We start from the raw sequence: 56448 nt of genomic DNA, 5'->3' as shown, positions 1-56448 counted from the left end.
TGACCGCCATCATCGTCAAGGCGGTGGAGGCCGATGACTGGTTCGCCGGCGGCAAGTCGCTGGCCGAGCAGAAGCTTGCGAGCTACTGGCTCGACATCCACGTCAGCGAAGGCACCAACACCAAGGACGAAAAGGCGGCCTATCTCGCCGCGATGTTCAAGCGCATGGCCGAGATTATCGGTCCGCTGCATCCCGAGACTTATCTGCATGTCGACGAGGTCAGGGGCGACGCCTACGGCTTTGGCGGCCTCACGCAAGAGCGGCGCTACATCGCCGGCAAGCTCGAGGTGGCGCTGAGGGCAGCATAAGGCGGAGGCCGCGGGCGAGGTATCTCACCCGCGGTCTTATCGTCAGCTCGCGGCGCGGAACCGAACTTCGGAATTGTTCAGGAAGCACGTCTTGTCGAACAACTTCAGGTCCAGCGGGTTCGGCAACCTGACGTCGCTGAGATCGGGGCCGATCTGCGAGATGAAGACGACGATCAGAGAATGCGGGACGCCGCGTCTCCAGCGGGAAAGCTTCAGGCGGCCGCTTCCGGCAGCAGCGCGCGGGTCGGTCCGAACAGCTGTTCGAATGCCTGGCGTAGCGCAATGTCGACGTCGGCCATGGTCACGAGCTGGCCGAGATCGACCAGCGAGGTGACGCCGTAGCGGGGATCGACGACGCCGCACGGCACGATGCCGGCAAAATGCGAGAGCTCCGGCTCGACATTGATCGCGATGCCGTGGAACGAGACCCAGCGCTTCAACCGCACGCCGATCGCCGCGATCTTGTCCTCGTAACCTTCGCCCTTGTCGGGCCGCTTGACCCAGACGCCGACCCGGTCCTCACGCCGCTCGCCGCGGACGTTGAAGGCGGCGAGCGTTCGCAGGATCAGCTCCTCCAGGCTCGCGACATAGGCCCGGACGTCCGGCCGGCGGCGCTTGAGGTCGAGCATGACATAGGCCACCCGCTGGCCGGGCCCGTGATAGGTGAGCTGGCCGCCGCGTCCGGTGGCGAAGACCGGGAATCGGGGATCGCGCAGGTCGGTGTCCTTGCCCGAGGTGCCGGAGGTGTAGAGCGGGGGGTGCTCGAGCAGCCAGATCAGCTCTCGCGCTTCGCCCGCCGCGATGGCCGCGACCCGGGCCTCCATCGCGGCCACCGCCTCCGGATAGGGCACCGGCGCGTCCGAGATTCGCCACTCGACCGGCTCGCCGCCGGGAGCGGAAAATGGCGTCAGATCGAGCTCTTCACGCTGGTTTTGGCGGGGGTTTTGCGACGAATTAACCATTGGCTAACCATAACGTGGTGATCATCTCGGGGGCAAATGCCAAGTCGAAGTCCAAGTCCCTTGGTCGGTCCCACATTCCAAGTCTCAAGTCCCAGTCCCAAGTTGCGGCGGTCCTGACAGTGCCCACCCTCGATAAAGTCACCGTGGATCTCATGGTCGTGCTCGGGACGACCACGATGCCGATCCATCAGGTATTACGTCTTTCCCGCGGCGCCATCATCGAGCTGGACGCAACCGAGGCCGACGAGGTCAAGGTTTTGGCCAACAACCTGCCGGTCGCCTCCGGCGTCGTGCTGGTAGACCGCAACCGAATCGCGGTCGAGGTCAAGCAGATGCTGCCGCGCTCACCGGGTACGCGGTAGCGGCCTGGGCACGCGTAGCGGCCGGGGCACGCGGTAGCGGCCCGGACACCGGGATAGGGCCGATTTGGAGCGGGGCCCGAACTTTCCTGCAAAGCTTGTGGAATTCTGGGCCTTTGCAGGCTTGTAGCCCCCTGATGGATTTGTTAGATCGGCGCCGTTGATCCGGCCGGCCTTCAAGCCTCAAGCCGGCATCCCCAAAGCGCTCGTGGCGGAACTGGTAGACGCGCTGCCTTGAGGTGGCAGTGAGTAAAATCGTGGGGGTTCGAGTCCCTCCGAGCGCACCAAGTCTTGTAGCTCATTGATTTTAATGTGCTTCTTTTGGTCTTACCTTCGGATGGTAAGACTAGGCAATGTATCCTAAGTCAATAGTTGTGCTCCAGCGACTCGGCACGCATTGCGTGCTCTCCTAGCGCGCCATGTATCGCCATCTAGTTGTATTTCCTGAATGGAAAAGTGGTCCCTTCGCCTGACGATCAACGATCTCGGGGTCGCCGACGTGCCCCTGCAACTGGCGTGAAAGCCAAGGGTTATCTCCAAAGTACGCCACGCTCTGTAACCTTCGTGAAACGTAGGCCGATGATCGCAGCAACAGCGCCCGTGACGATGCCTATCTCGGCCGTCACGCTGCCTTCTGTAACTTGATCCCAGGGCGCAGCCCGGCGCGCTGCGCAAGCCGGACCAGCATGCTTAGGCTGAACCGGTTGATCTTGCCGTTCTTGATCTCCGATATCCGAGCCTGAGTAACGCCGAGTTGTTCGGCCGCCTCGGTCTGCGTCAATCCGGACTTGTTTAGCCATTTGTTGATGCCGGAAAGCAACTTGGCGCGCATTTCAAGCTCTGCTGCTTCTTCCTCGGGGAAGAGGTCGTGGAATACTGATCTTGCCATTATCGTCACCTGATCTGTCTGAGCCGCGCTTTGGCGAGGTCGATTTCCCGTTTCGCCGTTGCCTGTGTCTTCTTCTGGAACGCATGCAGCACGTGAACAACGTCGCCGATCGTAGTCAGGTAGATGATCCGGTAAGCGCCTGACGCCTGACGTATCCTGATCTCGCGAACGCCGGGTCCGATCGACGCCATGGGTTTCCAATCGGAAGGGTTTTCCCCGATCTGAACCTGAAATAATTGATATCCAGCTTCGCGTCTCGCGTCGTTCGGAAAGGCTTCGACATCGGATCGGCTGCTGCCGTGCCATCTCACTCCTTCATCATCTGACTATGCCAATTCTGGCATAGTCAGTCAATGCGGCGTGGCGTCTGGCGCTGGCCTTGAAAGATGGCCGATGGTGCGCGTGGCTGCTCGCGGAAAGGCACTTTTGGGCACCATAAGTACCCTAGAAATGAAGGCCGGCAGCTTCTCCTCAGCGCGTTCCGCTACGGCCACCGGATGCGCAAGAGCTGATCAAAACCGCGCAGCCATCGTCCCCAGTTGCCGATATGCCGCCTCGCGCGCGACGCGGATTGGCTCCGCCGGCCCCGTCGTCGGTCCGATCGGCACGAAGCGCACGTCGCTGACGCCGATGAAGCGAAGCGCTTCGCGCAAATAGGGCGTTGCCATGTCGATGCGGCCGCGATTCATGCCGGTGGCAAAATCGCTGCCCGAAGCGAGGATGACGACGGTTGGCCGGTCCTTGAGCAGCGGAAGATAGCCCTGCGCTGGATCGAACCGGAACGTCAGGCCGGGCTGGATGACGATGTCGAACCATTGCTTCAGCTTGTAGGGGATGCCGAAATTCCACATCGGCGTCGAGATCAGCACGCGATCGGCCAGCGAGAACCGCAATGCGATCCGCTCCGCCTCGGAGAAGCTGCGGCGCTGTGCGTCGTCGAACGGCTGCGCCTTCATGCGCGCATACTTGGCCTCTACGATGGGACCGATGAATTCCGGCAGCCGCTCGCGCCAGAGGTCCATCACGTCGATGTCCCAGTCGGGCCGCGCTTGCCGAAACCCGTCAAGGAAGACGCGTGCGCCGGCGCTCGACTCGGAGTCGGGGCGGGGCGAGCAGGACAGATGCAGGAGCTTGGCCACCGGTCATCCCAACGCCCGGATGACGGTGTCCGCCCGGGTGACGATCGCGACGTTCTGCATTGCGAAGTTGATCGAGGCGTTGTGCCAGTCGGCATTCATGGTCGAGCAGCAATCTTCGGGCACGATGATGAAATAGCCCTTGTCGGCGCCGGTGCGGGCGGTGTGCTCGATCGACATGTTGGTCCAGGCCCCGGTGTTGATGATCATGTCGCGGCCGGTCGCCTTCAGGATCGTCTCCAGCCGCGTTCCCTCCCAGGCGCTCATGCGCATCTTCTCGACGACGAAATCGCCGGGCCTTGGCTCGAGACCCGAAACCGGCGCCGCGCCCCAGCTCCCGCGCACCATCGCCTTGCTGTCGACCAGGCCTTCGAACAAAGGGGCGTTCAGCGTCACCCCGGGCGCGCCTGGCTCGACGACGAACCAGACATGGATGATGACGATTCCGCGGGCCCGCGCGGCCTCGGCAAGACGGCGAACGTTCTCGACGACGTGCTGCTGCCGCGCATGTTCCGGCGCTCCGGACTCAGCAAACGCGCCGCCGGTCATGATGACGTCGTTCTGGAGATCCTGGATGATCATGGCACAGCGCTGCGGATCGAGATGCATCTCGCCATCGGCAAGGATGGGGGCGGCAGGTGCGGAGCCGGCGGCCGCGGGGCCGCTGCCAGGTCGGCCGCTGCCAGGTCTGGCGTTCATATAGGGCTCATGGCGCGGGCCGACCTTGGTCGGGATGGCGTAGACCGAATGCGTCGAGGTCAGATACAGCGTGCGGAAATCTGGACCGCCCCAGGCAAGGTTGGCGACGAGCTCGGGAAGGCGGAGCTTGCCGAGCAATTCGCCGCGCGGTGAATAGACCCAGACGCCGCCCGGCGCGGTGACCCAGACATTGCCGTGCTGGTCGCACTTCATGCCGTCGGGCAGTCCGGGTTCGAGCTCGGAGCGGATGCCGCTGGCGAACACGCGCGCATTGGACAGCGAGCCGTCGCCAGCGACCTCGAACACGCGGATCAGCGCCTGGACGGTGTCGTTGACATAGAGCAGCTTCTCGTCCGGCGCGAAGCACAATCCGTTCGGCTGGTCGAACAAGGTGCGGTCCACCACGAGCTTCGGCTCGCCGCCGGGCACGACGCGATAGACGCCCTGGAAGCCGAGTTGCCGCGGTCGCTCGACGCCATAGACCGGCATGCGGCCGTACCAGGGGTCCGAGAAATAGATCGCGCCCGAGGAGTGCACGCAGACGTCGTTCGGGCTGTTCAGCTCCTGACCCTGGAAATGCGAGGCGAGCACCTCGCGCCGGCCGTCCGGCCGCTCGCGGACCAGCTGCGAGGTCGCATGCTCGCAGACGATCAGGTTCAGCTCGGCGTCATAGGTCATGCCGTTGCATTTGTTCGACGGACGCTTGACCTCGGCGACGCCGCGCCGCGGGTCCCAGCGCCGCCGCACGTCGGCAGGCATGTCCGAGAACAGCAGATAGTGATCGATCGGATGCCAGACAGGCCCCTCCGTGAAGTCGAAGCCGGTGCCGACCTGCGCGACCGGCGCGTAGGGATCGATCAGGGTCTCGAACTCGCTTCGCAAGGTGACGTGGGTCATCGCTCGATCCTCAGGTCACGTCACGCCGGAAACCAGTTGCGCGCCGGCAGCGATTGCACGACCGGTCCGGGGACCTGGTCGTGCAGGCGCCCGACCACGTTGCCGCCTTCGATCTTGGCCGGACGGTCGTGCACGGGCAGCAGGTAGCGCGAATTGCTGAGCAGCTTCTTGATCGAGGCCTTTTCCGCGCGCTTGCTGGTGCCGTGGTTGCCGGTGGTGCGCGGCTCCCAGTCGTGGATCTCGTTGAAGGGCGTGACGATCTGGTCGTTGAAGTCGTAGATCACATCGCCGCAGATGGTCGCGATGCCGTCGGCGGTCTCGACGATGACGTTCATCGATCCCTCGGTATGCGCGTTGGCGGCGTCGCAATAGACGCCGGGCATCAGCTCGATCGGGCCGGTGATCTCCAGGTCGAGGAAACGCAGCGCGCTCTTGGTATGCAGGCGGTCGATCAGGTGCTTGATGTCGGGCGCCGGGTATTGCGGATGCATCAGGCCGGAGACGGAATATTCCAGCTCCTTGCGGTTGAGGACCACCGTCGTGTTCATCGGAAACAGATCGTCCTTGCCGGCATGGTCGATGTGCAGATGGGTGTGGCAGACGAAGCGGACGTCGCCCATGCGCACGCCGTGGCGCGCGAGCTGGTTCTCGATCATGTTCTCATGGTACTGAAGCCCGCGCATGCCCAGCGTCTCCATGATCTGGTTGGAGCGGTAGCCGGTGTCGACCACGACTGGATATTTCCCCCCGAGGATCAGGAAGCCGAGGGTGAGGACGCGGCGGGTGCGGCCGCAGTCGCGGCCGAGAACCAGAAAGCTCGATTCCAGTTCGATATCGCCATAATCCAGGATCTTGATCTCCAGCGCCATTCGTTGCTCTCCCTGTCCTGTCCCTTGCCTGTCAAAGCCGGTAGACGCGCATTGCCGTCGTCTTGAAGATCGCGTCCTTCTGCTCGGTGCTCAGCGGCGCAGTGGCTGCGCGAAATGCATCGACGAGCTCGCGATAGCTGGTCCACAATTTCTCGATCGGAAAATTGGAGCCGAACAGGCAGCGTTCGGCGCCGAACATCGCGACCGTGTCGGTGACGACGGCCGCAATATGCGCGGGATCGTTGCGATGGATGAAGGTGCCGAGCCCCGACAGCTTCGAGACCACGTTCGGACGGGCTGCCAGCTGCGCGATGCCGGCGCGCCAGGCCGCGCGGCCGGCGGGCGAGAGGTCCTCGAGCATGCCGGCATGCTGGAGGATGAAGGTGACGTCGGGGCAGGCTTGCGCGAGCGCCGCGGCCTGCGGCATTTGCGGCGTGAACACCTGCAGGTCGAAGCTCCAGCCATAGTCGGCAAGGTGCGCAACGTTGCGCTGGATCATCGGATCGGCACAGAGATCGGCGCGGGCTGCAAAGCGGTAGAGCGGGTTCTCGTGCCAATGCAGCTGCATGCGCACGCCGCGCACCAGGGGATAGCGCTTCAGGCGGTCGAGCTGAGGTCGCACATCGTCCACGGCGAAATTGGCGTAGGCGACGATTGCATGGGGCCAGCCATGCGCGTCGGCGGTTTGCTGGACCCAGGCGGCTTCGTCCTCGAAACGGTCGTTGGCCCAGTTGGTCTGGACGTAGACCGAGCGGGTGACGCCGGTGCCTTTGAGGTCGTCGAGATATTCCTCGATCGGATAATCGCGCCGGATCGGCTCGTAGGGTCCGAAAATGCGGGGCTGCATCGGCCCGACCAGCCAGGGCAGGTCGGCCTGCCGCCAGATGTGGTGATGGCCGTCGATCATATCGGTCACGCCGCTCTCCTTCGTCCCAGCGCCAGAATGTGCGCGACGATCGACGCGCTCGAGCCGCCGTCGACGAGGTCGTCGACGAAGCGCTCGATGGCAATGAGCGCCTCGGTTTGGGGGCGGAAGGCGGGGCCTGTCGCCAGAGGCGTCAGCCAGCTCACCCGCCAGGCCCGCCGTGACAGCTTTGCGACCGCATCGCGCAGCGCATCGGGTTCGCCACGCTCCAATCCGTCCGAGACGATTACGACAGCGGCGCCGCGGGCATAGCCACCGAAGCGGGGCACGGCGAGAAAGGCCTGCAGCGCGTCGCCGATGCGGGTGCCGCCGTCCCAATCGCTGACCAGATGCGCGGCCGCGTTCAGTGCCTGCTCGCGGCGCTTCAGCCGCAGCGGACGGGTGACGCGGGTCAGCCGCGTGCCGAAGGTGAACACCTCGACATTGGGCGCAGCCTGCACCAGCGCATGCGCAAGCTTCATGTTCTCCTCGGTGCGGCTCTTCATCGAGCCGGAGACGTCGATCAGCAGCAGCATCTTGCGCGGGCGCTGACGCCGCTTCATGTGGCCGAGCCGTAGGATCTCGCCGTCGCTGCGAACGCTGTCACGCAAGGTGCGACGGAGGTCGGCGAACGGACCGCGGCGGGTCCGCATGCGACGGTGACCGCGGCGCCGCGGCAGCCGTCGTGGCGCCTCGCGCGTCAGGCGGCGCAGGGCGTCGGTCGTGGAGAGTTGCGCGAAGCGGCGCTCGACCAGCGCCTCGGTCCGTGCGGCAGTCAGGCCGGATTCATTGGCGTCATCGGACAGCAATGGTTCCTCGTCGCCGCGGCCTTCTTCCTGGAGCCGGACGGTCTCGTCGTCTTCGCCGTCGTCGGCGCGCTCGACCGCCTCGCTGCCGCGGAAGTGCAGATCGAACAGCCGGTCGAAAGCGGCGCGGCGCTCGGGCGGCGGGGCAAGGGTGGCGAGCGCCGCCTGCCTGATATCCTCGAGGTCGCGCGGGCCGAGCAGCTCGATCGCGGTGAGGAACGCGGTGGTCTGCTCCGGCGCGACCGCAAAGTTGTTGGCGCGCAGCAGCGCAACGAACGAGACGAAGACGCGGGCGGCGCGCGGAAGCCGGGGCTCGGTGTTCATGCGGTCGCCTCCGCGAGCATGGCGTCGAGCCGGGGCGAGATGAAGTGCAGATCCTCCTCGTCCTTCAATGCCACGCCGATCGACCGCTTGAAGGCGTCGGGCCAGCGCGCGCCGCCCTTGTTGAGAAGCGTCGCGGCTTCGGCCCAGTCGACGGCCTCGGCGATGCCGGGCGCCTTGCTCAGGGGCTCGCGCCGCAATCTTTCCACGGCGGCGACGACGGCGCGGGCCGTGGCCTCGGCGACGCTGGAGGCGCGCATCATGATGATCCGCGCCTCGCGCTCCGCGGTCGGATAGTCGATCCAATGATAGACGCAGCGGCGCCGCAGGGCTTCGTGAAGATCGCGCGTCCGGTTCGAGGTCAGCACGACGACAGGCCGCTCGGCGGCGCGCACGGTGCCGCGCTCGGGAATCGAGATCTGGAAGTCCGAGAGGAACTCGAGCAGGAACGCCTCGAACTCCTGATCGGCGCGGTCGATTTCGTCGATCAGGAGCACGGTCGAATCGGGTGCGCGCAGCGCCGCCAGCATGGGACGTTCGATCAGGAAGGCCTCGCCATAGATATCGATGCTCTCGTCGCCGGCCTGACGGATCGCCAGCATCTGGCGCGGATAGTTCCACTCATAGAGCGCGGCGGAGGCGTCGATGCCCTCGTAGCATTGCAGGCGGATGAGGCGGCGGCCGAGCACGGCCGCGATCGCTTTTGCGGCTTCGGTCTTGCCGACGCCCGGCGCGCCCTCCAGCAGCAGCGGCTTGCCGAGTGCGAGGCCGAGATAGGCAGCTGTCGCTAGCCCCTCGTCGGCGAGGTAATAGGCCGCACGCAGCGCCTTCTCCAGCGCCTCCGGGCTGTCGATACCGACGATGTTGCTGCGGACCGCCACGGCCGATCCTCTAACGCCGAGCCTGCGGCCGCGCGCCGCCCTGGGCCTTGATCGCGCGCAGCACCTTTTCGGGCGTGATCGGCAGGTCGTCGATGCGGACGCCGACGGCGTTGAAAATCGCATTCGCGACGGCCGGGAGCACCGGATTGGCGCACATCTCACCGGGTCCCTTGGCCCCGAAGGGACCATCGGGCGCCGGACGCTCCAGCACCGCGATATCGTGCGGGCAGATGTCGCCAGGGCCGGGCATCAGATATTCGACGAAGTCGCGGGGCCCATGAACGGGATCGGGATAATACGGCTCCGGGGTCTCGTAGAGCGCGTGGCTGACGCCCATCCAGGCGCCGCCGACCAGCTGCTGCTCGACCAGGCGCGGATTGAGCGCGCGGCCGAGCTCATAGGCGGAATCCATCCGCACCATCGCGACTTCGCCGGTCTCGTCATCGACCTCGACTTCCGCGACCAGACAGGCATGGGCGTAGCAGGTCGCCGGCGACATCTCGCCGGTCTCCGGGTCGACATCGGAGAGCGGGACCAGGAAGATGCCGCGGCCCGAGATGGTCTTGCCCTGCTTGAACTGCGCGGCAATCGCGACGTCCTTGGTCGAGATCGAGCGGTGCGGCGCGCCCTTGACGTGGATGTTGCCGCGCCCGTCGGTGTCGAGATCGGCGGCGTTGACCTCGAGCTCCTCGGCCGCCGCCTCCATCATCACCCCACGCGCTTCGCGGGCAGCGGCCATCACCGCATTGCCGACGCGGTGGGTGCCGCGCGAGGCGAACGAGCCCATGCAGTGCGGGCCGGTGTCGGAATCGGCGGTGTCGACATAGACGTCCTCGACGGGAACGCCGAGCGTTTCCGCGCAGATCTGCCGCGTCACCGACTTCATGCCCTGGCCGAGATCGATCGACGACAACGCGACCGTGAACTTGCCGCTGGGATTGGAGTGAACCAGGGCCTGGCTCGGATCGCCGCCGAGGTTCATGCCGATGGGATAGTTGATCGACGCCATGCCGCGTCCGCGATGCCGGGTCATGTCAGCGCCTCCTGGTCCCGAACACGGATGAGAACCGCGTCGCGCCGTGCGACGGCGCGGCCGGGCGCGGCGGGGGAGGGGGCGGCGCCGGCGGTGGTGGATCGCGCGGCGGCTCCCGTGTCGCGGTCACCGGCGCGCGGTCATAGCTGGTGCGCTGCTGCACCGGCGCCGGCCTCGCGCGCGAAGAATCCGTCGGCGTCGGCGGGGTCGCGGCACGGCTGCCGCCGCCGTCCTTGCGCGAGGAGGCGCGCTTGAACTCGTCGCGGATCGGCCATTTGGCTTTCTCGGCCGCGACCTGGACGCACTCGATCAACGCGGTGTTCTTGGCTTCGCGCCGGTGTGCCTTCATGTCGACGTCGCGATAGGCGTTGAGAATGCGAAACTCCATCGGGTCCATGCCGACGAGATTTGCGAGCTTGTCCATCTGGCACTCGATGGCAAAATCCATCGCAGTGACGCCGAAGCCGCGCATGGCGGTCGCCGGCGTGCGGTTGGTGAAGACGCAATAGACGTCGCCATAGACGTTGGGGATGGTGTAGGGGCCCGGCAGATGCGCGGCGCATTTCACCGCGGCGTAGCTGGACAGCCTGGTATAGGCGCCGCTGTCGAAATAGGCCCGGATCTTGCGCGCGACGATGCGGCCGTCGCGCATGACGCCGTCCTTGATGTAGATGCGCTCGGCGCCGCGTGGCGGGCCGTACTGCATCTCCTCCTCGCGCCCGAACACGTAGCGGACCGGTCGCCCGGTCAGCATTGCGCCGAGAATGGCGAGCGGCTCGGTCAGGGTATCGACCTTGCCGCCAAACCCGCCGCCGACGGTGCCGCCGATGAAGTGGAAGGTGTTGGAGGGCACATCCAGGATCTTGGCGCAGGTGTCGACCGAGAAGAACAGCGCCTGGGTCGAGGTGTAGACGACGTAGCGACCGTTGGTATCAGGTGCGGCAATGGCGCCGTTGGTCTCGGTCGGCGCGTGCTCGATCGGCGACATCTGGTAGCGCTGTTCGAGCACGTGGTCGGCGGTCGCAAGCGCCGCGTCCGCATCGCCGAAGCGCAGGCGTTGGTGGTCGTAGGCGTCGTGATAGATGAAGGCGTTCTTCGGATAGGTCTCGTTGACCACGGGCGCGCCGGGCTTCAGCGCGTCCTCGACGTCGAACACGGCCGGCAGCGGCTCGTAGTCGACCTTGACCTTGGCGATGGCCTCGAACGCCTCCCGTTCGCTGTCGGCGACGATGGCGAGGATCGGCTCGCCCTTGTAGCGGACCTTGTCGACCGCGAGCGAGGGCTCATCGTCCTTGCCGAAGTTGATCAGGCTGAGAAGCGTGTTGAGGTTGACCGGAACGTCGGCGCCACGAATGATCCGGCGGACGCCGGGCGAGCGTTCCGCGTCCGTGGTATCGATGCGGCGCAGCCGCGCATGGGCCTGTGTCGAGCGCAGGACCTTCAGGTGCAGCATGCCTTGCAGCTTATGGTCGTCAAAATAGCTCGAAGTGCCCGTGACGTGCCCTAGCATATCCTGGCGCTGGGTGCCCTTGCCGATTTCCTTGAGGTTGTCGTCGCGCTCGTCGGCGAAGATGTCCTTGCGCAGTTCCAGCATGGCACGGCGTCCTTAGGCGCTAACCCGGCCGCCCGCGGCGGCGAGAATGGCATTGATGATCGGCTCATAGCCGGTGCAACGGCAGATGTTGCCGGAGATGGCCTCGATGACCTCATCGCGGCTCGGCGATGGATTGCGGTCGAGCAGGGCTTTTGCGGCCATCAGCATGCCCGGCGTGCAATAGCCGCACTGGGCGGCGAAATTGTCGGCAAACGCACGCTGGAGCGGATGCAGGTTCGGGCCCTGCTTCATGCCGTCGAGCGTTTCGATCGATCGGCCGGCGACCGTCTCGGCGAGCGTCAGGCAGGACAGGTGCAGCTCGCCGTCGACCAGCACGCTGCACGCCCCGCAGCCGCCCTGGCCGCAGCCGAATTTCGGCGTCATGTCGCCGATCAGCTCGCGCAGCGCGACCAGCAGATTGGTGCCGCCGTCGACGAAGATCGCGACGTCGCGGCCGTTGTGGCGAAATTGCAGGGGGATCTTTGCCATGGCGATCTAATCCTGACCTGACAGCAGGCGGCGCAGGTGGACGCCGACGATCTCGCGGCGATACCAGGCGCTGCCGAGCGCGTTGTCGGACGGCGACGTTGCTTCGGTCGCAGCCGATGCAGCCGCCGCGATGGTGGCGGCATCCAGCGAGCGGCCCTCCAGCGCCCGCTCGGCGGCGCGGGCGCGGATCTGGGTCGGCGCCATCGATCCCAGCGCGATGCGAGCGCCCGCGATCCGCCCGCCGCTGATCGGCAGATGCGCGGCCAGCGTGATGACCGAGCCGCCCTTGGGCTTGATCCGCGCGATCTTGCGATAGCGGAACGCCTCGGTGCCGGCCGGCCGGGTGCAGGACACCGACAGCACGAGCGTGCCGGCCTGGCGGTCGCGCGCCTGCAGGAACTCCTCGATCGGAATGTCGCGCGCGCCAAAACCGCCTTGCACGGCCACGGTGGCATCGAGCGCCAGCAGCGCGACTGTGAAATCGCCATAAGGGTTCGGCGCAAAGAGGTTGCCGCCGACGGTACCCATGTTGCGCACGGCCGGCCCGCCGATCGAGCGGGCGGGAGCATGCAGGACGGCGAGGTCGCGTTCGGCGAGGATGCGGGCGAAGGTGACGCCGGCACCCAGGGTGATGCGCGGACCCGATGCGTCGATCCGGGTGAGGGCCTGATCCTGCGCGCAGACGACGGTCGAGATCGACACGTCGCCCTCGTTCAATGCGCGCATCACTAGCGTGCCGCCACCGAGATAGCGCGCGCTGCGATCCGAGGACAGCGCGCCGGCGGCCTCGCTGGCGCTGGTAAAGGTCTTTACCGTCACGGCCATGATTATGCGGCCTCCCTCAGGTGTCGGCGGATCGCATCGAATCCAGCCTGATAGATGTCTTCGGCGACCATGTGGGTGATGCGGTCCTTGTCCTCGGGCCTGGTGGTGAAGCGGGACTCCCAGTGCCAAAAGGTGCGGTCGCCATCGGTGACCGGCAGCAGGCGGACATGGGCGACGTAATTGAACATCGGGATCGGGGTATCGAGCAGGCAATAGCTGAAGCTCTGTTCGAGGTCGGACAGCGCCAGCAATTGCTCGCGCAGCTCGGAGCCGTCCTTGAGCCTGAACCGCCTGACGCAGCCGATCTTGTCGGAGGATTGCGCACGCTCGATGGAGGAGGTCGCAACCGCCGGATGCCAGCGATCGTGCCCGTTGAAATCGCGCAGCATGGCCCACGCCGCATCGGTCGGCGCGTCCAGGATCGTGCTCTTGACGATATGCGGCACGGTCAGCCTCCGAACACGCGCTTCAGCGCGTCGAACCCACCCTGGAACACGCCGCCGCCGATGTTGCCGACGAGCTCGGACTCGCGCTCCGGCGCGCAATCGAACTCGGCGGTCCATTCCGCGAAAGTCTGGTCGCCGTCGGTGACCGGGGTCAGCCGCAGCGTCGCGACGTAGTTCTCGACGCCCATCGGAGATTCCAGAATCGAATAGGTACAGAACATGTCGTAGTCGGAGAGGCCCAGGAGCTTCTCGCGGATGCGGTCGCCGTTGCGCAGGCGGAAATCTCTGACGCAACCGATCTTGTCCGAGGGCTCGCCGCCTTCGATGCGGCTTTCGGCGATGGCCGGATGCCAGTTCGGCAAGCCGTTGAAGTCGCGCACCCGCGCCCAGACGCGGTCGTTGCGGGCGTTGATGACGGTGGAGACATAGACGCGGGCCATGGTGCGATCTCAGCTCTTCTTCCGCGGTCCGCGCTCGGTCGGCGGTTCGCTGCCTTCGGCCGCAGGCGGGGAGGCGGCCGGCTTGTCGCCGCCACCGCCGCTCTTGCGTGCGGACTCCTTGATGCCCTGCATGTCGCGGGCCTCGCGGATCAGGCCCGGCATTTTCGAAAGACTGCCGCCCTCGACGCCGATGTCGGACAGGATGGAGTCGATCAGCGGCGCCTGGACGCGGTAGCGCAGGGCGGAATCGATGACCTCGTCGGTGGCGCTGCGGCCGCCATTGCCGTTTCCGTGGCCGTTGCCGTTGAGGCCGTCGACCTGGAGGATGCGGATGCCCTCGATCTTCTCCATCGGCTTGACGCTTTCGCGGACGATGCCCTCGATCCGGTCGAGCAGCTTTCTGCGGAACAGGGAATAGCGCGCCTGGTCGGTGAGCACGTTCTCGGCCTCGTTGAGCATCCGCTGCGCTTCGGCCTCGACGGCCGCGCGCACGCGCTCGGCCTCCGCCGCGATGCGGGTCTCCTCGGCCTGCTTCTCGGCGAGCAGCACCTCGACGGTCTTGCGGCGTTTTGCAATTTCGCTCTCGCGGGCGGTAATGACGCGCTCGGTCGCCTCCGTCGCCCGCATCCGCGCCTCCTCGGCCATGGCCTTGGCTGCAGATTCCTCCAGCGACTTCTGGTGGATGGCGATCGCCTTCTCCATCAGGACCGTCTCGACCTCCTTCTCCCGGTTGACCTCGAGCTTGCGTAGCTCGCGCTCGCGGCCGACGCGAGCCTCGTCGAGGCCGCGGTCGGACGCGATGCGGGCGCGCTCGACCTCTTCGCGGGAGGCGATCTCGGCCTCCTGCAACGACTGGACGCGGGCGACCTCGAGCTGCTCGATGGCGCGGCGGCGCTCGAGGCGCGCGGCTTCCAGCGCCTGCTCGCGCGAGACATCCGTGGTCTCGACCTCCTTGCGGGCAACGATCTCGGCCTGCCGGACCTGACGGTCGGCATCGATCCGTTCCGACTTTTTCGCGGAGAGCGCGATGACGCGGTCTTCGTCGGCAATCTCGATCGCCTTCTTCTGCTCGATGTTGAGCACCTCGCGCTTCTTGGACGAGTTGATGCGCTCGGCCTCGAGCGCCAGATCGACCGTTATACGTTGGCGCTCGATGGCATCGCGCCGCTTCAGTTCGGCGGCCTCCAGCACGCCGGTGCGCTCGATTTCCAGCGAGCGCGTGTCGCGCTCGGCCTGGATGCGTTCGGCCGCGACCGCCTTCTCCTGGGCGATGCGCGCCGCCTCGATCGCCTCGCGGGAGGCGATGTCGGCTTCCTCGACGGCCCGGTTGCGGGCGATCTCCAGCGAGCGAACGCGCTCCTCCTGAGCAATGCGCGAGGCCTCGGTGGTCTCGCGCGCGGCGATGCCGGCGACGTCGAGGGCCTGGTTGCGCTCGATCTCCAGCTGCCGGGTATTCTGCTCGGCTGCGATGCGCTCGGCGGCGAGCGTCCGCTCGCGGGCGATGCGGGCGGCTTCGACGGCGCGCTGCGCCTCGATCTCGGCCTCCTGGATGGTGCGCACCTGGTGGATCTCCAGCGCGCGGGTCCGCTCGTCGGAGGAGATGCGCTCGACGTTGACGATCAGGGTCTGGGCGATGCGCGCCTTTTCGGTGGCCTCGCGGGCGGCGATCTCGGCTTCATCCACGGCGCGGGTACGCTCGATCTCGCGGCGCCTTGTCTCCTCCTCGTTGGCGATGCGGGCGTCGGTGACGACACGGTCCTGCTGAATGCGGGCCTTCTCGATCGCCTCGCGGGCCGCGATCTCGGCTTCCTCCACGGTGCGCATTCGCTCGATCTCGCGCTGGCGGACTTCGCGCTCCGACGCAATCCGCGTCGTATCGATCGAGCGCTGGTTGGCGATCCGGGTCTTCTCGATCTCCTCACGCGCCAGCAGCTCCTTCTCCTCGATGGTGCGGGTGCGCTCGATCTCCTTCTGGCGGGTCTCGCGCTCGGAGGCGATGCGGGCCTCCGCGATCGCCTGCTCATTGGCGATCCGCGCGCGCTCGATCGCCTCGCGCGCCGAGATGTGGGCCTGCTCGGCCTCGGTCTCGCGCAGCGCGCGCTCGCGGGCGACTTCCGTGCGCTGAAGCGCGCGGCGCATCTCGATGTCGCGTTCCTGCTCCAGCCGCGCGGTCTCGCTCTCGCGCTCGATGTCGAGCGCCTGACGCTCGGCCTCCAGATTGCGGGTGCGGATCTTGATCATCGAGTCCTGCTCGATGTCGTTGCGCAGCTTGCGCCGGGCCTCGATGTCCTCCATCAGGCGGGTCAAGCCTTCGGCGTCGAACCGGTTCGAGGGGTTGAAGAATTCGAGGTCGGTCTGGTCGAGATCGGTGATGGCGACCGATTCCAGCTCGAGACCGTTCTGGGCGAGGGCTTGTGCCGCATTGGTCTTGACCCGCTCGACATAGTCGCCGCGCCGCTCATGCATTTCCTCCAGGGTCATTTCCGAAGCGACGGAGCGGATCGCGGAAATGAACTTGCCGGCCAACAGCGCGTGCAGCTGCTCCGGCTCCATGGTGCGGCGGCCGAGCGTCGCGGCCGCGATCGAGACGGCTTCACGGGTCGCCTGGACCCGGACGTAGAAGTCGGCCTCGATGTCGACCCGCATGCGATCGCGGGTAATCACCGCATCCTGCTTGGAACGCACGATGCCCATCGGCAGCACGTTCATGTTGACGGAGGTGTAGTCGTGGATGAAGGGCAGCACGAAGGCGCCGCCGTTGATCACCACGCGCTCGCCGAGGAAGCCGGTCCGAACGAACGACACCTCCTTGGAGGAGCGGTGGTAGAGCCAGTTGACGATGTAGACGCCGATCACGATGACGACGACTGCGACGATCAGCCAGAGGATAAGCTCGCCGACCAGGATCCCTGACATGTTTCTCTCCCTCGATCGTTCCGGCGTTATTGCGCGCCGATCGCCTTGAATTTACGCACCTGCTCCGTCAGAGCCCGCTCGACTGGCAGCCGCTCCATCGAAGAGGCGCCGTAGAAGCCGTGGCAGTAGCGGGTGTTCTTCATGATGAAATCGGCATCGGCGGGATCCGCGATCGGGCCGCCGTGAGCGAGCACCAGGATATCGGGATTGACGCTGAGCGCGGCGGAGGCCCAGACGTCGATGCGCGCCGGGCAGTCCTTCAGCTTTGCTGCGGTCTGCGCGCCGATCGTGCCGCCGGTCGTGAGCCCGAGATGGCAGACGATGATGTCGGCGCCGGCGAGCGCCATCGCGGCGGCTTCCTTCTCGCTGAAGACGTACGGCGTCGTCAGGAGGTCCTTCTCGCGCGCCTTCGCGATCATGTCGATCTCAAGCGCGTAGGACATGCCGGTTTCCTCGAGGTTGGCGCGGAACACGCCGTCGATCAGGCCGACCGTCGGAAAGTTCTGCACGCCGGCAAAGCCGAGCGTCTTCAACTGGTCGAGAAAGACGTCCATGTCGCGGAACGGATCGGTGCCGTTGACGCCTGCGAGCACCGGCGTGTTGCTGACCACAGGCAGAACTTCGCCGGCCATCTCCAGCACGATGGCGTTGGCGTCGCCGTAAGCCATCAACCCCGCCAGCGAGCCGCGACCGGCCATGCGATAGCGGCCGGAATTGTAGATCACGATGAGGTCGACGCCGCCGGCCTCCTCGCACTTGGCCGACAGGCCGGTGCCGGCCCCGCCGCCGACGATCGGCTCGCCGCGCTTCGCCATCTCGCGGAATCGTTTCAGGAGTGCAGCGCGCTCAAACCGGGCCATCGGTCACCTCGCTAGTCTCCGCCGCGCCCCGGTGCGGCCGAACAGGGTTCGGAATGCACTGACGATGGCGGCGGCGAAATCGGGATCGTTGATATTGTGGGGAACGCGGATGAGCTGGCGGTTGCCGGTCTGCCGCACGTCGCGCTCCAGCGCGCGGAACAGGGCGGCATCGGCGTCCGGATCCCAGAACGGCTGGCCCCGCGCATCGAGTGCGGAGACGCCGCCCTCGGGCAGGAAGAAGCGGACCGGGCCATCCATCTGGTTGAGCCGCTCGGCGATCCAGCGGCCCATCCGTTCATTCTCTTCGACAGTCGTCCGCATCAGCGTCACCTGCGGATTGTGGACGTGGAACTTGCGGCCGCGGTAGCGTTCGGGAATTGTGTCGGGCGCGCCGAAATTGACCATGTCGAGCGCGCCGACGGAGCCGACATAGGGCAGGCGGGTGCGGATGATCGCGCCGAAGCGATCTTCGGTGGCGGGAAACACGCCGCCCATCAGCAGATCGCAGATCTCGGTCGTCGTAATATCGATGACGCCGGCGAGCTGGCCGGATTCGACGAGCTTCTCCATCGAGCGGCCGCCGACGCCGGTGGCGTGGAAGACGAGACATTCGAAGTCCGCGCCCAGCTCCGCGGCGATCTTCTGGACGGCCGGCGTCGTCACGCCGAACATGGTGATGCCGACCGCAGGCGGTGCCGCGCTGGCGGCGCGCTGCCTCGTCTCGTGCTGATCGAGGCGCGCCTTGACCATGCCCGCGATCGCGTTGGCGCCGTTCGACAGCACGGCGCGCGAGATCGAGTTCAGTCCCTGAACGTCGGTGACCGAGTGCATCATGGTGATGTCGGCGGGACCGACATAGGGTCCGATATCGCCGGAGGCGACGGATGAGATGATCAGCTTGGGCACGCCGACCGGCAGGGTGCGCATGCCCGGGGCAACCAGCGAGGCCGCGCCCGAGCCGCCGGCAGAGATCACGCCGGCGACATTCCCCTGGCGCCGCAGCCAGTTGGCGAACGCGTCCGCCATCGCCGTCACGGCCGCGCCGCGGTCGGCGCCGAACACCGCAGCCCCGCCGCGGCCATGGTTCAGCGCGATCTCCTGCGCGGAGACATCGCAGCTGGCGTGCCTGCCGCTGGTGGAGACGTCGACCAGCCGCGTGCGCAGGCCGGTTTCGGCGACGATGTCGCGGATGAAGCGGAGCTCCGTCCCCTTGGTGTCGAGCGTGCCGACGACCAGCACGACCGGCGGCCCCGACGACTGCGATGTCGCCGGCTCGCGCTTGCGCCGCGCCGTCTCGTCGAGGCGCGATACCTGCGTCGAGAGCGTGCGTGCCGCCGCTTCGATCCGGGCGATGGGCGCGGGTTGGGACCAGCGTGTCGGCGGTGTCGGGTTGGAGATGTAGATCCGGATCGGGCCGCTCGGTCGGGCGGCCTGCGGCGCCGGCTTCGCGTCCGAGCCTGCCGCCGGCACGTCGAGATCCGGCGTAAGCTCGGCATGCAAGCCGACGCCGAGCAGACGCTGCTGCAACTCGCGGTCGGCGGCGAGCCGCGCCGAGTCGATGATGCGGTTGATGCGGCCGTTGACCATGATGGCGACGTTGCGCGAGATCGCGGTCGCCACGCCGATGTTCTGCTCGATCACGAGCACGGACATGTCGCCGTCCTCGCCCAGCCGCAGCAGCATCTCCTCGACCTGGGCGACGATGACGGGCGCGAGGCCTTCGGTCGGTTCGTCCATGACCAGGAGTTGCGGGTTGGTCAGCAGCGCGCGCGCGATCGCCAGCATCTGCTGCTCGCCGCCGGAGAGCTGGCTGCCGCCATGGTCCTTGCGCTCGGCGAGGCGCGGAAAAGTGTCGTAGATGCGCTCGACGGTCCAGGCACCCGACCGCATCCCGCCGGCAAGTTGGAGATGCTCGTCCACGCTGAGCGAGCGCCAGAGGCGGCGACCTTGCGGCACATAGCCGACGCCGAGGCGCGCGATGTGAGCGGGCGGCCGCCGCGTGATGTCCTCGCCGCGGACCCGGATCGAGCCGCCGCTGACCGGCACCAGGCCCATGATGGCCTTGCACAGCGTGGTCTTGCCCATGCCGTTGCGGCCGACGACGGAGAACACGCCGCTCTCCAGCGAAAGGTCGACGCCCTGGAGCGCGTGCGAATGGCCGTAATAGACGTCGAGCCCGCGGACCTCGAGCGCAGCGGAATTGCGGCGGGCCTCATTCATGGCCGCCTCCGAGATATAACTCCTGCACTTCAGGATCGGACTGAATCTCTTCCGGCGGGCCTTCCTTGAAGATGCGGCCGTTGTGCATCATCGTCACGCTCTCGACGACGCGCAGCGCCACGTCCATGTCGTGCTCGATGATGATGTAGCCGATATGGGCCGGCAGCGAGGTCAGGATCTCGATCAGCTCGGCCCGCTCGGTCGGCGACAGGCCCGCGGCCGGTTCGTCGAACAGCACGAAGCGCGGGGCGCCGGCGAGCGCCAGCGCGATCTCGAGCTGGCGCTGCTGCCCGTGCGCGAGCTCGGCAACGCGCTGGTCCTTGACCGCAGTCAGGTGCACGGCCTGCACCAGGCTGTCGGCGGCGTGCATCAGCGCGTCGTTGTGGCCGGGGCGCAGGAACGAGAACCGTCCGCGCGAGACGCCGCGGCAGGCGAGGTAGACGTTGTCCTGCACGGTGAGGCCGGGAAACAGCGCGGATATCTGATAGGTGCGCCGCAGTCCCCGGCGGATGCGCTCATAGGGCGGGAAATGCGTGACGTCTTCGCCGAAGAAGCGGATCGTGCCCGATGTCGGCGGAAAGTCGCCGGTGATGCAGTTGAACAGCGTGGTCTTGCCGGCGCCGTTGGAGCCGAGCACCGCGCGGCGTTCGCCGGGACGCACGGTGATGGTGACGTCGGTCAAGGCCGCCAGCGCGCCGAACAGCCGCGTCACGCCACGCAGTTCCAGCGCTGCGCCGGCGCCGACGGCGGAGAGGCGCTGGGCGACGCTATCCATGGCCGCGCCCTCCGCCCTGGCGGCCCGTCTCGCGTAGCCGGCTCTGGCGCCAGCGCTGCCAGAGACCGATGACGCCGTCCGACGACCAGAACACGATGGCGAGAAAGCCGAGGCCGATCAGCAGGCGGAAGCGGTTGCCGTCGAGCCCGATCTTGACCAGGAAGTCGAGCGCGAAGGTGCGCAGGAGCACGAAGACCAGCGCGCCGATATAGGGACCGACCGGGCGGGTGATGCCGCCGACGACGGCGATGATGAGGATGTCGATGCAGGCGCCGACGCTGACCGAGCCGGGCGAGATCTGGCGATAGTTCCAGACCTGGAGCACACCGGCAAGGCCCGCGATGAAGGAGGCCACCGCATAGGCCGCGACGCGGTGGGCATTGACGTTGAAGCCCAGCGCGGACATGCGGCGCGGATTGTCGCGCACGCCCTGGAGGGCGAGACCGAATGGCGCACGGGAGATGTAGTCGACCGCAAAATAGCAGAGCCCGGCTGTCGCGAGCACGACATAATAGAAGGGAATGTCCGCCCGCCAGTCGACGCCCCAGAAACGCGGCGTCGAGACGTTGTTGATGCCGGTGTGGCCGTTGAAGATCGCCCAGTTCTGGTTGGTGAAGTAGTAGAACGCGGCGCCGATCGCCAGCGTGATCATGATGGTGTAGATGCCCTCGGTGCGCACCGCCAGCGCGCCGCCGAGGGTGCCGAAGACGACAGCCAGCGTCAGCGCCATCGGCACCGCCAGCCACCACGGCCAGCCGAGGCTGATATTGGCATTGCCGCTGACGCCGAACACCGCGACCATGTAGGCGCAGAAGCCTGCGATGGTGAGCTGCATCAGGCTGACCATGCCGCCATATCCGGCCAGGAACATCAGGCTCAGCGCGACGGTGCCGAGGATCAAGGTGGTGGCAAAGATCTCGATCAGGAAGAAGCTGTTGGCGATCAGCGGCATGATCAGCAGGATGGCCGCCACGATCCAGGCCGCGGGGTTGTTGATGTCGGGCCAGGCGCGCGCAACCGGCCGTCCCACCGTCGACGCGGGCCTGTGAACTTGAACGCGGGCGTCATGCGTGACGGACATCTCAGCGCCTCGCCAGCAGGCCCTGCGGCCGAAGCGCCAGCACCAGCACCATGATCAGGAAGGTCACGACGATGGCGTAGGTCGGGATGTAGACCGAGCCGAGCTGCTCGGCGAGGCCGATGATCAGCGCGCCGAGCGCGGCGCCGGGGATCGAGCCCATGCCGCCCACGATCACGACGACGAGAGAGGCGAGCAGGAAGCGGATGTCCTCACCGGGCGAGAGCGACTGGAACGTGCCGCCGACCACGCCGGCGATGCCGGCAAGCCCGGCGCCGAGAGCGAAGACGAGCACGAAGACGACCTGGATGCGGACGCCGGTCGCGGCGAGGATGTCGCGGTCGTCGACGCCGGCGCGGATGATCATGCCTGCCCGGGTGCGGTTGAGCGCGAGCCACATCGCGATGCCAATGACGGCGGAGGCCAGGAAGATCACGAGCCGGACCAGCGGATAGCGCAGGTAGACCGGCTCGCCAGAGGATTTCACGGCGGTGAGCAGCGGCAGCTCGATCGGGCCGATCAGCCAGTTCGGAGTCTGGATCTGGTAGAAGTCGCCGCCGCAGGCCCACAGCATGAGGTCGGCGAACACGATCGAGAGCCCGATCGTCACCATGGTCTGGCGCAGATCCTGGCCCTCCATGCGGCGGAACACGAGAACCTGAAGCAGTACGCCGACCAGCGCGGTGAGGACGAAGGCGACGATGAACGACAGCACCCAGGAGCCGGTGGAGGCGCTGATGGCATAGCCGACATAGCCGCCGAACAGATAGAGCGAGCCGTGCGCGAGATTGACGTTGCGCATCAGGCCGAAGATCAGCGTGAAGCCGCTGGCGACGAGGAAATAGAGACCTCCGAGCGTGATGCCGTTGAAGAGCGCGTTGAGGAACACCCGCTTGCGGCCGACGGCCTCTTCGAGGCCCGGCGGCCACACCGCGAAGATGAGCCACAGCGCCACCGCGACCGCGATGATGACGATCAATGCCCAGGCGGGATGGCGCTCGACGAAGCGGCTCATGATCGCCGCTCCGTCTCGACGTCGATCCAACCCTCTCCCTGCAAGCGAGGTGAGGGGGCGCGCAGACCGTCACCGGCCGCAAGCCCTGCCATGAACGTGCGCTCCCTGTCGACCGCGGTCCTCGTGTCGGGACCGCGTTGCGCACATCCTAATGGGGCTGATGGGGACGCATTTGATCGTGAGTATCTTTTCGCGCGCCCGTCAGGCGCGCAAAACCTTGGCGGCGCGGCGATAATCGGTCGGGGCCATCCCGACATTGGCGGCGAAGAAACGCGTGAAGCCGCTTTGCGAGGAGAAGCCGAGATCGAAGCCGATGTCGGCGATCGGCGCCTCGCTCGCCACCAGCGCCTCCAGCGCCTGCTCCATCATCAGCGTGTTGAGATAGAGGTGCGGCGTGACGCCGGTCTGGGTGCGGAACAGCCGGTAGAAGTGCGGTCGCGACAGGCCGGATTCGCGTGCGATGGTGTCGAGCTCGATCTCGGCGCCGGGACTTTCCGACATCATCTTTATGCACTTGCGCACGCGAAAATCGGTGACGGAGCCGTTCGCGCGCGGATCGCGCGCGGCCTCCGCCTGTTGCCAACTCTCGTCGTAGCAGATGTCGATCAGCCTTCTCAGCTCGCCATCGAGGCTGTTGAGCGAGGGTGCGCCGCAGACGAGGGCGGCGGCGTGCCTGATATGCTTGTCCAGCGCGACCGACCGCGTGAACTGGGTCCGGCCGAAGCGCAACCGGTCGGTGCCGGGCGCATCGGGCGCAAACCATTCCGCATTGACATAGAGCACGAAGAAAACGGCGCCGCCTTCGAGGTCGGACGGCAGGAAATTGTGCGGCTCCCATGGATTGACGGCGACGACGGAACCTTCGGTGAGCTCGTAACGTCCATCGCTGACATCGATGCATGCGGGACGTCCCCCGACATGGAAGATCAAATGACCTTCACGATGCGCGTGGATATTGAAAGGGCGGTTCAACTGATAGACCGTCGCCCGGCCGAAGCGGCCGTGGAAGACGGCGAGCGCCCGGCTCATGCCTTCCCTCCCAGAAGCTCTTCGTTTTTCCGATAGCGTTCAACAACCGGGGAGAGAATGCAAGTGCGCCACGCGTCGCGCCCTTACAAATCTCTCCCCGGTCAGTCATCGCCCGCGATGGGACTACGTCAGTACTTCTTACATTCCGGTACTGTACGGCTTGGCAAACCGATCTTGGCAAACACCGCAGGATCATAGCCCAGCGTCTGGTTGACGTTGGGGATCACCTTCACGACCTTTGAGAACAGCGCGCCCTTGCCGTCGTCGACGACTTCGGTGACGAAGTTCGTGCCGATCGCCTGCCGGTTGGAGTCGAGCTTGATCTTGCCGTTGGGCGCGTCGATCTCGATCTTGGCGAGGGCTTCCTTGTACTTGGCCTGGTTGTTGGAGAGATCGCCATTGACCTGCCGCAGCGCCAGGATCAGCGCCATGGTCGAGTCGTAATAGTTGGTGGCGAGCAGTGACGGGCTGGGGAAGCGCTTGTTGGGCGGGAAGGCGTCCTGATAGGCCTTCACGAATTTCTGCCAGCCCGGATCCTCCCAGGTGTCGGCCTGGCCGCTCGCCGCGATGGTGCCGATCAGAGCGTTCTTGGCGTTGCCCTTGGACGACAGGATGGTCTGGTCGATCATGATGGAGCCGCCCATCAGATGCGCCTTGCCGCCGGCCTGCTGATATTGGTTGAGGAAGTTGACGGCGTCGGCGCCGCCGAGGCCCAGATAGATCGCATCGACATCGTCGGGCAGCGCTGCGATGACCGAGGCGAAGTCCTTGGTGCCGAGCGGCACCCATTGTCGGTTCGTGACCTGTCCGCCGGCGCCGCAGAATTCGAGCACGAGGCCGAACACCTGGGTGTAGATGAAGGAATAGTCCTCGCCGACGGTCGCGATCTTGCGATACTTCTTCTCCTCATAGGCGTATTTGCCGAGGCCCACCTGCCATTGCGCGCCGTCCATGTTGTAGCGGAAGAAGTTCGGGGCGGGATCGACATAGGTCGTTTCCTGGGCACCCGAGGCGGCGTTGATGAAGGTCAGCTCCGGATGGGTCTTTGCGAAATTCTTGACGGCGATGCCTTCGTCACCGGATAGCGGGGACAGCAGGATCTGCACCTTGTCCTGCTCGATCAGTTTGCGCACGGCACGGACCGCGGAATCGGGCGTCGCGTCGGTGGAGGCGATGATGAATTCGAGCTCCTTGTCGCCGACTTTCTTGCCCAGCACGTTGAGCGCGGTCTGGTGGCCGCGGATCCCGTCCTCGCCGAGCACCGTGTAGGTGCCTTCGAGCGTGGCCGTGACGCCGACCTTGATCTTTTCCTGGGCGATCGCCGCGCCCGAAAGAAACAGGCTGCTCAGCGCGAGCAGTCCCACACTGCATTTCGACATTTTGCTCCTCCCTGTATCGCAGCTTTGTTGCCGCGCGACGCCCGTGGCTCTCGAACAGCCCGCGGCTTTGGAGGGAAGCTAGCCGAAGTCGAATGCGCCTGCCCGCGTGCGCGCCTCGTCCGGTTTAACGGGCAGTCTCATTTTTGAATGTTGCGGCGCAAGTTGTTTTGCAGTGCAAGCGGCCACTAGGCTGTGCCTCGATGCATCGCCGTCCTCGGCATCTCACACCCAGCCGCCATCCACGATGTAGTGCTGAGCGGTGCAGGCGGAGGCTTCGTCGGAGGCGAGGAAGACGGTGAACCTGGCGACCTCGTCGGGCACGAGCTTGCGCTTCAGGCATTGCCGCTGCATCAGTTCCACCTCGCCCTCCGGCGTCATCCATTTCTCGAGCTGGCGCTCGGTCATGATCCAGCCCGGCGCGATCGCGTTCACGCGGATATTGTAGGGACCATAGTCGCGCGCCAAGGAGCGCGTAAGACCGATGACGCCGGACTTGCTGGCCGTGTACGCAGCCATGCCGCCTTGTCCGGCGATCCAGGACACCGAGCCGAAGTTGATGATGGCGCCGGCATTCGCCGCCTTCATGTCCGGCAGCACGGCCTGCGCCGCAAAGAACTGGTGCTTCAGGTTCACCGCGATGCGGTCGTCCCAATGCTCCGGGGTCATCTCCTCGGTCTTGTGCCGTTCGTCATTCGCCGCATTGTTCACGAGGATGTTGATCGCGCCGTGCGCGCTGCGCGCCTCCGCGACGCCGGCTCGCAACGCGGCGATATCGGTGAGGTCGACGTGCCGGAAATGCGCAGCCAGACCCTGATCGGACAACTCGCTCGCGAGGCGTCGACCTTCCTCGGCCTTGATGTCGAAGAACACCACCTCGGATTTCTGTTGCGCGAAGCGCCGCACGATCGCAGCGCCAATTCCCGATGCGCCACCGGTGACAAGAACGACCTTGCGGGCGAGGTCGGAATAAACGGCGGTCATGGACACCTCTCGAGTTGCGTTTGCGGACGGCGCAGGACGCCGCCATCTCTCCCTGGCCCAACCTTAGCTGTTCCCGCCTGAGGTCCATAGATCAGAATTTTAGTTGCGCACCTCAAAAATCGAAGGCAGGATTGCGATCAACGAATAAAAGCCGGTGGGAGGAATGTGATGAGACTGCTCGGGAAGCTGGGACTCGCCGCTGCCGCCTGTCTGCTTTGGGCCAATTCGGCCGCAGCCGACACGACCGTGAAATGGCTGCACATCGAGGTCAACCCGGCCCAGGTGAAGATCTGGGAGGAGGTCGCACGCAGCTATGAGGCGTCGCACCCCGGTGTGAAGGTCGAGATGCAGTTCCTCGAGAACGAGGCCTACAAGGCCAAGCTGCCGACCATCCTGCAATCGAAGGACCGGCCGCACATCATCTATAGTTGGGCCGGCGGAGTGCTGAAGGCGCAGGTCGAGGCGGGCGTGCTGGAAGACATCACCGACTCCGTGAGGAGCGGCGGCTACGGCGACACGATCGCACCGGCGGCGCTCGCCGCCTTCACCCAGAACGGCCGCGTCTTTGGACTTCCGATCGCGCTATCGCAGGTCGGCTTCCTCTACAACAAGGATTTGATGGCCAAGGGCAATGTCGATGCAAGTAAGATCAAGACATGGGACGATCTGCTCGGCGCGGTGAAAACGCTGAAGGCCGCAGGTGTTACGCCGATTGTGGTTGGCGGCGCCGACAAATGGCCGTTGCATTTCTACTGGACGCATCTCGCAGTGCGCGTCGGCGGCAAGCCGGCCTTCGATGCAGCGCTGAAGGGTGAGAATGGTGGCTTCGCCGGGGAGACCTTCCAGAGATCCGGCGAGTTGTTCAAGCAGCTGGTCGATCTACAGCCGTTCCAGAATGGCTTCCTCGGCTTCAAGAACCCGCAGGCTGTCGGCTATTTCGGCGACGGAAAGGCCGCGATGATCCTGGCCATCTCGTCCTTCTATCACACCCAGCGCGCACTTGCCGCCGACAAGGTCGGTCTCGGCGACGACAAGCTGGGCTGGTTCGATTTTCCGGTCGTACCCGGCGGCAAGGGTGAGCCGTCGGACACGCTCGGCGGCATCACCGGCTGGTTGATCACCAAGGGGGCGCCCAAGGAAGCCACCGACTTCCTGAAATTCTTTATCTCCAAGGACGTGCAGGCGCGGCTTGCCGCCGGCAACTTCATCGTTCCCGTCGTCAAGGGGGGCGAGGCCGGCCTCAACAGCGCCTTCATGAAGCAGATCGCGGCCAATCTGGCGAAATCGAACTATCACCAGAATTTCTATGACCAGAGCCTGGGCCCCTCCGTCGGCCGCGTCGTGAATGATGTCACCGCGGAAATCGCCGGTGGCAGCATGAACCCTCGGGACGCTGCGAAAGCCATCGAGGCGGCGTGGAAGCAGGGCAATTGAGGTGGCGCGGCGGATCGCGATCGCGCCGGCGATGCGCGTCGCCGCCGAGACGGCGCCGCGGGCCGCTGTTCGCGGCCCGAGCTGGGACGGCCGCTTCACGGTCCTGATCCTGTTCCTGCCGCCGGCGCTGCTGTTGTTCACCCTGTTCGTGGTGTTGCCGATCGGCGAGGCGGCCTGGTATTCGGCCTTCAACTGGAACGGGTTTGGCAGGCCGACCAACTGGATCGGATTCGACAATTACCGCTTCGTGCTGGAGACGCGCGCCTTCTGGCTCGCACTGCGCAACAACGGGCTGATCATCGCGGTCTCGCTCGCGATCCAGCTGCCGCTTGCGCTGACGCTGGCGCTGATGCTCGCCGAGCGCTTTCGGGGAGCCGTGGCGCTGCGCATGCTGTTCTTCATGCCCTACATCCTGGCCGAGATCGCGACCGGGCTGATCTTCTCGTTCGTCTATGACGGCGATTACGGCCTGGTCGCCTCGATCTGGCGCAGCTTCGGCGCCGAGCCGCCGCATCTCCTGGCCTCGACCGACACGGCGATGCTGGCGGTGCTGATCGTGATCGTCTGGAAATATTTCGGCTTCCACATGATGCTGTTCATCGCCGCGCTTCAAGGTCTCGACAAGAGCCTGGTCGAGGCGGCGAGAATCGACGGTGCAACGCGCTCGCAGGCGCTGCGTCACGTCGTCATCCCCTTGCTCTATCCGACGATCCGGCTCTCGGTGTTCTTCGCCATCGTCGGCTCGCTGCAGCTGTTCGACCTGGTCATGCCGCTGACGCGCGGGGGCCCTGCGGATTCCTCAAACACCATGGTGAGCTTCCTCTACAACAACGGCATCTCGCGCATGCGGGTCGGCTACGGCAGCGCCATCGGCGTGATCCTGTTCGTGATCTGCGTGACCTTTGCCTTCACCTACAAGCGATGGTTCATGCGCGATGAATAGTGCCGAAACCGCCCGCGCGCCGTTCGATCCCGCCGTGCCGCTCAAGACGGTGTTCCTCGCCGTCGTCGCCGTCTTCGTGCTGGTGCCGCTGCTCGCGACCGTGCTCGGAGGCTTCAAGTCGCTCGGCGAATTGCGGGTCAATCCGTTCGGCTGGCCCATGCACTGGGAATGGCAGAATTACGCCGACATCCTGTTCTCGGCGCGCTACTGGCAGCTCCTGCGCAACTCGCTGATCATCTCGACGCTCACGGTGACGTTGACCCTGATCGTCGCGTCGATGGCGGCTTTCACCTTCGCCCATGTCAAGTTCTACGGCAGCTCGATGCTGTTGAGCTACCTGACGCTCGGTCTGCTGTTTCCTGCGGCGACCGCCGTGCTGCCCTTGTTCATCAAGGTGCGCGACCTCGGACTGCTCGACACCTATTTCGGTGTCGCGCTGCCGCAGGTGGCCTTCGGCCTCGCCATGAGCGTGCTGCTGCTGCGGCGCTTCTTCAAGGACATTCCGCACGAGCTGCTCGAAGCGGCGCTGGTCGACGGCTGTAGCTACATCAAGTTCTTCCGATACGTGACATTGCCGCTGTCACGGCCGATCCTCGCGACCGTCGGGACCATCACCTTCGTCAACAGCTGGAACGCCTATCTGCTGCCGCTCGTGATGCTCAACACCGATGCGCTCTATCCCTGGCCGCTCGGCATCATGATCTACCAGGGCGAATATTCGTCCGAGTGGCACCTGATCCTGGCCTTCATCACGCTCACCATCCTGCCGACAATTATTCTGTTCCTGCTGGCACAGAAGCACATCGTCGCCGGTCTCACCGCAGGCGCGGTCAAGGGATGAGCAGGACTTCACGGAGAACGCAATGAGAAAAGTCGGCGTCGGAATCATCGGCTGCGGTGTGATCAGCACCGCCTACCTCAAGGCAGCGCAGCGCTTCCCGGTCATGGAGGTGAGAGCGTTGGCCGACATGCGCAGCGATATGGCGGAGCGGCAGGGGGCCGCCTTCGGGCTGCCGGCGATGCGGGTCGATCAGCTGCTCAAGCGCGACGACGTCGAAATCGTCATCAATCTCACCGTGCCGCTCGCCCACACCGATGTCAGCCTCGCGGTGCTGAACGCCGGCAAGCACGTCCATTCCGAGAAGCCGCTCGGCATCAACGTCGCGGAGGCCCGCAAGGTGATGGATCTCGCCGCGCAGAAGAATCTTCGCGTCGGCTGCGCGCCCGACACGTTCCTTGGCGGCGGACACCAGACCGCGCGCAAGCTGATCGACGACGGCGTCATCGGCACGCCGGTGGCGGGCAGTGCCTTCTTCGGCTGCCCGGGCCACGAGCGCTGGCATCCGGCGCCGGGTTTCTATTACTTGCGCGGTGGCGGCCCGATGCTCGACATGGGCCCGTATTACATCACCGATCTCGTGCAGCTGCTCGGACCGGTCGCGAGTGTGATGGGCTCGACCGCGCGCCCGAAGACCGAGCGTCTCGTCACCAGCCAGCCGATGAACGGCAGCTTGATCCCGGTGGAGGTTTCGACCCATGTCGCAGGCACGCTCGAATTCGAGAGCGGAGCAGTCGTCTCGATCGCGATGAGCTTCGACGTGCCGAAGCACCGCCATGCGCCGATCGAGATCTATGGCGACAAGGGCAGCATGCTGGTGCCGGACCCGAACCGCTTCGGCGGCGAGGTGCAGATCGCCAGGACCGGCGGTGAATGGGAGACGGTGCCGTTGACCCACGGTCATGTCGAGGGTGAGTTCCGTTCCATCGGTGTCGCCGATATGGCCGCCGCGATCCTCGACAACCGGCCGCATCGCGCCAGCGGCGCGCTCGCCTTTCACGTGCTGGAGGTGATGGAGGCGTTCCAGACCTCCGCCGACGAGGGGCGGCGCGTCAAGATCGAGAGCCGCGTCGAGCGGCCGGCGATGCTGCCCACGGGGCGTGAAACCGGACAGATCGATTGAGGGAATGACCATGCGCAAGGCAATGATTGTTTGGGGCGGCTGGTCGGGACACGATCCGGATCTGTGTGCCTCGATGATCCGCGGCTGGCTCAGGGCGGAAGGTTTTGAGGTCCGGATCGAAACGACGACGGAAGCATTCGGCGATCCGGCGATCCATGATCTGTCGTTGATCATCCCGATCTACACCATGTCGAAGATCGAGAAGCCGGACGCGCTGAATCTCTGCGCTGCGGTGCGCGCAGGCGTCGGGCTCGCCGGCCATCATGGCGGCATGTGCGATGCTTTCCGCGAGTCGGTCGAATACCAGTTCCTGTGCGGCGGGCAGTGGGTTGCCCATCCCGGCAACATCATCGACTACAAAGTCGACTTGACGAAGCCGGACGACCCCATCATGAAGGGCCTGAAGAGTTTCGAGCATCGTTCCGAGCAGTACTACATGCATGTCGACCCCGCCAATGAGGTGCTGGCGACGACGACCTTTACCGGCGAGCACGCGTCCTGGATCGAGGGCGTGGTGATGCCCGTGGTGTGGAAAAAGCGCTATGGCGCGGGCAGGGTGTTCTATTCCTCGCTCGGCCACCGCGCCTACGAGCTCGACGTGCCGGAGATCCGCACCCTGATGACCCGCGGCATGCTGTGGGCGGCGCGCGAATGAGCGCTGGCGCGACGCAGCCGGTCGTTCGCGCCACGCTCGAGGATGTCGCGCGGGCCGCCGGCGTTTCGCTCGCGACCGTCGACCGCGTCGTCAACCGGCGAGAGGGCGTGCGCGCCAAGACCGTCGCGCGTGTCGAGGCCGCCGTCGCCAAGCTGGGCTACCGCGCCGACGTGGCGGCGGCGCGGCTCGCACGCGGGCAGAGCTTTCGCTTCGCCTTCGTGCTGCCGTCCGGCAGCAACAGCTTCATGACCAATTTGGCCGAGCAGGTCCAGCGCACCGCAGACTGGCTTGCCGGCCAGCGCGGCTTCATCGACATCCTCCATGTCGATGTGTTCGATCCGGATGTGCTGGCCGGCACGCTGGAGGACTTGTCGCCGGCCTATCAGGGCGTCGCCGTCATCGCGCTCGACCACCCAAGGGTGCGCGCTGCGATCGACGAGCTCACCGCGCGCGGGGTCGCCGTGGTGACCCTCGTGTCGGACGCGCCGAGCTCGCGCCGCCTGCATTACGTCGGCATCGACAACCCGGCCGCGGGACGAACCGCCGCAACGCTGCTGGGACGCTTCCTCGCCGGCCGCGAGGGGACGGTCGCCGTGATCGCCGGGTCGTTGTCGCTGCGCGATCACACCGAGCGGCAGTTCGGTTTTCACCAGATCCTCTCCAGCGAGTATCCGAACCTGCGCATGCTACCGGTCATCGAGGGCCGCGACGACAGCGCACGCACGCGAGAGCTCACCACCGCGTTGCTGGCGCGCCATGCCGATCTCCGCGGCATATATTGCTGCGGCGCCGGAAATCGAGGCATCGCCGATGCGCTCGAAGCCTCCGGCCGCGCGCGCGAGGTGGTCTGGATCACCCACGAGCTGACCCAGTACACACGGCGCTTCCTTGTGCGCGGCACGCTCGATGCCATCATCAACCAGGATCCCGGCCACGAGGCGCGGTCTGCGGCGCGGGTCCTGCTCGCGCATTGTTCGGGTGAGCCGATCAGCCCCGATCAGGAGCGCATCCGCATCGACATTTTTTTGCGGGACAATCTGCCGTAACGTTGCCGCGCGGAAGCCGTCGATCATGCCGGCCACCGCCGCCATGCAGGCGTCGACGTCAAATTCGTCGCCCAGCTTTTTTGCAGCACGAACCCCTGGAAGATCGCGATCAGCATGCGCGCGACCGCGCCACGATCAGGGCGCTCGGTATCTGGATGCCTTCGACGGCGTCGGTGCGGCCGCGGCGGTTGCGCGGGGCTTCGGCAGTGCGCCGGCGGCAGCGACGCGGCAGCCCCGGACCGCGCGGCTAGAACAGCCGTCCGCCGTTCGGCACCGGCTGGCTCGGCTGCACCAGCACGACCTTGCCGTCGGCGTCGGGGAAGCCGAGCGTCAGCACCTCCGAGATGACAGGTCCGATCTGGCGTGGCGGGAAATTGACGACGGCCGCGACCTGTTGTCCTACCAACGTCTCGATCGGATGGTTTTCGGTGATCTGGGCCGAGCTCTTGCGCACGCCGATGGCGGGCCCGAAGTCGATCCACAGCCGAAATGCCGGCTTGCGCGCCTCGGGAAACGGCTTGGCGTCGACGATGGTGCCGACGCGGATATCGACGGCGAGAAAGCTGTTGAAGTCGATGGTCGGCGTGGCGGCGGCTGCGGGATCGTGGGTGACGTGCATGGGATGTCCGTTCGGCAAGGTGGCGTCGTTCGCAATATTGTCGCGCGGAGCGGAGTTTCGTACAACGCCGCGTCCATCACGATGCGTCATGCGCGAGGAACGTCTTGCCCAACATCATCTACGGCATCAAGAACTGCGACACCATGAAGAAGGCGCGCGCCTGGCTCGATAGCCATGGCGTGCCTTACGCGTTCCACGACTACAAGGCGGCGGGCGTGGAGAAGGACAAGCTCAAGCAGTGGAGCGACAAGGTCGGCTGGGAGACGCTGCTCAATCGCGCCGGGACGACGTTCAAGAAGCTGCCCGATGCTGACAAGGGAGGCCTCTCCGAGAAGAAGGCGCTGGCCTTGATGCTAGCGCAACCATCGATGATCAAGCGGCCGGTGCTGGAAATCGGCGGCAAGCTGCTGGTGGGCTTCAAGCCGGACATCTATGCCAGGGAAGTCGGCGCCAAGTCGCGCTGACGCCAAAGCGCGATGAGAATGTCATCGCGCGTTCCGCGTCTTAGTTCAGCTCGATGATCTCATTGGTGACGCCGGGATCCGGCTGGTCCGCGAACTCGACCAATTCGGCCGTCGCGATGCGGCCGGGCGAACGATGGAAGAGCTCACGATCGATCAGGGCGCGCAGTTTCGGACGAGGCAGCGCGTCATTTCCGCGCATCAGATTCTTGATCTCGAAGCCGCCGTCCTCGCAGAAGGTCTTGACCGATGCGATGACGTGACAGACTTTGCCGTCGGTCTGGAAAGGCAGCAGCAGCCGTTCATAGGCGACGATGCGCCCGTAGATGTCGTCGACGTCGGCAACGCTGTAGACCGGCAGCCCGCGCGCCACGCATTCGAGATAGATCGGCATCACGAGCGGCGCGAATCGTGGCCCGAGATAGTCCTCGAGCAGAACGCCCTTGCCGGTATGTCCATAGGCGCGCGAGATCCGCGTGTTTTCGCTCTGGATGATCAGGCGCGGGGCCGGCGTCGACGTATCCACTGTATAATAGATGAGATCGGACAGCTCCTCCTCGAGCCGCGCGGGCTGATACTCCCAGACCGCCGGCGCGATCTGCTCGCGCGCATAGAGTCGCAGCCACGTGTTCAGGAGATCACGCTGCCTGATCGACTTGACGACGGAAGGAGCGGCGCTGGCGAAATCCAAGACAATATTCCAGACCATCAAAAACCTGCGCACGATCCCATGTGCGGGAAAATTATTGATGAAGGCTGGCGCACGGAACGAAAGACCGTTAACGACGACTTGACGACCGGTGTCTTGCGAACCGGGAGGCCGGGCAGGCACGACATCACACACCTCCGACTAAGGGAGCATTTGTATCCCAGCCGGAGACCTGATCTGCTCAGCTTTCCGCCTTGCCTAACCCCCGTCACCTCCGGCATATTCCGCGCCCGGAGGCGGCGTTCCGGATGGGCTATCAAGGACAGGCTCCAAGGCCACCGGAAAGCCGAAGCAACAAGGATAGCCACGCAGCTAGCGCGCGTGGCAGGGGGAAATCTGTTTGGCCGATGAGTTCATTCTCGAAACGGAAGGCTTGACCAAGGAGTTCGCGGGCTTCTTCGCCGTCCGCGACGTTGCGCTCAAGGTTCGCCGTGGGAGCATTCACGCGTTGATCGGCCCGAATGGGGCCGGCAAGACGACCTGCTTCAATCTTCTGACCAAGTTCCTCAAACCGTCTGCCGGAAAAATCCTGTACAAGGGGCAGGACATCACGGCGATGGCGCCGGCCGACGTGGCCCGCCTGGGCCTTGTTCGTTCGTTCCAGATCTCGGCGGTATTTCCGCATCTCACCGCGCAGGAGAACGTCCGTGTCGCGCTTCAGCGCCAGCACGGCTCTTCGTTCGATTTCTGGCGCTCCAAATCGGTCCTCAACCGCTTCAACGACCGCGCCCGCGAGCTCCTCAACGATGTCGGTCTCAGCGAGTTTGCCAACACGCCCGCGGTCGAGATGCCCTATGGCCGCAAGCGTGCACTCGAAATTGCAACCACGCTCGCACTCGACCCGGAGATGATGCTGCTGGACGAGCCGATGGCCGGCATGGGCCACGAGGACATCGACAAGATCGCGGCGCTGATCAAGCGCATCTCCGCGAAATATACCATCCTGATGGTCGAGCATAATCTGAGCGTCGTGGCCAACCTCTCCGACATCATCACCGTGCTGACGCGCGGGCAGGTGCTCGCGCAAGGTCATTACAGCGAGCTCACCAAGGACGAGCGCGTCAAGGAAGCATACTTGGGAGCCGGGCATGCCTGACACTGCGATGGCCGAGGCTCCGGCCAAGGTTGCGACCGGCGGAAACATCCTTCAAGTCCGCAACCTCGAAGCCTGGTACGGCGAGTCCCACATCCTGCACGGGATCAACTTCGACGTGAACGCGGGCGAGGTCGTCACCCTGCTCGGGCGCAACGGCGCCGGCAAGACGACCACGCTGAAGTCGATCATGGGCATCATCGGCAAGCGTACCGGCTCGGTAAAGTTCAACAACCAGGAGATTATCCGCGCGAGCTCCGACAAGATCGCGCGCATGGGCATCGCGTTCTGTCCGGAAGAGCGGGGCATATTCGCCAGTCTCGACGTGCGCGAGAACTTGATGCTGCCGCCGGTGGTCCGTGAAGGCGGATTGCCGCTCGAACAGATCTTCGAGCTGTTTCCGAACCTGAAGGAGCGGCTCAACAGCCAGGGCACCAAGCTGTCCGGCGGCGAGCAGCAGATGCTCGCGATCGCGCGCATCCTGCGCACCGGCGCGAGCTTCCTGATGCTGGACGAGCCGACCGAAGGTCTTGCGCCCGTCATCATCCAGCAGATCGGCCACACCATTGCGCGGCTCAAGAAGGAGGGCTTCACGATCCTCCTGGTCGAGCAGAATTTCCGCTTCGCCTCCACCGTCGCCGACCGCTACTACGTGGTCGAGCATGGCAAGATCATTGACGGATTTTCCAATGCCGAGCTTGCCGCCAACATGGACAAGCTCCACACCTATCTCGGCGTGTAGCTGTGCAGGCCGGACCATCGAGAGTAGTCATCAAAGCCATACTGGGGAGCGGATCATGAAGCACGGCATTTCGGCAATGTTGCTCGGCACAGCCCTGGCCTTCGGTTCGGCAGGTGCCGCGGTCGCGCAGGACAAGAACATCAAGATCGGCGTGCTGACCGACAATTCGGGACTCTATGCCGACCTCGGCGGCCCCGGCTCGACCGTCGCCGCGCAGATGGCGATCGAGGATTCCGGGCTCGCGGCCAAGGGCTGGAAGCTCGACCTGATCTCCGCAGACCATCAGAACAAGCCCGACATCGGCTCCACGATCGCCCGGCAATGGATCGACGTCGAGAAGGTCGACATCTTCATGGATGTCCTGAACTCCGGCGTTGCGCTGGCGGTCAACAATGTCGTCAAGGAGAAGAATTCCATCCTGATCGACACCGGCGCAGCGACGTCGGATCTCACCAACGCGCAGTGCTCGCCGAACACGGTCCACTGGGTCTATGACACCTACATGCTGGCCAACAGCACGGGGCAGGCGCTGGTGAAGTCGGGCGGCGACACCTGGTACTTCCTGACCGCGGACTATGCCTTCGGCCATGCCCTCGAGCGCGACACCGCCGCGGTCGTGCTGAAATCGGGCGGCAAGGTGATCGGCAACGTCAAGCATCCCCTCAATACCGCCGACTTCTCGTCGTTCCTGCTTCAAGCGCAGGCCTCCAAGGCCAAGATCATCGGCATGGCGAATGCCGGCGGCGACACCACCAACACGATCAAGCAGGCGGCGGAGTTCGGCATCGTCTCGGGCGGTCAGAAACTTGCGGGCCTGCTGCTCTTCATCACCGACGTGCACGCACTCGGCCTGAAGGTGGCGCAGGGCCTGAACTTCACCGAGACCTTCTATTGGGACATGAACGACGGGACGCGCGCGTTCTCCAAGCGCTTCTCCGAGCGCATGAAGAACAAGGCGATGCCCTCGATGGTGCAGGCCGGCGTCTATTCGGGCCTGCTGCACTATTTCAAGGCGCTGGAGGCCATGGGTGGCAATCCGCATGACGGCGCGAAGGTCGTCGCCAAGATGAAGGAAATGCCGACGGACGACGCGCTGTTCGGCAAGGGCACGATCCGCGCCGACGGCCGCAAGCTGCATCCGGCCTATCTCTTCGAGGTGAAGAAGCCCGAGGAGTCCAAGGGACCCTGGGACTATTACAAGCTGATCGGCACGACCCCCGGCGAGCAGGCCTTCCGGCCGCTGTCGGAAAGCGCCTGTCCCCTGGTGAAGAAGTGAGTTGGCCGCGCCCGCGGGCGCGGCAGAATGAATTGGCATAACGCGACCGGGTACGAGATTGATCGATGCAGGCTCTTTACGCTCAGCTACTGGTGGGACTGATCAACGGCTCGTTCTACGCGCTGCTCAGTCTCGGGCTTGCCGTGATCTTCGGCATGCTCAACATCATCAATTTCGCCCATGGCGCGCTCTACATGATGGGCGCCTTCGTTGCCTATTTCCTGCTGAATCTCGGCGGCATCAATTATTGGTGGGCGCTGCTGCTTGCGCCCATCATCGTCGGCATCTTCGGCATGATCCTCGAGCGGACCATGCTGCAATGGCTGACCGGGCTCGATCATCTCTACGGCCTGCTCCTGACCTTCGGCATCGCGCTGATCGTGCAGGGCGTGTTCCAGAACTATTTCGGCTCGTCCGGCCTGCCTTACGCCATTCCGGACCAGCTCAAGGGCGGCATGAATCTCGGCTTCATGTTCCTGCCGATCTATCGCGGCTGGGTGGTCGTGTTCTCGCTGGTCGTGTGCCTTGCGACCTGGTTCCTGATCGAGAAGACCCAGCTCGGCGCATATCTGCGCGCCGCGACTGAAAATCCGACTCTGGTGCGCGCCTTCGGCATCAACGTGCCGCGCATGATCACGCTCACTTACGGTCTCGGCGTGGGCCTCGCCGCGCTCGCCGGCGTGCTCTCGGCCCCGATCAACCAGGTGCGGCCGCTGATGGGCGCCGACCTCATCATCGTCGTGTTCGCGGTGGTCGTGATCGGCGGCATGGGATCGATCATGGGCTCCATCATCACCGGCTTCGCGCTCGGGGTGATCGAGGGTCTGACCAAATATTTCTACCCCGAGGCCTCCAACACCGTCGTGTTCGTGCTGATGGTGCTGGTGCTCTTGGTGAAGCCAACGGGATTGACGGGAAGGGCGGCCTGATATGACAACCCTGACGGACGACACGCTGCCGGTGACCCCTCGCGCGATGCGCGACGAGATGATCGTTTTCGTGGTGATGGCGCTGCTGCTCGCCACGGTGCCGTTCACGGGCGTCTACCCGTTCTTCGTCATGCAGGCGCTGTGCTTTGCGCTGCTCGCCTGTGCCTTCAACCTCTTGATCGGCTATGGCGGCCTGCTGTCGTTCGGCCACGCGATGTTCCTGGGAACCGCCGGCTATTGCAGCGCGCATGCGTTGAAGGTGTGGGCCTTGCCGCCCGAACTCGGCATCCTCGTCGGCATCGCCGCGGCTTTCGTGCTCTCGCTCATCACGGGCTACATCTCGATCCGCCGCCAGGGCATCTACTTCTCGATGATCACGCTGGCGCTGTCGCAGCTCTTGTACTTCATCTACCTCCAGGCCCCGTTCACCCATGGTGAGGACGGCATCCAGGGCATCCCGCAGGGACACATGTTCGGCATCTTCGATCTGTCGAAGCCGACGGTGCTGTATTACGTCGTGCTGGCCGGGTTCCTCGCCGGCTTTCTCCTGATCTTCCGCATCATCAACTCGCCGTTCGGCGAGGTGCTGAAGGCGATCCGCGAGAACGAGCCGCGGGCGATCTCGCTCGGCTACCGGACCGACCAGTACAAATTCTTGGCCTTCGTGCTTTCAGGCACGCTGGCCGGCTTTGCCGGCGCGCTGAAAGTGTTCGTGGCGCAGAACGCCTCGCTCACCGACGTCCATTGGTCGATGTCCGGCGAGGTCGTGCTGATGACGCTGGTCGGCGGCCTCGGCACCATCTTCGGCCCCGTGGTCGGCGCCTTCGTCATCATCGCCATGCAGCAATATCTGGCGGGTTTCGGCCAATGGGTGACGGTGATCCAGGGCGCGATCTTCGTGGTCTGCGTGCTCACCTTCCGCCGCGGCGTCGTCGGTGAAATCGCGCATTACTTCCGGAGATCACTCTAAGTAATTGATTTAAGGTCAATTTACTTGCCGCGTGAAAGCGGTGGATGATCCGGCTCCGCGGGCGTGAGATGGCACGCGCGCGGCTCGAAAATGGTTTATGACAGTTCGATGACGGCCCCTCGGGCCGGGCCATTTTCCAACCGGTAGCCTATCCCCATGATGCGATGGTTTCGTGCTTTCCTGCCCAAGGAAGAACGGTTCTTCGACCTGTTCGACCGACATGCCCAGACGGTGATCCAGGGCTCGATCGCGCTCCAGGGCATGCTCAACGGGGGCGAGGAGACACCGGTCTATTGCCAGCGCGTCAACCAGTTCGAGAACGACGCCGACAATATCACCCGCGAGGTGTTGACGGCGGTGCGCCGCACCTTCATCACCCCGTTCGACCGCGGCGACATCAAGAACCTGATCACCTCGCTGGACGACGCCATCGACCAGATGCAGCAGACCGCCAAGGCCGTGATGCTGTTCGAGGTCCGCACTTTCGAGCCGCCGATGCGCGAGATCGGCGGGCTTCTGATCGAATGCGCCAATCTGGTCGGCCGTGCACTGCCGCTGATGCAGTCGATCGGCCCGAACGTCGCCATGCTCACCGCGATCACGGAAGAGTTGGGCAAGCTGGAGGGGCGCGTCGACGATCTCCACGACATCGGCCTGAAGGAGCTGTTCCTCAAGCACCGCGACGGCAATGCGATGGACTTCATCGTCGGCGTCGAGATCTACGACCACCTGGAGAAGGTGGCCGATCGTTTCGACGACGTCGCGAACGAGATCAACAGCATCGTCATCGAGCAGGTGTAGCGCATGATCCGGAAAAGTGTGCAGCGGTTTTCCGCTCAGATCATGCGCAAGCTTTAAGTAGGGCCTCGCCGTGGATGCCGCGTTGGGTCTTCCCATCCTGGTCGGCTTGATCGCCGTCGCGCTGCTGTTCGACTTCCTGAACGGCCTGCACGACGCCGCCAATTCGATCGCGACCATCGTCTCCACCCGCGTGCTGCGGCCGCAATTCGCGGTGTTCTGGGCCGCCTTCTTCAACTTCATCGCCTTCATGGTGTTCGGGCTGCACGTCGCCCAGACCATTGGCACCGGCATCATCGATCCCGCGATCGTCGATCCCCAGGTGATCTTCGCCGCGCTGGTCGGCGCCATCGTCTGGAACCTGGTGACCTGGGCGCTCGGCATCCCGTCCTCGTCCTCGCACGCGCTGATCGGCGGGCTCGTCGGCGGCGGCATGGCCAAGGCCGGGATCTCGGCTGCGGTGTGGACTGGATTGTCCAAGACGGTGCTGGCGATCGTGCTGTCGCCGCTGGTCGGCTTCCTGCTCGCGATGATGCTGGTGGCGATCGTGTCCTGGGCCTCGGTGCGCTCGACGCCGTTCGCGGTCGATCGCGCCTTCCGCATCCTTCAGTTCGCCTCCGCCTCGCTCTATTCGCTCGGCCATGGCGGCAACGACGCGCAGAAGACCATGGGCATCATTGCGGTGCTGCTGTATTCGCAGGGCCATCTCGGCAGCGACTTCTCGGTGCCGTTCTGGGTGGTGCTGTCGTGCCAGGCGGCGATGGCGCTGGGCACCTTGATGGGCGGCTGGCGCATCGTCCGCACCATGGGCCTGCGCATCACCAAGCTGACGCCGATGCAGGGCTTCTGCGCCGAGACCGGAGGCGCGGCGACCCTGTTCATGGCGACCTTCCTCGGAGTCCCCGTCTCGACCACGCACACCATCACCGGCGCCATCGTCGGCGTCGGCGCGGCCCGCCGCGTCTCGGCGGTGCGCTGGAACGTGGCAAGCTCGATCGTCTATGCCTGGGTGATCACGATTCCGGCGTCGGGCATCGTCGCAGCGCTGACCTGGTGGGCGGTCCAGCTCTTCGTCAAGTGACGAGCTTCAGCCCGACGATCCCGGCGACGATCAGGCCGATGCTGGCAAGCCGCAGCGCCGTGGCCGGCTCCCCGAACAGGATGATGCCCAGCGTCGCGGTGCCGACCGCGCCGATCCCGGTCCACACCGCATAGGCGGTTCCGACCGGCAGCGATTTGAGCGCGAGGCCGAGCAGGACGACGCTGCCAGCCATGGCCACCAGCGTGACGACGGACGGAACAAGCCTGGTAAAACCCTCGGTGTATTTCAGGCCGATCGCCCAGGTGATCTCGAGAAGCCCGGCGACGAACAGGATGCTCCAGGCCATGACGACCCTCCATTCAGGCAGGGTCGTCCCCGCGGCTGAGGTGCTGAGAAACGGAAGGCCGTCCTTCCCGAAAAGCGATATGGGGCTGGCCGAATGGCTCTGCAATCACCAAATGAGGCTTGATCAGGCCCGTTTTCCCTGCCACACGCTCCCGCCATGTCCGACATCGCCATCACCACAGCCGAATCGCCGGCCCGTTCCCCGCTTGCCGCTGAAGTGGCGCGGCGGCGCACCTTTGCGATCATCTCGCATCCCGACGCCGGCAAGACCACGCTGACCGAGAAGCTGCTGCTGTTCGGCGGCGCCATCAACCTGGCCGGCCAGGTCAAGGCCAAGGGCGAGCGGCGCAACACCCGCTCGGATTGGATGAAGATCGAGCGCGAGCGCGGCATCTCGGTCGTGACCTCGGTCATGACCTTCGAGTTCGAGGGCCTCGTCTTCAACCTGCTGGACACGCCGGGCCACGAGGACTTTTCGGAAGACACCTATCGCACGCTCACCGCGGTCGATTCCGCCGTCATGGTGATCGACGCCGCCAAGGGCATCGAGGCGCGCACCCGCAAGCTGTTCGAGGTGTGCCGCCTGCGGGATATTCCGATCATCACCTTCATCAACAAGATGGACCGCGAGAGCCGCGACGTGTTCGAGCTGCTCGACGAGATCGAGAAGACGCTGGCGCTCGACACCACGCCGATGACCTGGCCGGTCGGCCGCGGCCGTGACTTCCTCGGCACCTATGACGTCGTCAATGGCGGCGTGCGCCTGCTCGAAGGCGGCGGCGCCAAGACCGGCGCGGCCCAGCAGATCGCGATCGAGGAGCTCGCCAAGCTCAACGCCAATCTCGACGTCTCCGCGGTGAAGGACGAGCTCGAGCTCGTCACCGAGGCCTCGAAACCGTTCGAGCTCGAGGCGTTTCGCGAAGGCCATCTGACGCCGGTCTATTTCGGCAGCGCGCTGCGCAATTTCGGTGTCGGCGACCTCCTGGAAGGCCTCGGCAAGTTCGCGCCCGAGCCGCGCGCGCAGGACAGCGACCAGCGCAGGGTCGAGGCCACCGATCCGCGCATGAGCGCCTTCGTGTTCAAGATCCAGGCCAACATGGATCCGAACCACCGCGACCGCATCGCGTTCGCGCGCCTCTGCTCGGGCAAGCTCAGCCGCGGCATGAAGGCCAAGCTGGTGCGCACCGGCAAGAGCATGCCGCTGTCGAGCCCGCAATTCTTCTTTGCCCAGGACCGCTCGGTCGCGGACGAGGCCTTCGCCGGCGACGTCGTCGGCATCCCCAACCACGGCACGCTGCGCATCGGCGACACCCTGACCGAGGGCGAGGATTTCAACTTCGTCGGCGTGCCGAGCTTCGCGCCGGAAATCGTCCGCCGGGTGCGGCTCACCGACGCGATGAAGGCCAAGAAGCTGAAGGAAGCGCTGCAGCAGATGTCGGAAGAAGGCGTGGTGCAGGTGTTCCGCCCGCGCGACGGCGCCCCGGCATTGGTCGGTGTCGTCGGCGCGCTGCAGCTCGACGTGCTGAAGGCGCGGCTCGAGGCGGAATATTCGCTGCCGGTCGAGTTCGAGGTCAGCGAATTCCAGCTGGCGCGCTGGGTCTCCTCGGAGGACCGCAAGAAGCTCGATGCCTTCATCGCCGCCAACACCTCCAGCATCGCCGACGACGTCGACGGCGATCCCGTGTATCTCGCCAGGAACGAGTTCTATCTCGGCTACACCAAGGAGCGCGCCGAGGGCATCGAGTTCACCAACGTCAAGGACGTGAAGAAGAAGGGGTAGCGGGGCGCGTTGTGGCCCCGCGGTTAGCTACACACTGTCATTCCCCGCGAAGGCGGGGAATCCAGTACTCCGCAGCCCATCGATTCGATCATTGTCGTCACGGCGTACTGGGTCGCCCGGTCAAGCCGGGCGACGACGCCGGAGTTGAACGCGAGCATGTGAACGCGTCTCGGCTTGACGTGTTCATTCCCGATGCCACGTTCGCGTGATGTGGCGCAGCATTCCCGTCATCATCCTGCTGACGATCTCGACGGCTGCCGCCGACGCGCGGCCGCGCCAGATCAATCCGATTCCGTTCGCCCATGAGCCGTGCAGCGTGCTCGACAACAGGCCCTGCACGCCGTCCTATTGCAGCCCGCTGGAGCCGGGCCCCTGCATCCCCGAGATCGATTACCCCTATGGCCAGAACCTCCAGCTCACCATCCAGAGCGTTCCATCGGAGGCGGACCGCGCCAAATATCACAAGCCCGATCACGATCTCGATACGATCGGCGACCTCTTCGCCGCGTTGCGCAGCTGCTGGTCGCCGCCATCGGACAATGCGCGCGCGGGCATGCAGATGTCGGTGCGCTTCAGCTTCAACAGGGACGGCGGCCTGATCGGCCCGCCGCGTCTCACATATGCGACGCCCGGGGTGCCCGCACAGACCCGAACCACCTATCTCAACGCCATCAATTCATCGCTGAAAGCCTGCCTGCCGCTGAAATTCACCGGCGGTCTCGGCGGCGCGCTGGCAGGCCGGCCGATCGCCATCCGCTATGTCGACAATCGACAGATCGGTCGGTAGCGCACGAGTTGCGGCCCGCAGCCGATCGGTGATACGCCATTGCCGGGGGCTGCTTTGCGGGGAGGATGTCGTGGGTCTGCTGGTCATGATCCTGGGGCTGGTGCTGTTCTTTGCGGCCCATGTTTTCACAACCAAACGAGACGCGCGCGCGCAGGCGATCGCAAGACTGGGTGAGGGGACCTACAAGATCCTCTACGCGCTGGTCTCGCTGGCGGGGCTCGCGTTGATCATCTGGGGTTACGCCCACTACCGCGCCACCGGCTGGATCGACGTCTGGTATCCGCCGAAGGCGATGAAGCACATCACGCTCGCGCTGATGCTGCCCGCCGTGATCCTGGTCGTGGCGTCCTATCTGCGCGGCCGCATCTACGCGACGCTGGAGCATCCGATGCTGGCCGGCGTCAAGCTGTGGGCTGCGGCGCATCTTTTGGCCAATGGCGATCTCGGCTCCATCATCCTGTTCGGCTCGTTCCTGGGCTGGGCCGTCTATGACCGCATCTCGCTTAAAGCTCGCACCGACGCCGGCGGCCCGCCGATTCCCGTCGGCGGCGTCACCAACGATCTGATTGCGGTCGGGGTCGGCGTGGTCGCCTATGTGGCCCTGGCGTTCGCGTTCCATCCGGTCGTGATTGGCGTGCCGGTCGTGGGGGTGTAGCTAGCCGCTCAGCGCAAGACCGATCCGCGCAGCCGTGCGCGGAACGTGACATAAGCAACAAGCCGAGGGCGTTCCGATGGACTGGTCGCAATCTCAGATTCCGCCGATGCGGCTCGAGGCGCGGTTCGGCGATCGGGTGGTGCCGGCGTTTTGCGATCGGCCGGCGAGCCTGTGGACGATGGTCGCGGACGCCTGCGCCCGCAATCCGGTTGGTGAGGCATTGATTGCGGGCAATGTCCGGCTCAGCTGGCGGCAGGCCGTGGAGCAGGCGACACGGATCGCGGCGGGCTTTCGCAAGCTGGGCTTGCAGCGCGGCGACCGCGTCGCGATCCTGCTCGGCAACCGCATCGAATTTCCGCTGCTGCTGTTTGCCGCAGCACATGAGGGACTGGTCACGGTGCTGCTGAGCACGCGTCAGCAGAAGCCGGAGATCGCCTATGTGCTCGCCGATTGCGGCGCGAAGATCCTGATCCACGATGCCTCGCTCGCCGAGCGGCTGCCCGACGCGCAGGACGTGCCCGATCTGATCCATCGCATCGCCATCGACGAGGATCCGGCCCGATCGCGCTTCGCCGTGCTCGCCGACAACGCGCCGGCACCGGCGCCGGTCGAGGTGAGCGAAGAGGACACCGCGATGATCCTCTACACCTCGGGCACCACGGGCAAGCCGAAGGGCGCGATGCTGGCGCATTGCAATATCGTGCATTCCTCGATGGTGTTCGTGTCCTGCCTGCAATTGACGGGCGCGGACCGCTCGATCGCGGCGGTGCCGCTCGGCCATGTCACCGGCGTGGTCGCCAACATCACCACCATGATCCGCTGCGGCGGCGCGCTGATCATCATGCCGGAGTTCAAAGCCGCCGATTATCTCAAGGTCGCCGCGCGCGAGCGCGTCACCTACACGGTGATGGTGCCGGCGATGTATAATCTCTGCCTGCTGCAGCCCGATTTCGACGGCTACGATCTGTCGAGCTGGCGCATCGGCGGTTTTGGCGGCGCGCCGATGCCGGTCGCGACCATCGAGAAGCTCAAGGCGAAGATTCCCGGCCTGAAGCTGATGAACTGCTACGGCGCGACCGAGACGACGTCGCCTTCGACGATCATGCCGGGCGAGCTGACCGAGAGCCACATCGACAGCGTCGGCCTGCCGTGCCCCGGCGCGCGCATCGTGGCGATGGATCCGGATGGGCGAGAACTGCCGCGTGGCGAGATCGGCGAGCTCTGGATCCAGAGCGCCTCCGTCATCAAGGGCTACTGGAACAATGCCAAGGCGACCGCCGAGAGCTTCACGGGTGGATTCTGGCACTCCGGCGATCTCGGCTCGGTCGATGCGGAAGGGTTTGTCCGCGTGTTCGACCGGCAGAAGGACATGATCAATCGCGGCGGCCTGAAGATCTATTCGGCCGAGGTCGAGTCCGTGCTGGCCGGCCATCCCGCCGTGGTCGAGAGCGCGATCATCGCCAAAGCCTGCCCGGTGCTGGGCGAGCGCGTCCATGCCGTGGTGGTGACGCGGGCGCCGGTGGCCGACAGCGACTTGCGGGCCTGGTGCGCGGAGCGGCTGTCCGACTACAAGGTTCCCGAAACCATGGCGATCACGGCCGACCCGTTGCCCCGTAACGCCAACGGCAAGGTCTTGAAGCGGCAGCTCCGGGAGCTGCCCGGAACTTGAGCCGGGCAGGGCCCATCCGGGCTCTCCCGGGTGGTTAACGCCTTGATCGGGCTCGCTTTGCCTTGCCACCGCCATATCGTTAGGGTACCTCGCCGCCACACGGGGGACGGGATTCCTGACGCGGACGCTTCGGCGCGCGCACCCGGACGGGTATGGGATTAGCATAAGTGTCTGAATTATTTGACGAAGTCGACGAGGAAGTACGTCGCGAACAGTTCAAGAAGCTGTGGGACAAGTATTCGATCTACTTCATCGCCCTGATGGTGCTGGTCGTGGCCGCGGCCGCTGGCTGGCAGGGCTACAAGTACTTTGAGGCCAAGAAGGCCGCCGAGGCCGGTGCCGCCTTCGAGAAGGCGGCGGAGCTGTCCGAGCAGGACAAGCACGCCGAGGCTGAGGCCGCCTTCACCGAGCTCGCCGCCAAGGCGCCGTCGGGTTATCGCACCCTGGCGCGGCTGCGCGCCGCCGCCGAGGCTGCCGCGCGCGATCCCAAGGCCGCCGCGAAGATGTATGACGATCTTGCTGCCGACCGCAGCGTCGGCGGTGAGTGGCAGGATCTGGCGAAGATCCGCGCCGCTGGCCTCGTGCTCGACAGCGCCAGCTATGCCGACATGCTGCAGCGGCTGGAGCCTTCCGCGGCGCCCAAGGCGACCTACCGCCACAGCGCCCGCGAGATGCTGGCGCTCTCGGCCTGGCGCAACAACGACATGACCGCGGCCCGCAAATGGCTCGACGCGATTGCCGAGGACAATGAAACGCCCCCCGGCCTGCGCTCGCGCGCCGAGGCGCTCCAGGCCCTGCTGCCGCCCGTCGCCAAAAGCTGACCCAAGAGCTGATAAGAGCTGACAAGAGCTGACGACAGACGGGCCCTCTGACGTAAACGAGACACACGATGCGCCGTACGCCACGCTTGATCGCAGCCGCCGTCCTGATCGCCTTCACCGGCGTCCTGGGCGGCTGCTCCAGCTTCGATCCAAGCGACTTGCTCGACTTCCTCGATACCAAGAAGAAGCTGCCGGGCGACCGCAAGCCGGTCTTCCCCGAAGGTGTGCCGGGCCTCGAGCAGGGCGTGCCGAAGGATCTGTACAAGGGCGCGCAGCAGCAGCCCGATCCGAACGTGCCCGCCGTCGCGGCTTTGCCCGCGGAGCCGCCGCCCGAGCCGGCCAGGCCGGGGAAGGGCGCCAAGGCGAAGCAGACCAGGCAGCCGGCCGCTGCCGTCGCGCCGGCCGAGGCGCCTGCCGGCGAGGTCGACGGCGAGGCCCAGCCTGAGGCGGCACCACCCACGGCCGCTCCGCCGCCCAAGCACAAGATCGTCCGCAAGCGCACCACCGCGCCGCCGCCGGATCAGCCGGTCCAGCAGGCGCAGCCGACCCAGACCACGCAGCAGCAATCGCAGGGCGCTTTCCCGGCGCCGCTGCCGAGCGGCAGCTTCTCGCGCTGATCATTCATTTCATTGACACGCGCAGCCCCGGCAGCGCACGAATGACCGATGTCCTTCACGATCGCCATCATCGGCCGGCCCAATGTCGGCAAATCGACGCTGTTCAACCGTCTGGTCGGACAGAAGCTCGCGCTCGTCGATGATCTGCCGGGTGTCACCCGCGACCGCCGCGAGGGCGAGGCCAGGCTCGGCGATCTCCACTTCACCATCATCGACACCGCCGGGCTCGACGAGGGCGCCAAGGGCTCGCTGACCGCGCGCATGCAGGAGCAGACCGAGGCCGCGATCGCGCAAGCCGACGCGCTGTTCTTCGTCATCGATGCCCGCATCGGCCTCACGCCGACCGATCGCGCCTTCGCCGATTTCGCCCGCAAGGCCGACAAGCCGGTGCTGCTGATCGCCAACAAGAGCGAGGGCAAGCACGGCGATGCCGGCGCGATGGAAGCCTTCGCGCTCGGCCTTGGCGATCCCATCCAGATCTCGGCCGAGCACGGCGAGGGCATGGGCGAGCTCTACGATGCGCTTGCCAAGCTGATGCCGGAGCCCGTCGACGAAGACGAGATCGAGGACGACGCGCCGCTCTCCGAGGAAGAGGCCGCGACGCGCCCGATCCGCGTCGCCATCGTCGGCCGGCCCAATGCCGGCAAGTCGACGCTGATCAACCATCTGCTCGGCGAAGAGCGGCTGCTGACGAGCCCGGAGGCCGGCACCACGCGCGATTCCATCGCGGTCGAGATCAACTGGAAGGGCCGCGATTTTCGCGTGTTCGACACCGCCGGCCTGCGCCGGCGTTCGCGCATCGAGGAGAAGCTGGAAAAGCTCTCGGTCGCCGATGCACTGCGCGCGGTGCGCTTTGCCGAAGTCGTCGTGCTGATGATGGACACGCAAAACCGCTTCGAGGAGCAGGATCTGCGCATCGCCGATCTGATCGAGCGCGAGGGCCGCGCCATCGTGCTCGCCGTCAACAAATGGGACCTGATGGAGACCAAGGGCGGCGGCGCGATCTCGACTTTGCGCCGTGATGCCGACCACTGGCTGCCGCAGGTCAAGGGCGTGCCTATTGTCGCCGTCTCGGGCCTGATGGGCGAAGGCATCGACCGCCTGATGCAGGCGATCCAGGACGCCTATGCGGTCTGGAACAGGCGCGTGCCGACCTCGGCGCTCAATCGCTGGTTCGAGCAGGCGGTCCAGGCCAACCCGCCGCCGGCGGTGTCCGGCCGCAGGCTGAAGTTGAACTACATCACGCAGAACAAGGCGCGTCCGCCGAGCTTCGTGCTGTTCTGCTCGCGCGCCGACGCGGTGCCGCAATCCTATCTGCGCTATCTCACCAATTCCATGCGCGAGAGCTTCGATCTGCCGGGCACGCCGGTGCGCATCACGCTGCGCGAGAAGGCCAATCCGTTCGCGCACAAGCGCAAGCGCCCTTCATGAGTGAGGGTGCCGGCGAGGCGGCGGCGCAAGATGCAGCGCCGGCCCGGCGCGGCGCGGTCGTTTTCATCTTCGTCACCATCCTGCTCGACATGCTCGCGCTCGGCGTGATCATGCCGATCCTGCCGAAGCTGATCGAGAGCTTCGTCGACGACGACACCGCGCACGCGGCCCGCATCTTCGGCCTGTTCGGCACCGCCTGGGCTCTGATGCAGTTCGTGTTCTCGCCGCTGCTCGGCGCGCTCTCCGATCGCTTCGGACGGCGGCCGGTGGTGCTGCTGTCGAATTTCGGCCTGGCCGCCGACTACGTGCTGATGGCGCTGGCCCCGTCTCTGCTCTGGCTGTTCATCGGCCGCGTGATATCAGGCATTACCTCCGCCAGCATCTCGACCGCCTTTGCCTATATCGCCGACATCACGCCGCCGGAGCGGCGCGCGGCGGTCTTCGGCAAGGTCGGCGCTGCCTTCGGGGCTGGCTTCATCTTGGGCCCGGCGCTGGGCGGCCTGCTCGGCGACATCGATCCGCGCCTGCCGTTCTGGGCCTCGGCAGCGCTGAGCTTCGCCAATGCGCTCTATGGATTGTTCGTCCTGCCGGAATCGCTGGCGCCCGACAAGCGCGCGCCGTTCCGCTGGAGGAGTGCCAGTCCGGTCGGGGCACTGCGTCTGTTGCGATCCAACGCGGTGTTGGCCGCCTTGTCGGTCGTGAACTTCATCGCGCAGGTCGCGCATGTCGTGCTGCCCTCGACCTTCGTGCTCTATGCGACCTACCGCTATGGCTGGGATTCCAAGACCGTGGGATTGACGCTGGCGATGGTCGGCATCTGCGCCATGGTGGTGCAGGGGCTCGCGATCGGCCCCATCGTGCGTGTGCTGGGCGAGCGGAACGCGCTGCTGCTCGGCCTGTGCTGCGGCGCGCTCGGCTTCGCGGTCCTGGGCGCGGCGCCGACCGGGCCGTTGTCCTGGATCGGCATTCCCATTCTGGCGCTGTGGGGGATCTCCGGCGCCGCATCGCAAGCCCTGATGACGCGGCTCGTGTCGCCCGATCAGCAGGGCCAGCTGCAGGGTGCGACCGCGAGCGTGCAGAGCGTATCGCAGCTCGTCGGTCCGTTCCTGTTCACGCTGACCTTCTCCTATTTCATCGGCAGCAGCGCGCCGCTGCATCTGCCCGGCGCGCCATTCCTGCTCGCAGCGGTGCTGATGGTGCTGTGCACGGCCATCGCCGTGCGCTCGCTGGCGGCCACGAAGACGGTATCGTAGGGTGGGCAAAGGCGCGCAAGCGCCGTGCCCACGATTTCCTCATGATCGAGACAGGCGGTGGGCACGCTTGCGCTTTGCCCACCCTACGACAGCTGCTGACGGTGCTGTGCGCAGCCATCGCCGTGCGGACGCTAGCAGCCACGAAGACGGTCTCGTAGGGTGGGCAAAGGCGCATAAGCGCCGTGCCCACGATCTGTTCATGAAACGAAGAAATCGTGGGCACGCTTCGCTTTGCCCTACAGCGGCGTTTTCTGAAGCCCCAAACGAAATGCCCGGGACAAGCCCGGGCATGACGTCGTTGAGGCTGTGCGGAGCCGCTACGCGGTCACTTCTTCACCAGCGGACAGTCGCTGTCCTTGAGCGGCTTCGCCGCGTCTTCCGCCGAGATCGTGGCGATCTGCTTGTAATAGTCCCACGGTCCCTTCGACTCCTCCGGCTTCTTCACCTCGAACAGATAGGCCGGGATGAGGCGGCGTCCGTCCTGGCGCAGCGGCCCGTTGCCGAACAGCGGATCGTTGGTCGGCAGCTCCTTCATCTTGGCGACGACCTTGGCGCCGTCATGCGGATTGCCGCCGAGCGCTTCCATCGCCTTGAGATAGTGCAGCACCATCGCGTAATTGCCGGCCTGGGTCATCGAGGGCATCGCGTTCTTGCTGGCAAGCTTGGAGAACCGCTTGGACCATTCGCGGGTCTTGTCGTTCATGTCCCAGTAGAACGATTCGGTGAAGGTCAGGCCCTGCGCGGTCTTCAGGCCGAGGGAGTGCACGTCGTTGATGAACAGCAGCAGCGCGGCGAGCTTCTGGCCGGCGGAGACGATGCCGAATTCGGCCGCCTGCTTGATCGAGTTCGTGGTGTCGCCGCCGGCATTGGCAAGGCCCACGACCTTGGCCTTGGACGATTGTGCCTGCAGCAGGAAGGACGAGAAGTCCGCAGTGTTGATCGGATGCTTGACGCTGCCGAGCACCTTGCCGCCGTTCGCGGTTACGACCGCGGTGGTGTCACGCTCGAGCGCGTGACCGAAGGCATAGTCCGCGGTCAGGAAGAACCAGCTGTCGCCGCCGGCCTTGGTCAGCGCCTTGCCGGTGCCGTTGGCCAGCATGTAGGTGTCGTAGGTGTAGGAGATCGTGTTCGGCGTGCAGGCCTTGCCGGTCAGGTCAGCGGAGGCGGCGCCGGAGTTCAGCAGCACCGCATTCTTTTCCTTGACGAGGTTGCTGACCGCCAGCGCAACGCCGGAGTTCGGCGTGTCCGCGATGGCGTCGACCTTCTCGTTGTCGATCCACTGCCGGGCGATGTTGACGCCGACGTCGGGCTTGTTCTGATGGTCGCCGCTGATGACGTCGATCTTCCAGCCCTTCGCGAGCAGACCGGAATCCTCGACCGCCATCTTGATCGCGACCACGGAGTTCGGGCCGCCGATGTCGGCATAGAGGCTCGACATGTCGTTGAGCACGCCGATCTTGACGGTCTTGTCCTGCGCGAAAGCGGATGTGGCAAAACCGAAGGCGGCACAGGCCAGAAGGGCCGCGGAGCGGCGGGCGAACGTCGTCGTCATAAAAGCTTCCTCCATTGTCAAATATGCGGACGGCTCTCTTGCGGGAGTCTTGGTCCTTCCGATGGCTCTAGCCTGTCCGACGCCCGGCGGCAATGCACCTAAAGCCGGATGACGCTGCGTCGTAGCGTCATCACTCGGTTAACTTTTGGGCAAAATGCGTTGAGACGCTATTTCAGCGTGTCCGATGTCAGCCTGAACTTCCGGATGCGCGTTCCGGTGTCGACCTCGGCGGTATAGGCGTTACCCTTGGCGTCGACCGCCATGGCGTCAATCAGGCCGGCGCGCGGAAGCTCATCAGCGTGCGGGTCTTGTAGTCGTAGAACTTGCCGGTCTCGGTCCAGTCGGGCGCGCACATCGGCACGATGAACTCGGCGACCTGCTCGGGGGTGTCGAGCGTCGCCGGGTCTTCGCCCGGCATCAGCGTGGCGCGCATGCGGGTGCGGACCGGGCCGGGGTTGAACAGGTTGACGCGCAGCTTGGTGTTCGCGGTCTCCTGCGCCCAGGCGCGCGCCAGCGTCTCCAGCGCGGCCTTGGAGGCGGCGTAGGGGCTGACATAGGCGGTCGCCTTGTTGGCGGCGCCCGAGGTGATGAACACGGCGCGGCCGGCGTCGGACTGCCTCAGCAGTGGCTCCATGCAGCGGATCAGCTGGAAGTTGGCGGAGACGTTGATGGCCATCACGTCGGTGAAGCTCTTCAGCTCGATATGGCCGATCGGCGAGGAGGGGCCGAGCACGCCGGCATTGCCGACGAGGATGTCGAGCTTGCCGTAGCGCTCGTGCAGGCCGGCGCCGAGCCGGGCGATGCCGTCGAAATCGGTGAGGTTGAGCGGCACCAAGGTGGCACTGCCGCCGAGCTTGCGGATCTCGTCGTCGAGCTCTTCCAGCCCGCCCTGCGTGCGCGCGGTGGCGACGATATGCGCGCCGGCCTTGGCGAGCGCGAGGGCCGTGGCATAGCCGATGCCGCGCGAGGCGCCGGTGACGAGAGCGATGCGGTCAGCGAGGGGTTTTGTCATCGTCGAATACTTCCGTCATGCCCGGGCGTAGCCGTCTGAAGGACGGCGTCGCTTCCGCTCGCCTACTTCCCGGGCATCCACGTTCTTTGCGGCGGGTATTACAGACGTGGATGGCCGGGACAAGCCCGGCCATGACGAAAAAGAGCAGCCCCTGACGGGCTCGCGCGGACGCCCCGCCGTCAGCTCGCCTCCGCCAGCAGCGACAGCTGCCGCGGCTGCTGCTCGGTCTGGGTCTGGTCGGTGAGGTGGGTCGGATACGCCCCGGTAAAGCAATGATCCGAGAATTTCGGATTGGCGGGGTCGCGGCCGGGCTCGCCCATGGCGCGGTACATGCCGTCGATCGACAGGAAGGCCAGCGAGTCGGCGCCGATGATCTCGCGCATCTCCTCCAGCGAATGCGTCGCCGCCAGAAGGCCGCCGCGGTCGGGCAGGTCGATGCCGTAATAATCGGGATAGAGGATCGGGGGCGAGGCGAGGCGGAAGTGCACTTCCTTGGCGCCGGCATCGCGCATCATGCGCACGATCTTCTTCGAGGTGGTGCCGCGCACCAAGGAGTCGTCGATCAGGATGATGCGCTTGCCCTCGATCGCGGCGCGGTTGGCCGAATGCTTCATGCGCACGCCGGATTCGCGGATCGCCTGCGTCGGCTGGATGAAGGTGCGGCCGACATAATGGTTGCGGATGATGCCGAGCTCGAACGGCACGCCGGAATGCTGGCTGTAGCCGACCGCGGCCGGCACGCCGGAATCCGGCACCGGCACGACGACGTCGATCGGCACGTGGCTCTCGCGCGCGAGCTGGGCCCCGAAGGCCTTGCGGACCTCGTAGACCGAGCGGCCGTGCACGATGGAATCCGGCCGGGAGAAATAGATGTACTCGAAGATGCAGGGACGCGGCGCCATCGGCGGGAACGGCTTGTGGATGTCCTGGCCGTTCTCGTCGAATACGATGACCTCGCCCGGCTCGATGTCGCGAATGAAGCGCGCGCCGATGATGTCGAGCGCGCAGGTCTCCGAGGTCAGGATCGGGCAGCCGTCGAGCTCGCCGAGCACGAGCGGGCGGATGCCGCGCGGATCGCGCGCGCCGACCAGCTTCTTGTTGGTGAGCGAGACCAGCGCATAGGCGCCCTCGATCTCGCGCAGCGCGTCGATGTAGCGCTCGATGAAGCGGCTGCGCCGGGAGCGCGCGACCAGGTGCAGGATCACCTCGGTGTCGGTGGTCGACTGCATCATGGCGCCGCTTCGGACGAGCTCGCGGCGCAGCGTCAGGCCGTTGGTGAGGTTGCCGTTGTGGGCGACGGCGAGGCCGCCGGCATTGAGCTCGGCAAACAGCGGCTGCACGTTGCGCAGGATGGTGGCGCCGGTGGTGGAATAGCGGACGTGGCCGACCGCCATGTTGCCGGGCAGGCGGTCGATCACTTCGCGGCGGGAGAAGGTGTCGCCGACGAGGCCGAGCCGGCGTTCACTGTGAAAACGGCCGCCGTCGTAGGAGACGATGCCGGCGGCCTCCTGGCCGCGGTGCTGAAGCGCATGCAAGCCGAGCGCGGTGATGGCGGCGGCGTCGGGGTGACCGTAGATGCCGAAGACGCCGCATTCCTCGCGCAGCGTATCCCCCTCCAGATCGTCCTGAACCTCGAGCGCGGCCGGACCGGGGCCGGCGTGTGGATCGAGATCGAATTGGGCGTCCTGGTCAGGGTGTCGCATCTCGTCCGCGCCTCTCTTTAAGGGCAATCAACGCGCCGCAGGTTTCTCGATCAGTTTCTTCAAACTGTCACGAGCAGGTTTACTGTATCCGTCGCCACTGCCCGAAGGCTGCTGCTCGGAATCAGCTTGATCATCATCTGGTTTGTTTTTCTTGAATCTCTTCAAGATGGTGTTCTCGGGGTCGTCAGGCAAGAGGGCCATCAGCCAATCGCCGGTTCCCTGCAGCACCACGCGGGACTTGGCGCCCGTGACCCAGTCCGGACGCTGCTTGTCCGGCACCAGCCAGGTGAAGAACAGAAACGCGACCACGACGATCAAAAGGCCGCGAGCGAGGCCAAACAGGAAGCCGAGAGTGCGATCCAGCGCGCCGATGCGCGAATCCAGGATCATGTCGGAGATCCGCACCGTGATCACGGAGACCACGACGAGGGTGCCGATGAACACGCCCGCGACCACGACCACGCTCGCCACCGTGTCGTTGTTGAAATAGGTCTTGGCGGTCGGCAGCAGCTTCGAGAACGAATAGAGCGTCACGATCGCCGCCGCGCCCCAGGCCGCGATCGACAGGATTTCGCGCATGAAACCGCGGACCATGGCGAGCAGGCCCGAAATCAGCATCACACCGAGCAGGATCAGGTCGAGGATGGTTACTGGCATCGGCTGGTCTGGTCCGCTCGTACTTCAAAGGTGCTCTGGCGAATCGGTGCTTGGCCGCTGCCTTAAAAGAGGGGCAGACGGCGTTCCCGGCAAGGCCGCAACCACGCAATCCCATGCTGCTTTTGTGACGGCTGTATAGCGGCGGAGGCCTTCGGCGTCACCTCCGCCTAGCCCTCTCCGCGGCGGAATCTTGCCGGTGTGGCATTTTTCTCGGCCGGCGCGCTCGATTCGCCGCGGCGGGAGCCGCGAGCCGCGATCTCGGCCACCAAAGTCGTCAGGCTGTTGATCGCGTTCAGCGACAATCCGGCATCGCCGCTGCTCTCGCCGCGTGCCGATTCGGGCAGCATGGCGCGCTGAAAGCCGAGTTTGGCGGCTTCCTTCAGCCGGGCCGGGGTCTGCGCCACCGGGCGCACCACGCCGGACAGCGAGATCTCGCCGAAATAGACCGCATCGGTCGGCAATTGCGCGTTAACCAGGGACGACACCAACGCCGCCGCCGCGGCGAGGTCCGCTGCCGGCTCGTGGATGCGCAGGCCGCCGGCGACGTTCAGGTAGACGTCGTGGCCGGACAGCTTGACCCCGCAATGCGCCTCCAGCACCGCCAGCACCATCGAGAGCCGGCTCGGATCCCAGCCGACCACCGCGCGCCTGGGCGTGCCGAGCGAGGTCGGCGCCACCAGCGCCTGCAATTCTACCAGAACGGGCCGCGTGCCCTCGATGCCCGCAAAGACTGCGGTGCCGGGTGTGCCGAGATCGCGCTCGGACAGGAACAGCTCGGATGGGTTGGTGACCTCGCGCAGGCCGAGGCCCGTCATCTCGAACACCCCGATCTCGTCGGTCGGGCCGAAGCGGTTCTTCACCGCGCGCAGGATGCGGAATTGCTGCGAGCCCTCGCCCTCGAACGACATCACGGCATCGACCATGTGCTCGACCACGCGGGGGCCGGCGATCTGGCCGTCCTTGGTGACGTGGCCGACCAGGATGATGGCGGCGCCGGTTTTCTTGGCAAACCGGATCAGCGCCTGCGCCGAAGCCCGCACCTGGGTCACCGTACCGGGCGCCGATTCCACCGTATCGGTCCACATGGTCTGGATCGAATCGATCACGATCAGCCGGGGTACCGCGCCCTCCGACAGCGTCGAGACGATGTCCTCGACCGAGGTCTCGGCCGCGAGCTGCACCGGCGCGTCCGAGAGCCCGAGCCGTTCGGCGCGCAGCCGCACCTGCGCGACCGCCTCTTCGCCGGAGATGTAGACGACGCGGTGGCCGGCGCGCGCCAACAGGCTGGTCGCCTGCGTCAGCAGCGTCGATTTGCCAATTCCGGGATCGCCGCCGACCAGCAGCACCGAGCCGCGGACGAAGCCGCCGCCGGTGACG

General features: G+C 65.5%; 56 protein-coding genes, 1 tRNA gene and 1 pseudogene (2 of these 58 running past the window's edge). 25 read left to right on the top strand and 33 right to left on the bottom strand.

What is annotated here, in order from left to right; genetic code table 11:
- Positions 1-308: the 3' portion of a 4-oxalocrotonate tautomerase family protein gene (locus DCM79_RS14660; protein ID WP_257180457.1), read on the top strand. Its footprint begins 115 nt before the window's first position; the window shows 308 of its 423 coding nt (coding positions 116-423); its start codon lies off the left edge, out of view; its stop codon occupies positions 306-308.
- 42 nt (positions 309-350) lie between these two features.
- On the opposite strand, the pseudogene DCM79_RS14655 reads toward DCM79_RS14660, so the two are convergent.
- Both DCM79_RS14655 and lipB read right to left on the bottom strand, forming a co-directional pair.
- Positions 351-485 (bottom strand): annotated as a pseudogene (locus DCM79_RS14655) (DNA helicase); the annotation flags it as partial.
- 35 nt (positions 486-520) lie between these two features.
- The gene (gene lipB / locus DCM79_RS14650) at positions 521-1270 is read right to left on the bottom strand and encodes a lipoyl(octanoyl) transferase LipB (RefSeq protein ID WP_257180456.1); all 750 of its coding nucleotides are present in this window, start codon (positions 1268-1270) and stop codon (positions 521-523) included.
- A gap of 119 nt (positions 1271-1389) precedes the next feature.
- On the opposite strand from lipB, the gene DCM79_RS14645 reads away from it, so the two are divergent.
- Positions 1390-1632 (top strand): FliM/FliN family flagellar motor switch protein, encoded by a 243-nt coding sequence (locus DCM79_RS14645; RefSeq protein ID WP_018647371.1) that lies wholly within the window; start codon positions 1390-1392, stop codon positions 1630-1632.
- Positions 1633-1831: 199 nt separating this feature from the next.
- Positions 1832-1916: transfer RNA gene (locus tag DCM79_RS14640), tRNA-Leu, on the top strand.
- 335 nt (positions 1917-2251) lie between these two features.
- Here the strand turns inward: DCM79_RS14640 and DCM79_RS14635 are convergent.
- The 23 genes from DCM79_RS14635 to DCM79_RS14525 all read right to left on the bottom strand — a co-directional run bounded on the left by DCM79_RS14635 (position 2252) and on the right by DCM79_RS14525 (position 26111).
- Positions 2252-2518 (bottom strand): helix-turn-helix domain-containing protein, encoded by a 267-nt coding sequence (locus DCM79_RS14635; protein WP_212377177.1) that lies wholly within the window; start codon positions 2516-2518, stop codon positions 2252-2254.
- A gap of 5 nt (positions 2519-2523) precedes the next feature.
- The gene (locus DCM79_RS14630) at positions 2524-2829 is read right to left on the bottom strand and encodes a type II toxin-antitoxin system RelE/ParE family toxin (RefSeq protein ID WP_257180455.1); all 306 of its coding nucleotides are present in this window, start codon (positions 2827-2829) and stop codon (positions 2524-2526) included.
- A gap of 201 nt (positions 2830-3030) precedes the next feature.
- Positions 3031-3657: an FMN-dependent NADH-azoreductase gene (locus DCM79_RS14625; protein ID WP_257180454.1), complete on the bottom strand. Its 627-nt coding sequence runs from the start codon at positions 3655-3657 to the stop codon at positions 3031-3033.
- Between the two features lie 3 nt (positions 3658-3660).
- Complete coding sequence (locus DCM79_RS14620; protein WP_257180453.1) at positions 3661-5250, bottom strand: isochorismatase family protein; 1590 nt, start codon at positions 5248-5250, stop codon at positions 3661-3663.
- Between the two features lie 20 nt (positions 5251-5270).
- Positions 5271-6119: an N-acyl homoserine lactonase family protein gene (locus tag DCM79_RS14615; RefSeq protein WP_257180452.1), complete on the bottom strand. Its 849-nt coding sequence runs from the start codon at positions 6117-6119 to the stop codon at positions 5271-5273.
- Positions 6120-6150: 31 nt separating this feature from the next.
- Positions 6151-7035 (bottom strand): amidohydrolase, encoded by an 885-nt coding sequence (locus tag DCM79_RS14610; protein WP_257180451.1) that lies wholly within the window; start codon positions 7033-7035, stop codon positions 6151-6153.
- Entirely contained in the window at positions 7032-8153 is a 1122-nt protein-coding gene (locus tag DCM79_RS14605; protein WP_257180450.1) for a VWA domain-containing protein, read from the bottom strand. Before DCM79_RS14605 ends, DCM79_RS14610 begins: the two co-directional genes overlap by 4 nt.
- The gene (locus DCM79_RS14600; RefSeq protein ID WP_257180449.1) at positions 8150-9031 is read right to left on the bottom strand and encodes a MoxR family ATPase; all 882 of its coding nucleotides are present in this window, start codon (positions 9029-9031) and stop codon (positions 8150-8152) included. The genes DCM79_RS14605 and DCM79_RS14600 overlap by 4 nt, the downstream gene beginning before the upstream one ends.
- A gap of 10 nt (positions 9032-9041) precedes the next feature.
- The gene (locus DCM79_RS14595) at positions 9042-10064 is read right to left on the bottom strand and encodes a xanthine dehydrogenase family protein molybdopterin-binding subunit (protein ID WP_028136909.1); all 1023 of its coding nucleotides are present in this window, start codon (positions 10062-10064) and stop codon (positions 9042-9044) included.
- A 1-nt stretch (position 10065) separates the two neighbouring features.
- The gene (locus DCM79_RS14590) at positions 10066-11658 is read right to left on the bottom strand and encodes a xanthine dehydrogenase family protein molybdopterin-binding subunit (RefSeq protein ID WP_257180448.1); all 1593 of its coding nucleotides are present in this window, start codon (positions 11656-11658) and stop codon (positions 10066-10068) included.
- Between the two features lie 12 nt (positions 11659-11670).
- Entirely contained in the window at positions 11671-12147 is a 477-nt protein-coding gene (locus DCM79_RS14585) for a (2Fe-2S)-binding protein (RefSeq protein ID WP_028136907.1), read from the bottom strand.
- Positions 12148-12153: 6 nt separating this feature from the next.
- Positions 12154-12972, bottom strand: a complete 819-nt coding sequence (locus DCM79_RS14580) for a xanthine dehydrogenase family protein subunit M (RefSeq protein WP_257180445.1) — start codon at positions 12970-12972, stop codon at positions 12154-12156.
- 2 nt (positions 12973-12974) lie between these two features.
- A complete protein-coding gene (locus tag DCM79_RS14575; RefSeq protein WP_257180444.1) occupies positions 12975-13418 on the bottom strand; it encodes an SRPBCC family protein in 444 nt (147 codons plus the stop codon).
- Between the two features lie 2 nt (positions 13419-13420).
- A complete protein-coding gene (locus tag DCM79_RS14570; protein ID WP_257180442.1) occupies positions 13421-13858 on the bottom strand; it encodes an SRPBCC family protein in 438 nt (145 codons plus the stop codon).
- A 9-nt stretch (positions 13859-13867) separates the two neighbouring features.
- Entirely contained in the window at positions 13868-16774 is a 2907-nt protein-coding gene (locus DCM79_RS14565) for a flotillin family protein (protein WP_257180440.1), read from the bottom strand.
- A gap of 26 nt (positions 16775-16800) precedes the next feature.
- Positions 16801-17634 (bottom strand): phosphoenolpyruvate hydrolase family protein, encoded by an 834-nt coding sequence (locus DCM79_RS14560; protein ID WP_257180439.1) that lies wholly within the window; start codon positions 17632-17634, stop codon positions 16801-16803.
- 3 nt (positions 17635-17637) lie between these two features.
- Positions 17638-19854: an ABC transporter permease gene (locus tag DCM79_RS14555; RefSeq protein ID WP_257180438.1), complete on the bottom strand. Its 2217-nt coding sequence runs from the start codon at positions 19852-19854 to the stop codon at positions 17638-17640.
- Positions 19847-20629 carry an ABC transporter ATP-binding protein gene (locus DCM79_RS14550; protein WP_257180437.1) on the bottom strand — a complete coding sequence of 261 codons (783 nt, stop codon included), beginning with the start codon at positions 20627-20629 and terminating at the stop codon, positions 19847-19849. The genes DCM79_RS14555 and DCM79_RS14550 overlap by 8 nt, the downstream gene beginning before the upstream one ends.
- Positions 20622-21710: a branched-chain amino acid ABC transporter permease gene (locus tag DCM79_RS14545; protein WP_257180436.1), complete on the bottom strand. Its 1089-nt coding sequence runs from the start codon at positions 21708-21710 to the stop codon at positions 20622-20624. Before DCM79_RS14545 ends, DCM79_RS14550 begins: the two co-directional genes overlap by 8 nt.
- Position 21711: 1 nt before the next feature.
- Positions 21712-22722, bottom strand: a complete 1011-nt coding sequence (locus DCM79_RS14540) for a branched-chain amino acid ABC transporter permease (protein WP_257180435.1) — start codon at positions 22720-22722, stop codon at positions 21712-21714.
- Between the two features lie 201 nt (positions 22723-22923).
- Positions 22924-23751: an AraC family transcriptional regulator gene (locus DCM79_RS14535; RefSeq protein WP_028136897.1), complete on the bottom strand. Its 828-nt coding sequence runs from the start codon at positions 23749-23751 to the stop codon at positions 22924-22926.
- A gap of 128 nt (positions 23752-23879) precedes the next feature.
- Positions 23880-25130, bottom strand: a complete 1251-nt coding sequence (locus tag DCM79_RS14530; protein WP_028136896.1) for an ABC transporter substrate-binding protein — start codon at positions 25128-25130, stop codon at positions 23880-23882.
- 222 nt (positions 25131-25352) lie between these two features.
- Positions 25353-26111: an SDR family NAD(P)-dependent oxidoreductase gene (locus tag DCM79_RS14525; RefSeq protein WP_257180434.1), complete on the bottom strand. Its 759-nt coding sequence runs from the start codon at positions 26109-26111 to the stop codon at positions 25353-25355.
- A 168-nt stretch (positions 26112-26279) separates the two neighbouring features.
- Here DCM79_RS14525 and DCM79_RS14520 point away from each other — a divergent pair, with 168 nt between their 5' ends.
- From DCM79_RS14520 to DCM79_RS14495, 6 genes are read left to right on the top strand one after another with little or no spacing between them, the layout of a single operon-like run.
- Positions 26280-27545 (top strand): extracellular solute-binding protein, encoded by a 1266-nt coding sequence (locus DCM79_RS14520; protein WP_257180433.1) that lies wholly within the window; start codon positions 26280-26282, stop codon positions 27543-27545.
- Position 27546: 1 nt separating this feature from the next.
- Entirely contained in the window at positions 27547-28488 is a 942-nt protein-coding gene (locus DCM79_RS14515; protein WP_257180432.1) for a carbohydrate ABC transporter permease, read from the top strand.
- Positions 28481-29329, top strand: coding sequence for a carbohydrate ABC transporter permease (locus tag DCM79_RS14510; RefSeq protein ID WP_257180431.1), 849 nt, complete (start codon positions 28481-28483; stop codon positions 29327-29329). Before DCM79_RS14515 ends, DCM79_RS14510 begins: the two co-directional genes overlap by 8 nt.
- A gap of 22 nt (positions 29330-29351) precedes the next feature.
- Positions 29352-30449: a Gfo/Idh/MocA family protein gene (locus tag DCM79_RS14505; RefSeq protein WP_257180430.1), complete on the top strand. Its 1098-nt coding sequence runs from the start codon at positions 29352-29354 to the stop codon at positions 30447-30449.
- A gap of 10 nt (positions 30450-30459) precedes the next feature.
- On the top strand, positions 30460-31104 hold the full coding sequence (locus DCM79_RS14500) for a ThuA domain-containing protein (RefSeq protein ID WP_257180429.1): 645 nt from the start codon (positions 30460-30462) through the stop codon (positions 31102-31104).
- Positions 31101-32150: a LacI family DNA-binding transcriptional regulator gene (locus tag DCM79_RS14495; RefSeq protein ID WP_257180428.1), complete on the top strand. Its 1050-nt coding sequence runs from the start codon at positions 31101-31103 to the stop codon at positions 32148-32150. Before DCM79_RS14500 ends, DCM79_RS14495 begins: the two co-directional genes overlap by 4 nt.
- A 247-nt stretch (positions 32151-32397) precedes the next feature.
- Here DCM79_RS14495 and DCM79_RS14490 read toward each other — a convergent pair whose 3' ends face one another.
- Entirely contained in the window at positions 32398-32769 is a 372-nt protein-coding gene (locus DCM79_RS14490; RefSeq protein WP_028136888.1) for a tRNA-binding protein, read from the bottom strand.
- A gap of 104 nt (positions 32770-32873) precedes the next feature.
- Here DCM79_RS14490 and DCM79_RS14485 point away from each other — a divergent pair, with 104 nt between their 5' ends.
- Complete coding sequence (locus DCM79_RS14485; protein ID WP_257180427.1) at positions 32874-33233, top strand: ArsC family reductase; 360 nt, start codon at positions 32874-32876, stop codon at positions 33231-33233.
- Positions 33234-33273: 40 nt separating this feature from the next.
- On the opposite strand, the gene DCM79_RS14480 is transcribed toward DCM79_RS14485, so the two are convergent.
- Positions 33274-33939, bottom strand: coding sequence for a hypothetical protein (locus DCM79_RS14480; RefSeq protein WP_257180426.1), 666 nt, complete (start codon positions 33937-33939; stop codon positions 33274-33276).
- 340 nt (positions 33940-34279) lie between these two features.
- Here DCM79_RS14480 and DCM79_RS14475 point away from each other — a divergent pair, with 340 nt between their 5' ends.
- The 7 genes from DCM79_RS14475 to DCM79_RS14445 all read left to right on the top strand — a co-directional run bounded on the left by DCM79_RS14475 (position 34280) and on the right by DCM79_RS14445 (position 40828).
- The gene (locus tag DCM79_RS14475; RefSeq protein ID WP_028136885.1) at positions 34280-35035 is read left to right on the top strand and encodes an ABC transporter ATP-binding protein; all 756 of its coding nucleotides are present in this window, start codon (positions 34280-34282) and stop codon (positions 35033-35035) included.
- On the top strand, positions 35028-35774 hold the full coding sequence (locus DCM79_RS14470) for an ABC transporter ATP-binding protein (RefSeq protein WP_028136884.1): 747 nt from the start codon (positions 35028-35030) through the stop codon (positions 35772-35774). The genes DCM79_RS14475 and DCM79_RS14470 overlap by 8 nt, the downstream gene beginning before the upstream one ends.
- 55 nt (positions 35775-35829) lie before the next feature.
- Positions 35830-37050: an ABC transporter substrate-binding protein gene (locus DCM79_RS14465; RefSeq protein ID WP_028136883.1), complete on the top strand. Its 1221-nt coding sequence runs from the start codon at positions 35830-35832 to the stop codon at positions 37048-37050.
- Between the two features lie 65 nt (positions 37051-37115).
- A complete protein-coding gene (locus tag DCM79_RS14460; RefSeq protein WP_008551982.1) occupies positions 37116-37979 on the top strand; it encodes a branched-chain amino acid ABC transporter permease in 864 nt (287 codons plus the stop codon).
- A 1-nt stretch (position 37980) separates the two neighbouring features.
- A complete protein-coding gene (locus tag DCM79_RS14455; protein ID WP_257180424.1) occupies positions 37981-38949 on the top strand; it encodes a branched-chain amino acid ABC transporter permease in 969 nt (322 codons plus the stop codon).
- 156 nt (positions 38950-39105) lie between these two features.
- Complete coding sequence (locus DCM79_RS14450; protein WP_028136881.1) at positions 39106-39750, top strand: DUF47 domain-containing protein; 645 nt, start codon at positions 39106-39108, stop codon at positions 39748-39750.
- Between the two features lie 70 nt (positions 39751-39820).
- Positions 39821-40828, top strand: coding sequence for an inorganic phosphate transporter (locus DCM79_RS14445; protein ID WP_028136880.1), 1008 nt, complete (start codon positions 39821-39823; stop codon positions 40826-40828).
- On the opposite strand, the gene sugE is transcribed toward DCM79_RS14445, so the two are convergent.
- The gene (sugE, locus tag DCM79_RS14440) at positions 40821-41135 is read right to left on the bottom strand and encodes a quaternary ammonium compound efflux SMR transporter SugE (protein WP_257180423.1); all 315 of its coding nucleotides are present in this window, start codon (positions 41133-41135) and stop codon (positions 40821-40823) included. The genes DCM79_RS14445 and sugE overlap by 8 nt on opposite strands.
- A gap of 156 nt (positions 41136-41291) precedes the next feature.
- Here sugE and DCM79_RS14435 point away from each other — a divergent pair, with 156 nt between their 5' ends.
- From DCM79_RS14435 to DCM79_RS14400, 8 genes are all read left to right on the top strand, one after another.
- On the top strand, positions 41292-42914 hold the full coding sequence (locus DCM79_RS14435) for a peptide chain release factor 3 (RefSeq protein ID WP_257180422.1): 1623 nt from the start codon (positions 41292-41294) through the stop codon (positions 42912-42914).
- Between the two features lie 208 nt (positions 42915-43122).
- Positions 43123-43701, top strand: coding sequence for a hypothetical protein (locus DCM79_RS14430; RefSeq protein ID WP_257180421.1), 579 nt, complete (start codon positions 43123-43125; stop codon positions 43699-43701).
- Positions 43702-43771: 70 nt separating this feature from the next.
- Entirely contained in the window at positions 43772-44356 is a 585-nt protein-coding gene (locus DCM79_RS14425) for an NnrU family protein (protein WP_257180420.1), read from the top strand.
- Between the two features lie 76 nt (positions 44357-44432).
- Entirely contained in the window at positions 44433-46025 is a 1593-nt protein-coding gene (locus tag DCM79_RS14420; RefSeq protein ID WP_257180419.1) for a class I adenylate-forming enzyme family protein, read from the top strand.
- A gap of 167 nt (positions 46026-46192) precedes the next feature.
- Positions 46193-46846, top strand: a complete 654-nt coding sequence (locus DCM79_RS14415) for a tetratricopeptide repeat protein (RefSeq protein WP_257180418.1) — start codon at positions 46193-46195, stop codon at positions 46844-46846.
- A 68-nt stretch (positions 46847-46914) separates the two neighbouring features.
- A complete protein-coding gene (locus DCM79_RS14410) occupies positions 46915-47463 on the top strand; it encodes a hypothetical protein (RefSeq protein WP_257180417.1) in 549 nt (182 codons plus the stop codon).
- A 48-nt stretch (positions 47464-47511) separates the two neighbouring features.
- A complete protein-coding gene (gene der / locus DCM79_RS14405; protein ID WP_257180415.1) occupies positions 47512-48894 on the top strand; it encodes a ribosome biogenesis GTPase Der in 1383 nt (460 codons plus the stop codon).
- Positions 48891-50147 carry a TCR/Tet family MFS transporter gene (locus DCM79_RS14400; RefSeq protein ID WP_257180414.1) on the top strand — a complete coding sequence of 419 codons (1257 nt, stop codon included), beginning with the start codon at positions 48891-48893 and terminating at the stop codon, positions 50145-50147. Before der ends, DCM79_RS14400 begins: the two co-directional genes overlap by 4 nt.
- Positions 50148-50472: 325 nt before the next feature.
- On the opposite strand, the gene DCM79_RS14395 is transcribed toward DCM79_RS14400, so the two are convergent.
- From DCM79_RS14395 to radA, 5 genes are all read right to left on the bottom strand, one after another.
- Positions 50473-51699: an ABC transporter substrate-binding protein gene (locus tag DCM79_RS14395; protein ID WP_257180413.1), complete on the bottom strand. Its 1227-nt coding sequence runs from the start codon at positions 51697-51699 to the stop codon at positions 50473-50475.
- A 271-nt stretch (positions 51700-51970) separates the two neighbouring features.
- The gene (locus DCM79_RS14390) at positions 51971-52711 is read right to left on the bottom strand and encodes an SDR family NAD(P)-dependent oxidoreductase (protein WP_257180412.1); all 741 of its coding nucleotides are present in this window, start codon (positions 52709-52711) and stop codon (positions 51971-51973) included.
- A 179-nt stretch (positions 52712-52890) separates the two neighbouring features.
- Positions 52891-54414, bottom strand: coding sequence for an amidophosphoribosyltransferase (gene purF / locus DCM79_RS14385; protein WP_028136868.1), 1524 nt, complete (start codon positions 54412-54414; stop codon positions 52891-52893).
- Positions 54415-54441: 27 nt separating this feature from the next.
- Entirely contained in the window at positions 54442-55071 is a 630-nt protein-coding gene (locus tag DCM79_RS14380; protein WP_028136867.1) for a CvpA family protein, read from the bottom strand.
- Between the two features lie 167 nt (positions 55072-55238).
- Positions 55239-56448, bottom strand: the 3' portion of a protein-coding gene (gene radA / locus DCM79_RS14375) for a DNA repair protein RadA (RefSeq protein WP_257180411.1). Its footprint extends 236 nt past the window's final position; only the last 1210 of its 1446 coding nucleotides appear in the window; the start codon falls outside the window, past its right edge; its stop codon occupies positions 55239-55241.

This window comes from Bradyrhizobium sp. WBOS07 (genome assembly GCF_024585165.1).
Lineage (GTDB): Bacteria > Pseudomonadota > Alphaproteobacteria > Rhizobiales > Xanthobacteraceae > Bradyrhizobium > Bradyrhizobium japonicum_B.
The sequence above is the reverse complement of the archived record's forward strand: the minus strand, read 5'-3'. Positions and strand labels throughout refer to the sequence as shown.

What these genes read in the sequence shown, in the direction of transcription:
- lipB (WP_257180456.1), bottom strand. Translation starts at nt 1,270, where the DNA reads ATGGTTAATTCGTCGCAAAACCCCCGCCAAAACCAGCGTGAAGAGCTC.
- DCM79_RS14635 (WP_212377177.1), bottom strand. Translation starts at nt 2,518, where the DNA reads ATGGCAAGATCAGTATTCCACGACCTCTTCCCCGAGGAAGAAGCAGCA.
- DCM79_RS14620 (WP_257180453.1), bottom strand. Translation starts at nt 5,250, where the DNA reads ATGACCCACGTCACCTTGCGAAGCGAGTTCGAGACCCTGATCGATCCC.
- DCM79_RS14615 (WP_257180452.1), bottom strand. Translation starts at nt 6,119, where the DNA reads ATGGCGCTGGAGATCAAGATCCTGGATTATGGCGATATCGAACTGGAA.
- DCM79_RS14605 (WP_257180450.1), bottom strand. Translation starts at nt 8,153, where the DNA reads ATGAACACCGAGCCCCGGCTTCCGCGCGCCGCCCGCGTCTTCGTCTCG.
- DCM79_RS14595 (WP_028136909.1), bottom strand. Translation starts at nt 10,064, where the DNA reads ATGACCCGGCATCGCGGACGCGGCATGGCGTCGATCAACTATCCCATC.
- DCM79_RS14590 (WP_257180448.1), bottom strand. Translation starts at nt 11,658, where the DNA reads ATGCTGGAACTGCGCAAGGACATCTTCGCCGACGAGCGCGACGACAAC.
- DCM79_RS14585 (WP_028136907.1), bottom strand. Translation starts at nt 12,147, where the DNA reads ATGGCAAAGATCCCCCTGCAATTTCGCCACAACGGCCGCGACGTCGCG.
- DCM79_RS14580 (WP_257180445.1), bottom strand. Translation starts at nt 12,972, where the DNA reads ATGGCCGTGACGGTAAAGACCTTTACCAGCGCCAGCGAGGCCGCCGGC.
- DCM79_RS14570 (WP_257180442.1), bottom strand. Translation starts at nt 13,858, where the DNA reads ATGGCCCGCGTCTATGTCTCCACCGTCATCAACGCCCGCAACGACCGC.
- DCM79_RS14565 (WP_257180440.1), bottom strand. Translation starts at nt 16,774, where the DNA reads ATGTCAGGGATCCTGGTCGGCGAGCTTATCCTCTGGCTGATCGTCGCA.
- DCM79_RS14560 (WP_257180439.1), bottom strand. Translation starts at nt 17,634, where the DNA reads ATGGCCCGGTTTGAGCGCGCTGCACTCCTGAAACGATTCCGCGAGATG.
- DCM79_RS14555 (WP_257180438.1), bottom strand. Translation starts at nt 19,854, where the DNA reads ATGAATGAGGCCCGCCGCAATTCCGCTGCGCTCGAGGTCCGCGGGCTC.
- DCM79_RS14550 (WP_257180437.1), bottom strand. Translation starts at nt 20,629, where the DNA reads ATGGATAGCGTCGCCCAGCGCCTCTCCGCCGTCGGCGCCGGCGCAGCG.
- DCM79_RS14545 (WP_257180436.1), bottom strand. Translation starts at nt 21,710, where the DNA reads ATGTCCGTCACGCATGACGCCCGCGTTCAAGTTCACAGGCCCGCGTCG.
- DCM79_RS14540 (WP_257180435.1), bottom strand. Translation starts at nt 22,722, where the DNA reads ATGAGCCGCTTCGTCGAGCGCCATCCCGCCTGGGCATTGATCGTCATC.
- DCM79_RS14535 (WP_028136897.1), bottom strand. Translation starts at nt 23,751, where the DNA reads ATGAGCCGGGCGCTCGCCGTCTTCCACGGCCGCTTCGGCCGGGCGACG.
- DCM79_RS14530 (WP_028136896.1), bottom strand. Translation starts at nt 25,130, where the DNA reads ATGTCGAAATGCAGTGTGGGACTGCTCGCGCTGAGCAGCCTGTTTCTT.
- DCM79_RS14525 (WP_257180434.1), bottom strand. Translation starts at nt 26,111, where the DNA reads ATGACCGCCGTTTATTCCGACCTCGCCCGCAAGGTCGTTCTTGTCACC.
- DCM79_RS14520 (WP_257180433.1), top strand. Translation starts at nt 26,280, where the DNA reads ATGAGACTGCTCGGGAAGCTGGGACTCGCCGCTGCCGCCTGTCTGCTT.
- DCM79_RS14510 (WP_257180431.1), top strand. Translation starts at nt 28,481, where the DNA reads ATGAATAGTGCCGAAACCGCCCGCGCGCCGTTCGATCCCGCCGTGCCG.
- DCM79_RS14505 (WP_257180430.1), top strand. Translation starts at nt 29,352, where the DNA reads ATGAGAAAAGTCGGCGTCGGAATCATCGGCTGCGGTGTGATCAGCACC.
- DCM79_RS14500 (WP_257180429.1), top strand. Translation starts at nt 30,460, where the DNA reads ATGCGCAAGGCAATGATTGTTTGGGGCGGCTGGTCGGGACACGATCCG.
- DCM79_RS14495 (WP_257180428.1), top strand. Translation starts at nt 31,101, where the DNA reads ATGAGCGCTGGCGCGACGCAGCCGGTCGTTCGCGCCACGCTCGAGGAT.
- DCM79_RS14490 (WP_028136888.1), bottom strand. Translation starts at nt 32,769, where the DNA reads ATGCACGTCACCCACGATCCCGCAGCCGCCGCCACGCCGACCATCGAC.
- DCM79_RS14480 (WP_257180426.1), bottom strand. Translation starts at nt 33,939, where the DNA reads ATGGTCTGGAATATTGTCTTGGATTTCGCCAGCGCCGCTCCTTCCGTC.
- DCM79_RS14470 (WP_028136884.1), top strand. Translation starts at nt 35,028, where the DNA reads ATGCCTGACACTGCGATGGCCGAGGCTCCGGCCAAGGTTGCGACCGGC.
- DCM79_RS14465 (WP_028136883.1), top strand. Translation starts at nt 35,830, where the DNA reads ATGAAGCACGGCATTTCGGCAATGTTGCTCGGCACAGCCCTGGCCTTC.
- DCM79_RS14460 (WP_008551982.1), top strand. Translation starts at nt 37,116, where the DNA reads ATGCAGGCTCTTTACGCTCAGCTACTGGTGGGACTGATCAACGGCTCG.
- DCM79_RS14455 (WP_257180424.1), top strand. Translation starts at nt 37,981, where the DNA reads ATGACAACCCTGACGGACGACACGCTGCCGGTGACCCCTCGCGCGATG.
- DCM79_RS14450 (WP_028136881.1), top strand. Translation starts at nt 39,106, where the DNA reads ATGATGCGATGGTTTCGTGCTTTCCTGCCCAAGGAAGAACGGTTCTTC.
- sugE (WP_257180423.1), bottom strand. Translation starts at nt 41,135, where the DNA reads ATGGCCTGGAGCATCCTGTTCGTCGCCGGGCTTCTCGAGATCACCTGG.
- DCM79_RS14435 (WP_257180422.1), top strand. Translation starts at nt 41,292, where the DNA reads ATGTCCGACATCGCCATCACCACAGCCGAATCGCCGGCCCGTTCCCCG.
- DCM79_RS14430 (WP_257180421.1), top strand. Translation starts at nt 43,123, where the DNA reads ATGTGGCGCAGCATTCCCGTCATCATCCTGCTGACGATCTCGACGGCT.
- DCM79_RS14420 (WP_257180419.1), top strand. Translation starts at nt 44,433, where the DNA reads ATGGACTGGTCGCAATCTCAGATTCCGCCGATGCGGCTCGAGGCGCGG.
- DCM79_RS14410 (WP_257180417.1), top strand. Translation starts at nt 46,915, where the DNA reads ATGCGCCGTACGCCACGCTTGATCGCAGCCGCCGTCCTGATCGCCTTC.
- der (WP_257180415.1), top strand. Translation starts at nt 47,512, where the DNA reads ATGTCCTTCACGATCGCCATCATCGGCCGGCCCAATGTCGGCAAATCG.
- DCM79_RS14400 (WP_257180414.1), top strand. Translation starts at nt 48,891, where the DNA reads ATGAGTGAGGGTGCCGGCGAGGCGGCGGCGCAAGATGCAGCGCCGGCC.
- DCM79_RS14395 (WP_257180413.1), bottom strand. Translation starts at nt 51,699, where the DNA reads ATGACGACGACGTTCGCCCGCCGCTCCGCGGCCCTTCTGGCCTGTGCC.
- DCM79_RS14390 (WP_257180412.1), bottom strand. Translation starts at nt 52,711, where the DNA reads ATGACAAAACCCCTCGCTGACCGCATCGCTCTCGTCACCGGCGCCTCG.
- purF (WP_028136868.1), bottom strand. Translation starts at nt 54,414, where the DNA reads ATGCGACACCCTGACCAGGACGCCCAATTCGATCTCGATCCACACGCC.
- DCM79_RS14380 (WP_028136867.1), bottom strand. Translation starts at nt 55,071, where the DNA reads ATGCCAGTAACCATCCTCGACCTGATCCTGCTCGGTGTGATGCTGATT.